Origin of the sequence: Cohaesibacter haloalkalitolerans, from assembly GCF_003574655.1 — a bacterium.
GTDB lineage: Bacteria > Pseudomonadota > Alphaproteobacteria > Rhizobiales > Cohaesibacteraceae > Cohaesibacter > Cohaesibacter haloalkalitolerans.
Genome location: NZ_QNUM01000006.1, coordinates 230,686 through 288,356, shown reverse-complemented (window position 1 = coordinate 288,356; position 57,671 = coordinate 230,686). Strand labels below are relative to the sequence as shown.

Here is a 57,671-nt window from a genome sequence, read left to right as displayed (position 1 = left end):
GATCCCCTGCCCCATGTTGCGCACAAGGGCATACATGGCGGTGCCATCCCCGCGCAATGAGGGAGAGAGCGTCATGAAGGCCATGGTCGAGAGCGGCACGAAGATGAAGCCCATGCCAAACCCTTGCAAAGCACCGGTCACGATGATCAGCCAGGAATCCATCTGCAGGTTGAAGCCGGTCATCATCCAGAGCGACCAGGTCATTACCAGAGCTCCAAACACCATCATCACCCGCGCATCAACCCGATGGCTGGCGCGCCCGACGATCATCATCGCCACCATTGAGGCCAAGCCGCGAGGGGCCATCAGCTCGCCTGAAGACAGAACCGAATAGCCAAGGAAGTTCTGCAGCAGCGGTGGCAACAGGGCAAGGCCGGAGAACAGCGACAGGCCGATGAGGAACATGACGACCGAGGCAAGGGCGAAGTTCGAGTCCTTGAAGATCCGCAGATCGACAAAGGGGTTCTTCGTGGTCAGCGAATGCACCAGATAGACCCACAAGCCGGAAACCACCAGACCCAGTTCAATCCAGGTCTCGACGCTCTCAAACCAGTTGTTATCCGAGCCACGGTCAAGCATCAGTTGCAGGGAGCCGACCCCGAGCGCCAGCATTGCAAAACCGAAGAAGTCGAAATTGCGTTTGCGGACATCGGAATTGGGCATGTAGATCATCAGCATGACGATGCAGAGAATCCCGACCGGCACGTTGACCAGAAACACCCAGCGCCAGTTGACACTCTCGGTGAGCCAGCCCCCGAGCGTCGGCCCGATGATCGGCGCAACCATGATCCCCATGCCATAGATGGCCATGGCCTGGGCGAGGCGTTCCTTGGGGTTGATATTGAGAATGACGGTCTGCGCCAGCGGCGCAATCATGGCTCCGCACAGCCCCTGCAGAATGCGGAAGGCCACCATTTCACCAAGGCTCGTCGCGATCCCGCACAGCGCCGAGGCCACGGTAAAGCCAGCCACCGCAAACAGGAACAGCGGCTTCTGGCCGACGCGATCGCTGAGCCAGCCTGTCAGAGGCGTGGCAATGGCCGAAGCGACGATATAGGAAGTCAGGACCCAGTTGATCTCATGCTGCGCAGCACCGAGCGACGCCGACATGTGCGGCAGTGCCACATTGGCGATGGTCGTGTCCAGCACCTGCATGATCGTCGCCAGCATCAGGCCGAAGGTCAGAAGGCCCCGATGGGCAACAACGACTGCGGGTTGAGAATCTGAAATGGAATGTGCCATGTGATGTTTCCTGCGATGAACCGGACGCATCAGGATACGTCCGGTTCATCGGTTCGGCTCAATGAGCCGTAAGCTTGTCGAATGCGGACAGCCCCGTATCGACACTGACGACAGCACTCAAACCGGAGCGCAATCTGTCTGACTGTTGGGTCTTGTCCAGTTCGACACGCACGGGAACGCGCTGGACGACCTTGACCCAGTTGCCAGTGGCATTCTGTGCCGGGATCAGGGCGAATTCGGCACCGGTGCCTGCACTGATGCTGGACACCTTGCCGTTGAAGTGGGTGCTCGGGTAGGCGTCAAAGGTCACCTCTACCGGCATGCCGATCTCGATACCTTCCAGCTGGGTTTCCTTGAAGTTTGCGTCCACCCAGGTTTTGTCTGCCTCGAACAGGCTGGCCATAGAGCTGCCTGCCGTGACAAACTGACCGACATTCATGTTGTCGATCTTGGAGATGACACCTGCGCTCGGTGCCTTGATCGTGGTCTTGACCAGATTGCGCTCGGCCAGCTCCAGCTTGGCCATTTCGGTACGGACCAGCGGATGCTCGTCGGTCGGCATGGAAGGGTTGCCACCAAGGGCTGCGCGTGCATTTTCCACCTGCTTCTGCGCAGTCGTTACGGCATTCTTGGCAGACAGCAGCGACAGCTTCCGCTCATCAAGGGTGGAGTTGGACGTCACGCCCTTTTCAGCCAGAATGGCCCGGCGGTCATAAAGCTCCTGCTGCACCTGAAGGCTGTCCTGAGCCGATGCAAGCGAGGCCTGCGCCGTGTGGAAGCTCACCTTGAGCTGCTCGACATCAAGACGTGCCTTGCTCAAGTCTGCTTCAGCCTCGTCAACCGCGATCTGGAAGGGCTCCGGATCAAGCGTGAAAAGCGTATCTCCCGCCTTCACCTTCTGGTTTTCCGACACGCTGACGGTCTGGATCCGTCCGGAAACGTCGGCAGATATGGCTATTTTTGTCTGCTGCGCATAGGCGTTGTCGGTTTCCTCGAAGCGACCACTGGTCAGCCACACCCAGAGACCACCCAACAGGATGAGCAGGGGTACGGAGACCATGACAAGCAGACGGCCCGGCCGTTTCTTGCGGGCTGGTCTTGGTCGTTCCTCTTTCAGGCTTTCCACCGCAGGGGCAGATTCCTTGATGCGATGTTTGTCCGCGGGATTGGACGCATCGCCTTCAACTTCGGTCGCGTTCTCAGCAACCACTGGGGTGCGCGCATTCATTCCTGTGTTTCCTTGTTCTCTTGAGACGCGTCAACCAACCGGTCTCGAATATGCTTGAGGCTGCTGATCAGGATCTCCCGATGTCCGGTTTCAAGGTCGTCGAGCACCTCGTCAAACAGCTTTCGGCTGATGCAGCGCGCCGCCTTGAAATGCTCACAGCCGTCAGGCAGAAGCGTCACCAGCTTGGCGCGGCTGTCGGATGGGTCCTGAACCCGTTGAACAAGACCGCGCTTTTCGAGGCGGTCCAATATGCCGCTGATTGTCATCGGATCGCTGTCCACAGCGGCAGCCAGCGTGGCCTGGGAGAGGCCGTCGGGGTGATGGAAAAGATAACCAATGACACGGGACTGCTGAAGCGTCAGACCGATGTTCTTTGATTGCTCTTCATATCGTTTGCGGAATTGGCGAGACACGTCAAACAGCAGATAGCCCACGTGATCTTCAGCCTCCTTCTTGTCCATAGCGACCGGATACTCCCAGATAGTAAGTGTGTTATATTATAGTGCGCATATATGATATTGTTCGCGCGATTGTCAATGCCAATCCCTCACTCTTCTTGCATGGCTCCCGTGCGCTTCATCGACTCAATCGCCCTATCAGACGAGAATCCCAGATCCAATTGCGCCGCAATCCCCTTGCAACTTTCAGAATCAATTGGCCATGCGTGATGTCGGGCCTGAAACGTTTCGACCGCAGATCTTTTTCATTAAAGTATACATTTTGAGTCTATAGTCTATTTTTAGAGTACATTTATATTGATTTTTCAATTTTTGTGAGTCATCAAATCATAATTATACCATTTTGGTATACCTTTAAGATCGACTGTCGCTGAGCTATCCAGACAGGTCGGAGGAGACTTGCCATCAGCCGACAAACACTTCCCGGTTTTCCGGTTTCCATGCCAGCGTAAACCAGCTTGCTCGTTGGCCCAGAATTCGGAATCCCGCGATTTCTCGAAAAAGGAGGAGAGAGAATGATCAATAGACGCCAATTTGCCATCACGGCAGCCAGCCTCGGGCTCGGAGCCACCTTCCTGGCAAGGGGGGCGGAGGCCAAGCCATCCCAGCCTTCGACCACACTTGCATTCGACATGCCAAAGGGGGCCTGCGATTGCCATGTCCATATCCATGGATCGCAGACAGCCTTCCCAATGTTTGAAAAGCGCTCCTATACCCCGGAAGAAGCCTCTCCGGACGAGCTGGAAGCCATGATGAAGGCTCTCGGGCTTGACCGGGTGGTCATTGTGACCCCCAGTGTCTATGGCGCCAACAATGCTGCGACCATGTTCGGCATGATGCATTTCGGCCGGTCTGCCCGTGGCGTCGCCGTCATCGATAACGAGACGACCAAACGCGAGCTGACGGAAATGGATGCCATAGGCATCCGCGGTGTGCGCCTCAATCTGTCGGTTGGCGGGGTCAACGATCCGGACCGTGCGAAGGCCATGATCGAGGCCGCCCTTGGCCAGATCGCGGATCTGGACTGGCACCTGCAGCTCAACACCAACCCGGCCATGATCGAAGCACTGCATGACTATCTCGGGACTCTGCCCAAGATGGTGGTGTTCGACCACTACGGCGGCGCACAACCCGATGGCAAAAGCGAACCGGCAGGCTTCGGCGCGATGGTCGATCTGGTGGCAAAGGGCAAGGCCTATGTCAAGATCTCCATCAAGGGCGGGCACAGAGACAATCTCTCCGTCTTCGATCCTCTGGCCGAGAAACTGATTGCCGCCAATTCGGACCACATTCTTTGGGGATCGAACTGGCCGCACCCCAATGCCAAGGCTCCCGCCGGTGGCACGGCGCATGATCTCACCCCGTTGTTCGATGTCGATGACGGGCGCGTTTTCAACCAGTTGAAAGTCTGGGCTGCTGATCCGGCCTTGCGCCAGAAGATTCTCGTCGACAACCCGGCAAAGCTTTACAGATTTGCCTGAACTACCTCCCGAAAGGTCAGTCTCTTCCGCCATGAAGGGGCTGGCCGATCGGGCGTCGGCGACAAAGAGAGGGCACCTCATCCGGGGGCCCCTTGCCTCGATCTGAAAAAGGCCCCCTTCTCCGACTGGAAAAGGGGGCCTTGAAGGGTTAAGGGCAGTTTCTACTTGCGCGGAATGCCGGTCGGGCGCGAAAGCCGCTTGAGCGCGGCGGTACGGTAGGCAGCATTCGGGGCACCATATTTGTGATAGTTGCCCCGCCGCTCGACGATCTCGAAGAAGAAGCCATCGCCATAGGGGCGACTGTAGAGCTGTAGATAGGCGCCGTTTTCGTCTTCGTCATAAAAGACATTGGCCTGGCTCAACTGTTTGAGGAAGGCATCATCGAGATCGAAGCGGGTCGCCAGATCGCCATAGTAATTCTCTGAAATCGGCAAAGGCTCGAAACCGCGCTCTTTCAACCGGGCGGCGGTTGCCAGAAGGTCTGCCGTGCCAAAGGCCAGATGCTGCACGGAGGAGCCCGAGCTGTCGGCAACAAAGCGGCCTGCGAATGTACGGTGGGTCTGCACACCATTCATGGTCAGCCGGAAGGCACCGTCGGAACTCTGGATCGCACGGCTATGGACAAAGCCGCTCGGATCCGACACATCGACCAGCGGGGTCTTGTCGAGGGCAAAAATGGACTCATAGAACAGGGTCCATGTCTGCATGTCCTCGTCATTGACCACCTGCGCCACATGGTCGATCGTCGTCAGCCCGACACCGGAAATGTCGATATTCTGCTCCAATGGCTCAAACTCCACCGCCCAGACCTTGGCCAGCGGACTGGAGCGATCCAGCAGATGCAGCACCGAGCCGCCAACGCCGCGCACGGCAGGAATGTTCAGCTCGCCAACGAGCCGCTTCTGCATGAAGGGACTGGCACCGAGAATGCGGGCGCGTTCTGCTGCTGCCGATGCATCATCGACCAGCAGGCCGATATCGCACACGGACAGGCCATGCATGACATAGGCGGAATGTGCAAAGCCTTCCTTGCTGGTGTTGACCACCAGTTTGATGTCTCCCTGCTGCCAAAGCGTGACGTCGCGGGCAATGTGTTTGGCAGTGGCAACAAAGCCCAGTGCCGACAGCATGGTGGCCAGATTGCCAGCATCCTTGTCACTGGCCGCAAATTCAACGAACTCCACGCCACGGATCGGCTCGCGGGCCGGCATCTTGGGCACATTGAGCGCCAGATGCGGCTCGGCATGGCGCACCTTGTCCATCAGGTTGAGCAGCGAACGCTGGCCGTCCACGGCAATGGCGCGCGGTCGGCCACTGCGGAACTGGTCGTTGAGGATTTCAAGGGCTATCGGCCCCTTGTAGCCGGTGGCCGCGACCGCCGACATGAAGGACAGCAGGTCCAGCTCCCCCTCGCCCGGCATGGTGCGGAAATGGCGCGACCAGTATTCGAGATTCATCTCGATCTTCGGAGCGTCGGCCAGCTGGACATGGAAAATACGCTGCCCCGGAATGGAGCGGATGGCATTGAGCGGATTGTTGCGAGCGAGAATGTGGAAGCTGTCCAGAATGATGCCGACCGAGTCATGCCCGGCCATGCGCACCACTTCCCATGCGTCACGATAGTCCGAAATGACCTTGCCCCAGGCGCGGGCCTCGTAGCCGATGCGTAAGCCACGCTTTGCAGCCCGCTCCCCCAACTCGCGGAAATCCTCGGCGATCTGTTCGATCCCCCCCAGCGCTTCGGGATGGTCGGAAGAGCTGACCAGCAGAAGGTCGGTTCCAAGCTGTTCCATCAGGTCAAACTTGCGTTCGGCGCGGTCGAAGGCTCGCACCCGGGCCTGGCCGGAAAAGCCTTCGAAATCCCGCATCGGCTGCAACAGATCAATGGTCAGGCCATGATCCCGCACCATCTTGCCGACTGTCTCGGGGGAACCGTCGAAAGTGATGAAATCCTGCTCGAAAATTTCGATCCCGTTAAAACCGGCTGCCGCGATGGCGGTCAGCTTCTCGCTGAGATCTCCGGCGATGGAGACGGTCGAAATCGATGTTTTCATGGCAGCCCTCCCAAGCTGTTGCAACAACAGATAAATGTACCAACTAGTACATTGAAACTAGCACGCCATTTAACCGCTGCACAGCCCAAATCCATGCACCAGCCTAATGGACTAAAAAAAGAGTGTTTTACGTTGAAAGCTCAACGCAAAACACTCAAGTGGGTGGATTGGTTCAGTGGGTTGCCACGTGCCCGACGCCACCTTGCGGTGAATAGATGTCGAGAATGTTCCAGTGACCCGATGTCGGGGTCGGGTTGTTGATCATAGCCACATCAAGGACGGTCGGGCGACCGCTTGCAATGGCTGCTTCAAGGGCTGGCTTGAACTCGGCAGCGGTCTTGATGCGTACCCCTTCGCAGCCATAGGCACGAGCGACGGCGGCATAATCCGGCAATTGGTCGACGGGCGAGTTCGCCTTCGGAAACAGCGTGCCGTAGTTGAGACCATAATGCGCCAGTTGCAGCCCCGCGATAGTGCCGAAGGCGTTGTTGTTCATGACAACCCAGATGACCGGCAGGTTCATTTCCGCCGCAGTGGCCAGCACGGCAGGGTTCTGGCCGAAGCCGCCATCGCCTACTAGACTGATAACGACCTTGTCTGGCGCTGCGATCTTGGCGCCTATGGCGGCAGGCGGGCCAAAGCCCATGGTGGCAAAGCCGCCCGGAATGAGTGCCGTGCCCGGCGTCAGAATGTCAAATTGCTGGGCAACGCCGTTCTTGTTCCAGCCCACATCGGAGGTGAGAATGGCATCGGCAGGCATCACATCTCTCAGATCGGCCAGAATGCGTTCCGGCATCATCGGGAAGGCATCGGATTGCTGCATTTCGCGATTGGATTCAGCAAAGTCAGCCCGGAAGTCTGCTATGGTCTTGCGCAACGCCGGACGGTCGATGCCTTCCGGTTTCATCTCTCTTGCGACGCGGACCAATACCTTCAAAGCGGATTTCAGGTCGGCAACGGCCCCGATCTCAGTGGGATAGTTGCGGCCGATTTCCTGCGGCTCGATATCGATGTGAATGAGCTTTGTCGCCCCTTCGCCGATATTGAAGGTGAATTCGGGATACCAGGAAGAGCAGTCGGCTTCCTTGAAGCGCGTGCCAAGCCCCAGAACCCAGTCGGCATTGAGCGTGGTCTGATTGGTCAGCGGCGTGCCCCAGAAGCCGGTCATGCCGAGCACCAGCGGATGATCGTCCGGCAGGGCTCCCTTGCCCATCAACGAATAGGCAACCGGCAGATCAAGATGATCGACCAGTTCGCGCAGCTCGTCAAAGGCGCGGGAAAGCGCGACGCCGCCACCGGCATAGATGACCGGGTTCTTGGCGGAGACAAGCCGCTCGATGATGGCCCGTGCCGTTTCGTCATCGATCGACGGCTTGATGAGGGCCTTGGTGTTGGAGATCTGACGCTGCCAGAGCGCCGGATCGATTTCTGCGGAGAAAAAGTCCATCGGCACGTTGACCAGAACCGGGCCGGGCTGGCCGCTCTCGGCGAGCGCAAAGGCCTTCTCCATGATCTCGGGGAAAAGCTCCGGCGTATCGACACGCCAGGCCCGTTTCACGAAGGGCCGATAGATTTCATACTGCGCGCCATCGGCATGCAGGTTGACCTCCTGATGGGGGTGCTTGCCGTAATAGTAACTGGGGATGTCGCCGGCAATCACCACCATCGGCGTGCAGTCGAGCGCGGCATTGGCCACGCCGGTGGCCGCGTTGGTCAGACCGGGGGACAGGTGGGACAGCACAACCGAGGCCTTGCCCGTCACACGGGCGTAGCCATCCGCGGCATGGGCACTGATCTGTTCGTGGCGCACAGTCACGAACTCGATGCTGGAGTCAGCCAGAGCCGCTAGGACCGCAATGTTGGTGTGGCCGCAAAGGCCGAAGACATGCGCAACGCCTCGGGCTTCGAGATAGCCCACCAGTTGACTCGCGACGGTCTTTTCCTTGTTGGGAACGGAGTTCTCGTTCATCACATCGTCTCCGTGTTGTAGAATTCGCCAAACAGCTCTTCATCGGATGGACGATCCGCCGGAATCGGGCGGGCGACCCAGGTGACATTCATGTAATGCTTCAGCGAGACATTCTCGTTGGTGATGTTGCCGCCCCAGATGCCACAGCCAAGGGAGCTCGTCATCGGCATACCGTTTTCGAAGCTACCCGCATTGGCCTTGGATTGCGGCTGGCGAACCATGACCCGGCTGACCGGCGCATTCATCGCATGCTGAAGAATGCGGTCGTCATCGTTGGAATAGATGCCGCAGGAATGGCCCTTGCCGCCGACTTCATAGATGGCGCGAATCTTGGCCATGGCTTCGTCGAAGTCCTTGAACTTGTAGAGCGCCATGACAACACAGAGCTTCTCGCCGGAGAATTTGTGCTCCTTGCCGATTTCTTCCTGTTCGACCATGATGAACTTGCGGTCCTGAGGGATTTCGAAACCGGCAAATTCGGCGATGCGCTGGGCGGAAATGGCTACGGTCTCGACCCTACGGCCTCCCTCCTCGGTCCAGAGAGCATTCTGGATCTTTGCCTTTTCCTCGGCATTGCACAGATAGCCGCCTTCCTTGATGAGGGCTGCTTTCATGTCGTCGTAGATCTGTTCCGCAATGACCAGGTTGCCATCGGCCGAGCATCCTGAGCCGAAGTCCGAGGTCTTAGAGATGCGGCTGTTCATGGCGGCAATTTCTATATCGGCGGTCTCGTCGATCACCATGGTGGAGTTGCCCGCCCCCACACCGTAGGCCGGTTTGCCGGAGGAATAGGCCGCCTTCACCATCGGCTTGCCGCCCGTGGCAAAGGTCACGTCACATTCGGCCATAAGCTCGTTGGTCATCGGGATGGAGGGCTCTTCGACGCACTGGAACAGATCGGCCGGAGCGCCAAGCTTCTTGCAGGTCTCGCGCATGACGCGAACCATCTCTGCGGTGGTCTTCTTTGCGCGCGGATGGGGCGAGAAGATCACCGCATTCTTGCATTTGATGGCATAGATGCCGGTCACCGGCGGAGTCAGCTCGGGGTTGGTGGTAGGAATGAGCGAGGCGATCACACCTGCCGGTTTGGCGATCTTGGTAATGCCCTTGGCTTCGTCCACCTCGATGACGCCCACGGATTTCTGGCGCAACGCATCGCGCAGCACACCGAGGATCTTGAAGCGTTTGCCCGCGCGTCCAGCGCGATCGCCGATGCCGCTTTCATCAACCCCCATCTGAGCAATGCGGACAAAGGTCTTTTCGTTGCCACAGTTCCAGCCCAGTGCCTGAGCCAGACGATCAACCTGCGCCTGATCATAGTCCTTGATCTCTTCCATCGCCACGCGAGCGCGGGCAATCATCTCGGCGACCGTCTGCTTTTCCTGTTCGGTTATGTCTCGTGCCATATTTCCTCTCCCTAAAATATGTTCACCGGCCTGTCAGCCTGCCAACCCGTTCTGCTGATCGACGAACTGCGAGCCGCCCTCGAAGACCGCCTTGGCCGCTTCGAGGCAGTTACGCGCATGCTGTTCATGACCAAGGCTGGCCGAACGCTCCGCATTGGGCAATTCGATGGACAGCGGCAGGTCTGGGAACAGATAATTGATGACGGAAAAATCAATGGCCCCTTCCCCCGGATAGAGGCGGGCGTCGCGGGCAATGCGGATCATTTCGTCCTTGGTGTAGGCGACATCATCGGCATCGCAGACATGGAGGAAATTGATCCACTCGCTGGGCACGCGCTCCAGCGCAAACAGCGGGCACTTGTTGAAATGCATATAGAGCGTATCGACCAGCAGCCCCTGATTGGGACAGCCCGCCAGCTCCAGAATTTCCACGCATTCGTCCAGCGTTGCCAAACGCGAGAAGGCGGGAAACTCAAGATTGATTGTCAGCCCGAATGGTTCGGCCAAGGAGCAGATGCGCGAGAACTGCTCGACGATATAGCCGCGGTCGTTACGCACGTCGGTCCATGCGGAGCAGATGACCTGGGTGGCCCCCAGCTCGGCCCCTGCCTCGAAGGCTGGCAGGAAGCTGTCCGGGTCGATATCGCGATGGATCTTGGCCAGTTCCACGTCGATACAGCGGATGCCGGTCTCCTGCATCGCCTTCTTCGTGGCCCTGATGATGGCCGGATCGGTCGGGTTGATGTCCGGTTCGCCGGCGACGCCGAGATGTATCAGGCGGAAACTGGCATGGCTGAAGCCTGCCTTTGCTGCAATTTCGACCTGTTCGGGCGGGGTCACGCCCGGAACCGTCAAATAGGCCAGGGAATAGTCACGCATCACTTGTCCTCCGAGAGTTGTGCCCAGGGTGGTGGTGGCATGTGGGCCATGCGGCCCGGGAGCGTCCGCTCCAGGATGGCTTCTGCCCGCTCGACGGGGGCCTTGAGCATCTGCCAGTCGATTCCGGTTTCGATGCCCATTTCAGTGCAGGCGAAAGCCACGTCTTCAGTCGCGATGTTGCCTGTGGCCTTGGGCACGAAAGGACATCCCCCGAGCCCCCCAACGGCCGCATCGAAAATCCGCACTCCGGCCTGAAGACCGGCGACAAAATTGGCGATACCGAGCCCGCGCGTGTCGTGCAGATGCAGCGACAGGGCGACATCATCGGCAATCTCTTCGCGCAGGCGTTTGCAGAGCGCATAGACCGCCTGCGGGTTCGACAGTCCGGCGGTGTCAGCGATGTTGATTTCCTGCACACCCAAGGCGGCAAAATCGCGTGCTATCTCGCATACGCGATCAGGATCGATATGGCCCTCAAAGCCACAGCCGAGCGCTGACTGGATACCGGCCCGCACCATGACGCCTTCGCTGAGGGCCTTCTCGATCACCGGCCTGATTGCGGCGCGGCCTTCATCAACGGATCGATTGGTGTTTTTCTGCGAATGGGTCTCTGATGCTGACACGGATATGGAAAGATGCTTCACCCCGACAGCCAGAGCCCGCTCAAGGCCGGCTCCGTTGAGTACGAGTGCTGTGTAGGTTACGCCGTCCCTGGGCTCAAGGCGCGTAAACAGCTCGTCCGTGTTGGCCATCTGCGGCACCCATTTGGGGTGTACGAAGGAACCGACCTGAATGCGTCTGACGCCGGCAGCTTCCAGATCGGTGAGGAACGCAAGCTTCTCTTCGACAGAAAACAGACGCTTTTCGTTCTGCAAGCCATCGCGCAGGAATTCGTCTTCGATCAGAACACTTCCGTCGAACGCAAACATGCCTCCCCTCCCCGTTGGCATCTGCTCTCTTTGCCGGTTTTGGGCCGGATTCGAGACCTTGTCTCTTCAATTTAACCGTTTGGATAATTAAATAAAAATATCTATTCTGCTATATCAGCAAACATAATGTTAATTTCCTAGGACGGAGCAAGCCGATGCTGACCCTGCGCCAGATTGAAGTCATTCGCGCCATCATGGTGGCCGGAACGGTCAAAGGGGCGGCCGAGCTGCTCAACGTCTCGGCACCGGGGATCAGCCGGGTGATGAAATACACCGAGGACCAGCTCGGTATCCGCCTGTTTTCTCGAATTTATGGTCGCTACACACCAACCGAGGAGGCCCGTGACATCTTCGAGCAGATTGCCTCGGTGTTTCATGCCGTCGAGAATCTGCATCAGGCCATTGATGGTCTCAAGCGGGGCGAGAAACGGTGCGTCTCCTTCGGCGCCGTTCCGTCCATCGCCCACCATGTGCTGCCAAGTGCCGTGCGGGCACTGCATGAACAGTTCCCCGGCCTCGAATTGCACCTCAACACCATCAAGATCGAGGAAGCCATCGATTATCTGCTGCTGCAAAAAGGGGAACTGGTGGCCATGAGCTACAAGCTCGACCATCCGGGCCTCTCGGTGCAGCCGCTCTACAGCGGCCAGCTATTCGCGATTCTTCCGGCCAATCACCCCTTGGGGGACAAGGAAAACCTTTCGGTCCGTGATCTGGCAAGAGAGCGATTGGTAGGAATCGAGCCTTCCGACCCCTATGGCAAGCTGCTGATGGCCCCCTTTGTCGAGGCCGGTCTCGATGTTTCCTACTCCATCGTGGCACGTACAGGACAGACCGTCTCCACTCTCGTGGCACAGGGGCTTGGAGTTGCGATCATGGACGAGCTGTCACTGGCCGGTCCGCAGCAGCACCCCAGCATCATCGTGCGCCGCCTTGCAGAACCAACCAGTTTCCGCACCTATGCGGTTTTCAGCGCAGACCAGCCGCGTTCGATCTTTGCCGATGCGATGGTCAAGTGTCTCATCGGGGAAATGAAAAAAGCCGCTGCAGAGCGCAAGCGGCTTTCTCCCTATTGATATCGCATCCGGGCGCTATGCGATCCCTTTCCTAGAAACCGAACAGCCGCGGCAGGGTTGTAACGGTTTGCGGCACAAAGGTGATGATGAACAGCACCACAACCTCGACCAGGAACAGCGGCAGGATCGCTCGCGTCAGCTTGACCATCCCGACCTTCGCTATGGCCTCGGCGACGAACAGGCAAAGCCCCAGTGGCGGAGTGATCAGCCCGATCATCAGGTTGAAGATGACGACAATACCGAAATGGGTCGGATCCACACCAAGGGACACGGCAATCGGATGAACAATCGGCACCAGCACCAGCATCGCTGCGGTGCCTTCCAGAAACAGCCCCACAAACAGGAACAGGAAGTTGATCGCAATGAGGAAGGCGACCTTGCCATCGACGTTGGACAGAACCCAGTCGGTCAGTGTGTTGGGCACCCGGTTATAGGTCAGAAGCCAGTTTGCCGCGCTGACGGCCGCGATGATCACCAGAATGACCGAGCTGTCCTTCATCGCCCGCGTGAAAATGCGAGGCAGGGCAGAAAACGGGATGTTGTGATAAACGAACACGCCCAGAAACAGCGCATAGGCAACGGCAAAGGACGCCGCTTCCGTGGGGGTCACGACCCCCATCAGGATTGAGCCAACCACAAACACCGGCATCAGCAAGGGCAGGATGCCGCCCAGCAGCGCCTTGGTCGGCGAAACCTCGACAATGTCCAGAGACTTCGATCCGGTGTCGTTCTTCACCGTCGCCATCACATAGATGGACAGGAAAATGGCCAGCAGGACGCCGGGGCCGATGCCACCCAGAAACAGCGCCGGGACGGAAACACCGGACACAATCAGGGCATAGATGATAACGGGAATCGAGGGGGGAATGATCGGCCCGATGACCGAGGATGCTGCGGTAATGGCGGCGGCAAAGTCGCGGCTGTAGCCGTTCTTTTCCATCTCGGGAATGAAAACGCGGCCAATCGCCGAGGTGTCGGCAACCGCCGAGCCGGACAATCCCGCGAAAATGACCGAGGCCCAGATATTGACCAGCGCCAGACCAGCCCGCATGCGCCCGACAAGAACATTGGCAAAGGCAATGATCCGCCCGGTGATACCGCTTTCGTTCATCACTTCACCTGCCAGCACGAACAGGGGAATGGCGAGCAGCGGGAACGAGTTGATGCCACGGAACATCTCGGTTGCAACGATCCGGATTGTATAGGGCGCATCATTCATCGCCATGAAGAGCAGCAGCGTGCCCAGAATGGTGATGGCGATGGGCAGGCCGATCATCAGACCGGCGACAAAAATGGCGTAGATCATGTTGAAGCCTTTCCGGCCGGGGCAGCAAGCGGTGCCACGGGCTCCTTCGCCTTCGACGGAGCGGACAGGCGTTCTGATAATCTCAAAATGGCTGCTATGGCGAGCATCGCCCCGCCAAGGACGATCGCATATTGCCAGGTGCCGACTTTGCCGACCCACTCAAGCCACGGAATACCGGTGATCTGAGCCAGCCAGTCGCCGGTTGATTTCAGACCAGAGCTGGCGACACTGCCTCGCCGCATGGCAAAGGCATGGCCTGCAAAAATCAGCGTCACACCGGTCGCCGCCGTCAGCAGATCGCAGGCGATGAGCACGAATCTCTTGATCTTCTCTTCCAGCATATCAAGGAAAACGGCGAAGCGGATGTGACTGTCGGTCATGTAGGCGTAGGCGATTCCGAACATGACGCCATAGATTGTCAGATAGATCGGCAGCTCTTCACCCCAGGCGATGGACTTGCCTATCGTATAGCGCCGGACGGAATTGACAAAGATAACGAGAAACACGAGCGCCATTGAACTCCCCGCGCCTAATGCGAAAATGCGGCGCGCGAAACGGCTTAGTCTATCCATAACAGGTATTCCTTGCTTATTGGCCTTGTTGTTTTGGGACAAAAGGCCGGAGGCAGGGGGCCCCACCTCCGGCAACCTGGAAAGTTACCTATTTGGATGCTTCATCAACCGCCTTCTGGAGGCGATCGATCCACTCGGCATCCGAGCCGAGTTCCTTGCGCAGATAGTCGACAACGGCTGGCTGAGCCTTGGCGGCAAAGGCAGCGATTTCTTCAGCGGTCGGCGAATAGACCTGCATGCCTTCCTGCTGCACCTTGTTGACGCCCTCGGCGGTGCCCCACTGCTGGATCGCGCGGCCCATGGTGCCTGCAACCTTGGCAGCCTTGGTCACGACCTGCTGTTCTGCAGGGCTGAGGCTCTGGTAGAATTCATCGGAAATCAGAATGAAGTCTGCCCCATAGACGTGGCCATCAAGGGTCATGTATTTCTGCAGCTTGTGCAGACCGTTGTTATAGATCACGCCAACCGGGTTTTCCTGTCCGTCAACCACACCGGTCGACAGGGCGTTTGGCAGTTCCGTCCAGGCAATCGGGGTCGGTTCGCCACCAAGGCCCTTGACCATTTCCACATAGAGCGGAATTGGCTGGACTCGGAATTTCAGGCCCTTCATGTCCTCAGGCTTGCGAATTTCGCGGGTGCCGTTGGTGAAGTTGCGGAAGCCGGTTTCGCCATAGGCAAGCGTGCGAAGGCCGGTCTTTTCGAGACAATGCTCAGCCAGAGCCTTGCCGAATTCGCCGTCCAGAACGGTCCAGGCGACGGGTGCCGACGAGAAGGTGTAGGGAATGTCCAGAACACCTGCCGCCGGGCAGATCTTGGACATCGCACCGGAAACCAGAACCACCTGCGTGAGGTTTTCCTGAGCCTGTCCGACCAGTTCGGTCTCGTTGCCCAGCGATCCGGCCGGGAACAGTTCGACCTTGAGGCCTGTTTCGCCTTCAACGATATTCTTGAAAATATGCGCAGCTGCACCCTTCTTCGAGGCTGTCCATTCATCAGGATCTACGTGAGCCAGGCGTATTGTTTGTGCGCTTGCGACGGATGCCAGACCAAGTGAGATCACAGCAGCAGTAACAAGCTTCCTTCCAATTTTGAACGTCATATTATTCTCCTCCCTAATAAGCGTTCAGCATCAATTGCTCGGTATTAAATCAAACGTATCGAACGTCTCCTTCATCCTTGCGGGATCTGCGGGCAGGCCCGTGAAAAGTTCAAAGGCGCGCACTGCCTGGAAAACAGCCATTCCCGACCCGGGCAGTGTGCGGCAACCGCAGGCACGCGCGTCCTTGAGAAGCTGGGTTTCCAGCGGAAAATAAACAATATCGGCCACCCACATCTGGTCATTCAGATAGTCGACCGGCATAGCCGATCCGGGCAGCTTGGCCATGCCCATCGGGGTGGCATTGACCACACCATCAGGGCGCTTTGAAGAAAACAGCCCGTCCAGGGAAGCCACCGCATGGGCGTTCATATCCGGCCACGTCCTTTTGAGATGATCCACCAGATCATCCGCCCTGCCAAGATCCATGTCGTGGATGGACAGGGTCTTTACACCACATTGTACCAGTGCATGGGCGACTGCAACTCCGGCGCCACCGGCACCGATCAACAGCACGTCATCCCAGTTTGCCCCGACCAGACCGCGACGGAAGCTTTCGGAAAACCCCCAAAGATCGGTGTTGTGGCCTATGCGCTTGCCATCCCTGAACACCACGGTGTTGACCGCTCCCACCATGCGGGCGTTGTCTGAAAGCTCGTCGAGATGAGATATGACCTTCATCTTGTAGGGATAGGTCACGTTCACACCGGCAAAGCCAGCTTTCTCGACAAGGTCGAGCATGTTGGCCAGAGAGAGACCGGCACGGCTCTCGTCATCCATGTCGAGCAGACTGTAGTCGCAGTCAAACCCCTGCGCCTTCGCCTCTGCCATGTGCATGGCCGGGGTTCGAGACTTGCCTATACCACAACCGATCAGCCCGATATTGACGCGCTCCGGAATGACGGCGGTGTGTTTGCCTTGCATCATGCAGTTCCTCCCTTTTCATCCCGCCAGGCAGGATGACACTGCATTGTACCATTCGGTTAATTATGGCACACTTTGTTCCAAGCGGATAATTTCGTCAACCCCCCTTTAGTTGACAGCCGGACGGGTGGACATTTTTGACGAGATCAACAATAGTTAGCGACCAAACGATGAAGTCGAAGCTGAAAAAGACCATGGCAGACACAGCGCACCAAACGCAGAATCGCATCCGCTCGTGGAAGCAGGATCCCGAAGCCGTCCGCGCCGATATCCTGCGCGAAGCGACGTCAGAGTTCGCCAAGAACGGTCTGGCAGGTACGCGCGTCAAGGATATTGCCGACAGGATCCAGACGTCACGCCGCATGATCTTCTATTATTTCGGCGACAAGGAAGGGCTTTATCGCGCAGTGCTGGAAGAGGCCTACCGAAGCGTCCGCGAGGCTGAGGAAGAGCTCAATCTTGATGGCCTTCCTCCACTTGATGCTCTTGTAAAACTTGTAGAATTCACCTTCGATCACCATCGGCGCAATGAGGATTTCATCCGCCTCGTCATGAACGAGAATATCCTAAACGGACAATACATGCGGCAAAGCTCGTCACTGCACATGACCAACACAAAAGTCATCAAACAGCTCAGCCGAATCTGTGCTGCGGGAGAGAAGGACGGCGTCTTCCGGGCGGGCCTTTCACCTCTCGAGCTGCACTGGGAGATCAGTGCCCTGTCCTTTTTCAATGTCTCAAACCGGGCGACCTTTTCCAACATCTTCGGCAACGACCTGTTCACCGAAGAGGGGCAGATCGCCCTGCGTGACCACATCGTGGACTGTGTCATCTCTTCGGTTAGGCCGAAAACCTGATCACGCAAAGTCGCAAGGCGCATCCCGACAGATGCTGGTGGCCGAAAGTCCTCCCCAGACACCCGCTCCTGACCAGGGCCTCTGGCAGCAATCTTGCGGTAGAAGCTGAGCCAAACTGTCGCATTTACACTGTTTCAGCGCCTGCATTCGGCTTTGTCAATGCGGCAGAATGGAGCAATTCCTGCGCGGGTTGCGGGCCCATGATCAGGCTTGCTTGCCGAGGCTTTGGCATCTGTGGAAAAGCCTGTATGATAGGCTCTCATAAATTCGTTTGGCGCTTGCAATTTTGAGTATCCAAACCACCTTTGCAGGTATATACGACCCTTCGCCCCCACCTGCCTCAAGGCATGATTGCGTGGGCTCCTTTTCAACCGTCTTTGAGAGGGCATTCCATGGCATCTCATTCCCTTACCCAGATCCTTATTCGCCCTGCGAACATGGATGACCTGCAACAGCTCGTTGCCCTTGAAGAACGGTGTTTTTCAACGGACATCATCAACCGCCGCTCCTTCTCCTCCTTCATCAAGACGGATACGGCGCGCCTGATCGTGGCCGTTGACGAAGAAGCCAATCTACTCGGCTATGCGCTGATCCTGATGCGCCAGAGCACTTCCGTTGCGCGTCTCTATTCTATCGCGGTCGAACCGGATGCCCGGGGACGCGGGGTCGGCTCGCAGCTGCTGGGTGGCTCGGAGGCGATTGCCAAGGAACTGCAATGCGACCGCCTCTCACTGGAAGTGCGGGCAGACAACAGCAAGGCCATCAGCCTTTATCAGCGCTATGGTTTTGTGCCGGAAGAAGCCTTGCCGGGCTACTATGAAGACGGAGCCGACGGCCTTCGCCTCGTGCGCATTCTCGACCATCTGCCGCAAGGCTCCAAACCGGCGAACCGTACCCGCCTGCCGATCATTCTGGTTGATCACCTCGCCGATCTGGAAACCCCGCCGAATGGCTCGCTGGTGATGACGGTCCGCCAGTATCTTGCCCTTGAACATGGGGTTCCCGGACGCCGCGTCATCAACCTGTCGCGCTCCTACGAGCCGCTGTCGCTCGGCTATTATTGCAGCCTGTTGGCTGAAGCGCGCAAGGAACGCTGCCTGCCGGAAGCGGACGCCCTGCTCGATATCAACTGGAAGCGCATCCACCGGCAGGCGCTGCTGCGTCTTGACCACATGCTCGACAGCATGCAGGACAAGAATTTCCCGGCTGCCATCGATGTCTATTTCGGCCGCACTGCCGACCGTCGGTTCCGCGAGGTTGGCAAGAAGGCCTTCGATCTGTTCCGTTGCCCGATCATCCGCATCAACCTGCAGGCCGAGCCGAAGTTCAAGATCAAGGAAATCGAGGCGGTTGCCATTCACAAACTGACCGAAGAGGAGCAACCACGCTTCCAAGCCGCCCTCAAGGCCTTCCTCAAGGGCAGCCTGCCCAAGCCATCGATCAAGAAGCTGCCTTCCGCCGTCGTGGCCATTCTGGCCAACCCGGATGAAGAGAGCCCTCCGAGCGATGCCAAGGCACTGGAAGCCTTCGCCGCCGCAGCGGAGAAGGTGGATGCGCGGGCAGAATTCATCACCGCAAAGGATTTCGGACGGCTGCTGGAGTTCGACGCCCTGTTCATTCGCGAAACGACGGCGCTCAACCACCACACCTATCGCTTTGCCAAACGGGCCCAGCGTGAAGGCATGCCGGTGATTGATGATCCGCATTCGATCCTGTGCTGCACCAACAAGATCTATCTGGCCGAGTTGCTCAAGTCGAACAGGATCCTGACACCGCAAACCACGATCTTTGACAAGCCGCGGCTCAAGGAGCTGGCTGCCTCGTTCGAATTCCCCGGCATCCTGAAGATCCCGGATGGCTGCTTCTCGAAAGGGGTTCACAAGGTTTCCAGCCGCGAAGAGCTCAACGACCTCAGCAAGTCGCTGTTCCGCAAGACGGACCTGTTGATGATTCAGGAGTTCATGCCGACCGACTTTGACTGGCGCATTGGCGTGCTTGATGGCGAGGCGCTTTATGCCTGCAAATATTACATGGTCAGCGGCAACTGGAAAATCTACGAATACGAGACCGACGGCTCGATCCAGTCCGGAGATTCAGAAACCATGCCCATTTCCGCCGTGCCGCCAGAGGTGGTCGAAACGGCCATCCGCGGCACCCGCCTCATCGGCAATGGCTTCTATGGTGTGGACATCAAGGAAACGCCGAAAGGACCATGCATCATCGAGATCAACGACAACCCGAGTATCGACTACGGCATCGAGGATGATGTGCTGGGGCCCGACCTCTATCAGCGCCTGATGGCGGTTCTGGTGAGCCGCATCGGTCAAGCCAGCAAGTAGACTGTTGCGGCTGGCCCACGGAGACACGATTGGACCAGATGGGACCAGCCTTTGGGCTCCGGGGTTTCCTCCGGAGCCTCAATGACTTTCAGCCAAATCAGAAGATCTGATATTTCTCGATCAACGCCGACAGGCGCTTTTCCTCATCATCGGTCGGTCTGGGGCTCGGCTGTCTGCCGGTTCCGACGCTGTTGTCCATGAGATACAGCAACTGCTTGATCCGCATGGGCAGATTGCCAAGAGACGACAGATCCCCATGGAGTTCCCCCAACAGCGCCTGCCATTTGGCGGCTTCCCGGTTGCTGCCGTTGGCAAACATCAGGCACAGGGTGTTGAGTGTTCGGGGCAATATGTTGCCAAGATCCGACATGCAGCCTGCGGCACCATGCATCAGCGCCTCAAGGATCAGGGTGTCGTTACCAGCGTAGAGCGCGAAGTCACGACGGCTGCGAACGAAGGCCAGATAGGCGAGCATCCGCTCCCGGTCCGCGCCGTCGTCCTTGATGCCGACAATATTGTCATGCGCCGCGAGTGTGCGGACAACATCGAGCGATAGCGCCCGCATGGTGAGCGCGGGTGCGTTGTAAAGACAGATCGGCACTTCCAGACTGTCGGCGACCTTGTTGTAATGCAGGACGACATCCTCATCGGGGCAATCGACAAAATAGGGCGCCAGAACCGTCATGCCGTCAACGCCGAGTTCGGCGATATCCTTCCCGATCAGGATCGCCTGATAGGTGGACGGCATGCCGATATTGGCCCAGACCTCCACCCGCCCGTCGGCTTCCTCGACGACTTCTGCGCACAGGCGCACCTTTTCAGCATGGGTCAGACAGGTAAAATCCCCCAGTGTGTCACTTACCAGAATATTGTTGCCAAAACTGATCTGGCGGCGCACCTGATTGCGTACGGCAGAGTAGTTGATCGTATCATCCCTATTGAAGCAGGTGACGATAGAAACAAAGGGCGTCAGCTGCCTTGATCCGCTGTTGGTTTCCTCTGTGCTGTCGGTCGCCCTGACAGCGATGTGCGAGAGATCTTCCATCATGTCGGTCTTTGCTTGGAGTGAGAAATCAGATGGGTCTTGATATCCAGAAGAACCCGATCATCACCAAAGCCCCCTGCCTTCGAGATGAACCGGGTCACACCCACCCGGTCGGACGAGCAGGCACCGAGAACGACACCGGGCAACAGTTCGGCGGTGAGATCGATCGCCGGAATGCCGAGAGCATTGGCAACGGCGATTGCCGTTTCACCGCCAGTACTGAAAACCGTCTTGAAAGGATAGGCCCGGCAAAGCGCCAGAGCTGCCTCGCCGACGAGTGCAGCGATGCGCGCGCCCTCCTCCTTGCTGATGCGCGGGGTAACCCCGGTGTTGTCGATGCGCAGCAAAACCGCGTCCGGTGTCGCCTTTTCCGTCTCGCATACGGTGGCGCAGAGCACGGCGATGTCGTCAAGGCTGGCACGCGGCGATAGATAGAATGTGCGATAGCCGCCCTCTGTGGCCGCCACATCGGCTTGCCGCTGGGATGATTTTGCAAGGCTGCCGACAATGGCGAGCAACGGTCCTTCAAGCTGAGGGCTCTCGGTCTCGGGCTCGAAGCTTCCCCCCAGAGACAGAGAGCTGGCCATGGCCCGTGCAAAGCCACCGGCGCCGACCGGCAGGCAATCCACCGCCATTGCAGCCCGCGCAAGTGCGAAAAGATGACTATCGTCGGAAGCATCGGCAATGAGCATCCGGCAGCCTGCCGCGATATGGGCGTTGATGGTCTGCATCAGGGCATCATCCCCGGCAGCAATGTCGGACAGGGTCAGCCGAGCCGCTTTGAAGCGCGTCTGTTCCGCGAGCATGTCGGCGATGTCGGAACTCGCCAGCGGGTGGAAGGGGTCCTTGCCGATGTCGGTTTCATGCAGGGGAATATCCGAAAGATAGATCCTGCCATCGCGAACGGTGCGCCCGGTTTCCGGCATGGCCGTGCAAATGAGCGCTGCCGCCTTTCCGGTTGCCCTCAGGGCCGCCTCGATTTCCGCGCCGGGATTGCCGCGCATGGTGGAGTCGATCTTCTTGTAGAAGCGATCATAACCCCGGCTTCGGCAGGTGGCGATGACATCGGCTACAACGCTGGCAGCCTTGTCCGGCGCCAGAAAGCGGGTTTCGCAATTGATCGAGATGTTGCCATCAAACAGGCTGTCGTCAGGCAGGGACGAGACATGCAGGGAGGAAAAGTCGAGAAGCAACCTGATCTCCTTGCCCAGGCTGGAGAAATGAACCCCGGCATCCCCTGCGCCGGTGAAGTCATCTGCGATGATGGCCAGTTTGCGATCCTGTTTCACGATTGCCCCCCACATTTCTTTCCGTTCCCTCTCACACGACCGGATACCCGCCGCGTCAGCTCCCTCCATGCGGCGTCACAGTGTCAGCGTGACATGCTTGATATAGTCGCGCAGATAGGAGTAGCTGATCTGCAACCGGCCATCGGATGTCTCGATGATCGACGGATAGGAATAGTCGCCTCGAAACGCGCCTTTCTTGTCATGGGCAGAGAGCAGATGGGCGTCTTCCTCGACCACCAGTTCCTCGGTCCAGCTCTTGCCGAGATCCATGGAGCTGGCGATGATCAGCGGATTGCGTGGCACGCCCCAGATGGCACTGTTCTCGGTCACGTCGCATTCAGCCAGAAAGGCCTGCTTGTCCTGAACCCACGGTGGCACCGGGCTTTCGCTGTCGCGGCCTGCGGCGCGGATATGATTGTAGATGATCAGCAGACGACCATCCGAACACTCGAGCGCCTGAATGGAGGAGTTGTTGTTGGGCAGCGGTGTTGCTTCCGGCACCGACCAGTTGAGACCGCCGTCGCTGGAGACGGAGCGGAAGATATTGTCGGCCCGACGGCGGCGATAGAAGGCCACCCGGCAACTGGGCATGATGTTCATATGGACACAGCCCTCGCTGTGGGGCACCTCTTGCAGCGCCCAGCTGACACCGCCATCCCCGGAGATCTGCACCAGCGAGCGGTCATCACCAAAGGCGTTCTTCATGCTGGAGAACCAGATCGGCAGCAACAGCTTGCCATCCGGGTTGACCACCGGCGGATGGCGGATGAAGGTGCCTTCCCGGTCGAACAGCGTCTCGATAGGCCCCCAGTTTGTGCCGTCATCGTCCGAGCGGCGCATGCGGACAATCGCCGTTCCCTGATCGGTCTTCAACTGGGCAGTATAAAGCAGCCAGATCTGACCGGATGGATGGCGGAACAGCGCCGGGTTCTGCTCGGAGCGATCCTCGTCATCGCTCATCTTGACCGCTTCGCTCCAGGCACCGGCCGCCTTGTCGAAGCGGGAGAGATAGATGCTGATGTCCGACGAGCCTTCCATGCTGCCCCCGAACCAGGTGCACAGGAGATCGCCATTCTCCAGCTCCATGAGGTTGGAGGCATGATTGCTCAGGCAAGGGGTCGGGATGGCTCTGCTTTCAACAATTTTCATGGTTTCACCTGGCTGGCTACTTGATTGCCGCCACCTGAGGCGATGGCGAAAAGGCATAAACGGATCTCGGGCACGGGCGAAAGAATGGCGGCCTCCGTCCGTGCGATCATCTTGCGATTGGGTCCCTTGATGGAGCCGCGTCAGGCTTCGGCGGGCTCCAACGTCTCTTCCAGGGCAATCTCGTCAAGGCGCAGGCAGGCGACCTGATGACCTTCACCGTGGTCCTCAAGCTCCGGCACCGACTGGGCGCAGGCGTCCGTCGCATAGGCGCAACGATGGTGGAACCGGCAGCCGCTCGGCGGATCGATGGCGTTGGAAACATCGCCCTTGAGGATCACCCGCTTGCGCTGGCGCTCAACGTCCGGATCGGCTTCCGGTACCGCCGAAAGCAGGGCCTTGGTATAGGGATGCATCGGCCGCCGGAACAGTTCCGCCTTGTCGGCAATCTCCATGATCTTGCCCAGATACATGACGGCGATCCGGTCGCTGATGTGGCGGACCACGGCCAGGTCATGGGCGATGAACAGATAGGTCAGATTGTATTTGTCCTGAATGTCCATCAGCAGGTTGATGATCTGGGCCTGAATCGACACGTCGAGCGCCGAGATCGGTTCATCGCAGACGATGAACTCGGGATTGCAGGCAAGCGCCCGGGCAATGCAGATCCTCTGGCGCTGACCACCGGAGAATTCATGTGGATAGCGGTTGGCCACGTTGGGATTGAGCCCCACATCGCGGATGAGCTGGGCGATCCTGCCGGGGATTTCCTTTTCCGGATAGATCTTGTGGACCTTCATCGGCTCGGCCAGCGCTTCGCCGATGGTCATGCGCGGGTTGAGGGTTGAATAGGGGTCCTGAAAGACGATCTGCGCCTTCTTGCGCATGGCGCGCAGCTCACTCTTCGAGAGGCTTGCAAGATCAACCCCTTCAAACTCGACGCTTCCGGACGTGGAGCGGTAGATCTGCAGAATGGTGTAGCCAGTTGTCGATTTGCCGCATCCGGACTCCCCTACGAGCCCCAGGGTTTCACCCTTGAAGATATCGAAACTGACATCATCAATCGCATGCACCACCGCCTTCTCACTTCCGAAAGCGCCGATCTTGATGGGAAAATATTTGACGAGGTTCTTCACCTTGACCAATGGTTGCTTGGCAGCGACAGTCATAGCACGCTCCCCTCTTTTGGCTCTGCATTCACCTTGGTGACATCGACCCAACAGGCTATGCGGTGTTTGGGATGGGCACTATCGTCGGCCACCGGCTCAAGAGGTGGGATCTCCCTGGTGCAGCGCTCCTGACGGTAGGCGCAACGGGGCGCGAACGGACAGCTTTGCGGCTCCACGAACAGGTTTGGCGGTGCTCCGGCAATGGATGGCAACCGGCTACCTGCCACGGTGTTGATGCTCGGAATCGACTTGAGCAGACCAATGGTATAAGGGTGGCGCGGGTTTTTGTAGATCTCGTCGATCGGGGCCTCTTCCACCACGCTGCCGCCATACATCACCATGATGCGATCCACCATGCCGGCCAGCAGGCTGAGGTCGTGGGTGATCCAGATGATCGACATGTTTAGCTTTTCACGCAGTTCCTTGACCAGTTCCACGATCTGGGCCTGAATGGTCACGTCCAGCGCCGTTGTCGGCTCGTCGGCGATCACCAGTTCCGGCTCCCCGAGCAGCGCCATGGCAATCATCACGCGCTGACGCATGCCGCCCGAGAGCTGATGGGGATATTCGTGCAAGCGATGTTCGCTGTTGGAAATACCCACCAGATCCAGATATTTGGCGGCCTGTTTCATGGCCTCTGCCCGGCTCATCTTCTTGTGATACATGATGCCTTCGCAGAGCTGCGCACCGATCTTCATGAACGGATTGAGCGAGGTCATGGGATCCTGAAAGATCATCCCGACCTTGGAGCCGCGCACGGTGTTGATCTCGCTGGCACTGGCCTTGGCCAGATCCTGGCCTTCCAGCAGCACCTCACCTTCAGTGATCTGGGCCGCGGGTGGTAGCAGCCTGATGAGGCTCATCATGGACACGCTCTTGCCGCATCCGGATTCGCCGACCACCCCGAGCATTTCCCCCTTGTCGAGGGTAAAGGAAACACCGTTCACGGCATAAAGATAACCATTGCGCACCTTGAAGCGCGTGTGCAGGTTTTTCACTTCCAAAAGTTTGGTCAAAGCGCCCTCCCTTTAGCTGTTCGTTGTGTCGCTATTTCCATTGCCGTGGGTTGAGTGCATCGTTGAGGCCGTCGCCAAGGAAACTGAAGGCGATGGTGACCAGAGCGAGCACTGCGGCAGGCGCTGCGAGAATGTGCGGATAGAGCTGCCAGACACGCAGTCCGTCCGAGATCATGTTGCCCCAGCTGGGGATTGGAGGACGCACGCCGACACCGAGGAACGAGAAGGACGATTCAAATACCATGGCCTCGCCGAGAGCAGCGCTGATATAGACGATGATCGGGCCGATGGAGTTGGGAATGACATATTTCATGACGATCTTGGTGGTTGGAACGCCGATGGCTTCGGCAGCCAGAACATAGTTCTTGTTGCGCACCGACATGATCTGGCCGCGAATGATGCGGGCAGCCTTTGGCCATTTGATGAGAGCCAGCGAGCCGAACACCAGCACGAAGTCGACCAGAATGGTGTTGCGATAGAATTCGTTGCCCGTCAGCAGGAACTGTTCATCCATCCAGTTCACAAGCCGCGGTTTCATGGAGACGTTGATGACGATCACCAGCAGCAGTGATGGCACCGACATGGTGATGTCGATGAGCCAGACGATGAAACCGTCGACCTTGCCGCCGAAATAGCCACCGAGCGAGCCCATGAAGATGCCGATGATCAGGCTGAGAAAGGTGGTCGAAAAGGCGACGATCACCGCCGTCCGGGCACCATAGATGACGCGGCTCATGATGTCGCGGCCAAGGTCGTCAGTGCCGAACCAGTGCGCCCAGGACGGCGCCTGATTGCGCGCCATGAGATCCTGCGAGAGGAAATCGTATGGCGTGATGTAGGGGCCGAAGATGGCGATGAAGAACAGGAACACCACCAGCAACATGCCGACCAGAGCCAGCTTGTTGGCGATCAGCCGGTCAAAGGCATCCTTGGCCAGACTGAACTGTTTCTCTTCCTGTTGCAGCTCAAGCGTATTGTCCGTCATTATTCGTCTCCTGTCTTTTTGGCTGCAGCGCGGGGATCGAGCATCGGATAGGAAATGTCGACCAGCAGGTTGGAGGCCATGACCACCGTCGAGAAGATCAGCACGATGGCAAGGATGACCGGATAATCCGATGTCTTGATCGCCGTTTCGGTCAGGCGGCCAAGGCCGGGCAATCCGAAGACCTTTTCGATGAGAATGGAGTTGTTGAGCGTGGCAATCACCAGAAGGCCGATCTGGCTGACAACGGGGGTCAGCACCGGCCGCATGATATGCTTGACCACGACCTGATAGTTCGGAATGCCCTTGGCACGGGCGGTGCGCACATAATCTTCGCTGAGCACTTCAAGCACACCGGCGCGCGCCTGGCGAATGATCAGGGCCATGGGGTTCAGTCCGAGAACCAGTAGGGGGACGATCACTTTGAAACTGAACAGGCCACTCCAGCCATAGGGCACATCCATGTCCATGACGAGCACCAGAAAGACGATGATCAACGGACCGGCAACGAACACCGGAATGCCCCAGACGATCAGGGCGAAACCGACGATGAGGTTGTCCAGCAGCTTGTTCTGGTTGAGCGCGGCGATCACACCGAGAATGATGCCGATGATGGAGAGCAGGAAAATCGCGGTGAGACCAATCTTGAGGGTCACCGGCAGCGCTGCACTGATCATCGAGTTGACGGAGCGACCGGACACCAGCGAGTTGCCGAAATTGCCGTGCGCGATATTACCAAGATAGTCGATGAACTGAACCAGGAAGGGTCGGTTGAGCCCTGCGGCATCCCTGATGGCTTCCACTCTGTCCGGATCATAGGCCACGTCGCCCGGAGCCTGCAGGAAGATAAGCTTGATCGGATCGCCGGCTCCAAAGAACACGAGAGCGTAGATCAACAGAAGAAGAATAAATACCGAGGGAATCCACTTCAGTAGTCGGAATAAGATGTAGCGTCCCATATCAAGTCATCCTTGCAAATTCGGGAAAAGAGGACGGGAAGTGAGACCACCACAACCCGCCCAGGTTCGCCGTCCTTTACGGACGTTTTGCTTCGTCGATGGTCACATTCCAGGGTTCGATGACTTGCCAGTCATCGTTCTTGTCGAAATTCTGGACCCAAGGCATGGCCCATTTCGACATCACGTCGTAGTAGTAAGGAATGTAGACCCAGTCTTCACGGAAGAGACGCTGTGCTTCCTGTGCAAGCTTGATGCGGTCCGGATCTTTCACACCCTTGACGGATGCTTCTTCGAGCATGGCATCAATCTTGGCGTTTTCGTAACCACCCAGCTTGTTGCGGGCGTTACCGGACTTCGAATAGATCGAGCCCATCAGGTAGGAAACCGCATCGGGAACACGGGTACCGACGTCGTCACGGAAGATCTGAACGCTCTTCTGGTCCGGGCCGGAATAGGTTTCGATGGCAGGTTTCATTTCGATGCCCTGAATGCCAAGGATCTTGCGCCACTGTTCAGCGATATACTGGGCAGCAGCTTCATGGGTCGGGGTGGAAATACCGACGAACATGATTTTCGGCAGGCGGCCGGCATCCTTGTATTTGGATGCAGCAAGGGCGGCCTTGGCACCTTCCGGATCATAAGGATATTTCTTGAAGTCCGGGTCGACGCCAGGAACCTTGTTGAGGATCTGGCTGGCGACGGTGAACGGGCCATCAGGGAAGGCTGCAAGGGCAAGTTCTTCCGGATTGATGGACATGATCAGTGCCTTGCGGACATTGATGTCATCCATCGGAGGTTTCTTGGCGTTGATCCAGAACTGCTGGCCCTTGGCCAGAGCCGGGCCACCGAGGAAGTCGGCGCCAAGATCCTGAATGATGGTTGGCGTGATGAGCTCGGTGTGGGCATCCATCGTGCCGCGTTTCAGCATCAGGGTTGCGGTGCTGGCGTCAGCCACGGTGGTCAGGACGATTTTTTCCAGCTTCGGCTTCGGGCCGAAGAAGTTGGGGTTCGGGACAAGGGTCAGAATGCCCTGGTCGAGGTCCATGGTTTCAGGCATGAACGGTCCGGAAACAACCACGCCATTCTGAGGCATCCACCAGTCGGCCTTTTCGTTGCCGCTTTCATCTTCAGCCTGGGAAATCTTGACCGGTGCGATCAGGGCTGTTGCGATTTTCTGATCGAAGATCGGGTCGGCGCTTGCGAGCTTGACGGCAATGGTCGCGTCATCGGTGATCGTCAGGCCGGTCATGTCCTTGGCCTTGCCGACAACAACATCGTTGAAGCCGTCAACACCGCCCAGGAACAGGTTGACGCGCGCATGCTTGGTTGCCGGGCGAGCGGACAGATTCCAGGTGCCGACCACATCCTTGGCGGTAATCTTGGAGCCATCAGACCATACGGCATCCGGATTGACGTGCAGGGTCCAGTTGACATAGCTGTCATCAGACTCGACGCTGGACAGAACGTAAGGGGTCAGCTTGCCGTCCTTGTCGAAATACATTGGGGCAGCCCAGCTCAGTGATTGCCAGCGGGCCGAATGTCCTCCTCCCTGAAGGGGCGACCAGTTCTGCTGCAAAACGGGGTGGGCAATGTTCAGCACCTGACCGCCTTCGGCCGATGCCTGACCGCTTTGCAGCGGTGTCAGCCCGAGCACTGCAAGCCCGAGCACAAGGACTTTGAAAAGATCCTTTTTCATTCAGTTGTCTCCTCTCATTTCAACTTCGTAAAAGCAATGACGTTCTTGATGCGCCTTAACGGAAATTTTGCAATTCGCGTGCCACCGAATTAAGCTATTGAATTATAAATATTATTTTTGAGAGATGCGATTTTCGTCTAAAAAGCGATTGCGCTGTTTTGCACTAATTGTTGATGCGTATCGCATCAGCACTTCGTTGCAATTCTGCCATTTGACCCGCATACTTCCGTTCGACCAGAGGGGGAGATCAGGTCATGGTTATCGCGTTTATCGCGCCTTTCGAGCAGATCAGGCTCAAGGCGCAGAGCATTATCGATACATCCAATTATCCGGCAAAAGCCTATCTGGGCGACCTGCATCAGGGCGTGAAGGCTGCCAAGCGGGCGCTTGATGAAGGCGCAAAGATCATCATCAGCCGGGGAGGTACGGCGCGAATGATCCGCAAGGCGCTCAATGTGGAGGTGATCGAGGTGGAGGCCTCTGTCCAGCGCACCCTCGCCTTTGTCTTCAAGGAAACGACGGAGCAAAGCCGGGTTGGTATCGTCGGTTTTGCGCCGCTGATCAACATGGTGACGCCGATCTGCACCACGCTTGCCCGCAATTACCGGTCGTTCGAATTGCGCGAGAAGGAGAGCTTTCAGGAGCGGATGGACATGCTGGTGCAGTGGAAGCCGGACGTGGTCATCGGCGACGCGGTGGCCTTCGAATGGGCCAAATCCAAGGGGCTCAATGCCTATCTGATCGAATCCAGCATGGAAACCATTGTCGATGCCTTCGAACGGGCAATGCTGGTCTACAAGAATCTCAATCGCTATTTCATGGCCGAAAAGAAGCTGGAGGCGGTGCTCGACTGCACGCGGGACGGCGCGGTTCTGGTCAACAGCGAAGGCAGGATCGAGGAGATCAACAAGCAGGGCTGCACCATTCTGGCCCATCCGCGCGACGAACTGCTGGGCGCCAATATCGCAGGCTTTTTCAATACACCGGAACTGAGCAAGGCCCTGCGCAAGAAGACCCATGCCCGCAACATGATCGTCACCTGCAACGACGACAAGCTGGCACTCGACCACATTCCGGTTTCCTCGGCAAAGCTGTCCGACAATGCTTCGGTCATTCTCTTCCAGCCGGTGCAGAAGATTCAGGACGCGGGCAACCTGATCCGCAAGAAGCTGAGCGAGAGCGGTTTCTATGCCAAATACACCTTCGACAACATTCTCTATCACTGTCAGGAAATGAAGCGGCTGGTCGAGATGGCCCAGCTCTATAGCCGCACCGCCAGCAACATCATGATCGTCGGCGAAACCGGCACGGGCAAGGAGCTGTTTGCCCAGTCGATCCACAATGCAGGGACGCTGTCGAACGGGCCGTTTGTTGCCGTCAACTGCGCCGCCCTGCCCGGTAATCTGCTGGAAAGCGAGCTGTTCGGCTACGCGGCAGGCGCCTTCACCGGCGCGTCGCGCTCGGGCAAGATCGGCCTGTTCGAGCTGGCCCACGAAGGTACTCTGTTCCTTGATGAACTGACAGAGATGGATGTCTTCCTGCAGGCCAAGCTTTTGCGCGCGCTGCAGACGGGTGAAATCATGCGGGTCGGTGACAACAAGCTCATTCCGATCAAGGTGCGGATCATTGCCGCCACCAACAAGAACCCGGTCGAGGCCATCAGGAACAGTCGACTGCGCGCCGACCTGTTCTACCGGCTCAACGTTCTGGACCTCAAGATCCCGCCGCTGCGCGACCGCAGGGGCGACCCGGAACTGCTGTTCGCGAAGTTTCTTGAAAAAGCCTGTCGGCAGCAATCCATTCCCGTTCCACCGCTGTCGGGCAAGCTGCTCAAGGAGTTGCGTCATTATGGCTGGCCAGGCAATGTCCGCGAGCTGGAGAATTGCGCCGAGAAATTTGCCACCTTGCAGAGTCTGCATGATTTCGACATGCCGCTGCTCTCCAGCGAGCTGCATCAGATGGGGCGGGCGTCTGCGGCACCAGAAGCGGCCATGCTTGAGGGCGCAACCCTCGACGACATGATCGCCGCCAAGGTGAACCAGATCTTCAAGCAGGAGAATTGCAACATAACCAGAACGGCGCAGCGGCTCTCGATCGACCGCAACACGGTCAAGCGCTGGCTTGGCAAGGACAGCAAGCCGCAAGGCATGCTGCCCAACTAGTCCGGATTAGTAAGCCTTGCCGCGGGCCGACACCGGCCAGAGGGTTTCGACCACGCCATTGCGTATGCCCACATACCAGTCGTGGATGTTGCAGGTCGGATCGCAATGGCCGGGAACAAGACGCAACTTCTCGTTGATCCGGAGTACGCCGTTCGGATCGGCGATGGTGCCATGCTCGTCGGAACATTCCAGATAGGTAACATCCGTCCGGCCATGCACCACTGGCAGGCCGCTGTCGACCGACTGCACCTTGAGACCGGCGTCGACAATCGCCCGATCAGCCTTGACGTGGCTCATCACCGAGGTCAGCAGGAACAGCGCATTCTGCCACTCGCCATCATCAATGCGCCGACCCTGTTCATCAAGGTTGAGCCCGTAGTCGGCATCCATGAAGGCATAGGAGCCGCATTGCAGCTCATTGTAGACGCCGGAGGTGGATTCAAAATAGTAGGATCCGGTGCCACCGCCGCCAACGATATCACAGGACAGACCCGCTTCTTCCAGCGCCGCCAGACAATCCTTGACCATTGCCACCGCCACATCGACCTTGGCCTTGCGCTCGTCATAGCTGCGCAGATGCTGCATTGCGCCCTGATAGGCCTGAAGACCGGCAAAGCGCAGCCCATGCGCCCGGTCGATGGCGCTTGCCAAGGCCACCACGTCCGACGCCTCGGTCACACCGCAGCGATTGGCACCGCAATCGATCTCGACAAGGCACTCGATCTCGGTTTCATGGCGGCGGGCAGCCTCTGACAACTCCGCCACATTGTCCAGTGCATCGACACAGACGAGGGTGCGGGCTCCAAGCTTGGGCAGGCAGGCAAGACGATCGATCTTGTGCGGGTCGCGCACTTGGTTGGATACCATCACATCCGCGATACCTCCACGGGCGAAGACCTCAGCCTCTGAAACCTTCTGGCAGCAGACGCCACAGGCGCCGCCAAGCTCCATCTGAAGCTTTGCCACATCCAGCGACTTGTGCATCTTGCCATGCAGGCGATGGCGCATGCCATGGGCCTTGATGTAATCGCCCATCTTGCGGATATTGCTCTCAAGGGCATCGAGATCGAGGACAAGACACGGGGTCTGGATGTCGGCTTCCTTCATGCCGGGGCGGGCCGGAATATCGAATCCGACTTCGAGATGGTCGAGCACAAGATGCTCATTCATGTCTACGGGGGTCACCACTTGGTTCCTTCTGGCTGGATTTGTTTTCCGGTTGTTTTTCCAGCAACAGACCGCACAGGACACCATGGTGTCAACAGGGCAAGGCGTTGTTTTCCCATCCATGCCCATCACAATCGGGGCACGGGACAATCAGAACAGGTGGCCAGACGCGCAAAAAAGAAGGCCGACACACGGTCGGCCTCAGTCTGCTTTTCATTTTCTGATTACGGGCCAGATACCGGCCAATCGTCAGGCGTGCTGAAGCGCGGTCATGATGCCGCGCAACTCGGCCAGCCCCTTGAGGCGGCCAATTGCCGGATAGCCCGGCTGCGCCTTGCGCTTCTGGTCGTCAAGAATGTCGAGACCATGATCCGGGCGCAGCGGGATGGACCAATCTGCGCGACCGGCGGCCTTGCGTTTGGCTTCCTCGTCAAGGGCTGCCCGCATCAGCGCGACCATGTCGACATTGCCGCCCAGATGCTCCGACTCGTAGAAGGAACCCTTGATGGCGGCGCTTTCCAGCGTCACGTTACGCAGATGCAGGAAATGCACCCGATCACCGAGCCGCTGCATCATGCCGGGCAGATCATTGTCCGGGCGGGCGCCCAGCGAGCCCGAGCACAGGGTGATGCCGTTGGCAGGGATGTCGACCGCGTCCATGAGGTATTTGTAGTCCGCTTCCGTGGACATGATCCGCGGCAGACCGAGCAGGCCGAAGGGCGGGTCATCCGGATGGCAGCAGAGGCGCAGACCGAGGGTCTGGGCGACGGGAGCCACTTCTTCAAGGAAAGCAACGAAATGGGTGCGTAACTGGTCTTGCGAGATATTGTCATATTCGGCGAGATTGGCCCGCACCCGATCCATCGACGGCGCTTCAGCGTCGCCCGGCAGGCCATAGATGATCGACCCGGCCAGAAGCTCGCGCCCAGCCTCATCCAGACGGGCAAAACGCTCGCGGGCCTCTTCGATCACCGCCTGGGGGAAGTCCTCATGAGCCCCCTTGCGCTCAAGGATGAACAGGTCGAAAGCGGCAAAGTCGATGAGATCGAAGCGCATGCAGGTCGCGCCGGTTGAAAGGCGGTAGGTCAGATCCGTGCGCGTCCAGTCCAGCACCGGCATGAAGTTGTAGCAGATGATCTCGATCCCGGCGGCGGCCAGATTGCGCATGCTTTGCTTGTAATTCTCGATATGGGTGCGCCAGTTGCCCTTCTGCTTCTTGATGTCTTCGGACACCGGCAGGCTTTCGACAACTTCCCAGGCGAGACCGGACGGCGTGCCGTCCTTTTTGTGAGCAATAAGCATTTGGCGCGCCGCGATTTCTTCAGGACTCCAGACATCGCCTGTCGGAATGTGATGCAGGGCGCTGACGACCCCTTCCACCCCGGCTTGCAGCATGTCTTCAATTCCCACCCGGTCCTGCGGACCGAACCAACGCCATGTCTGACGCATCTGCTGCCTCCCGTATTTATCTTTTTGGCGCCGCCTCTTTCACAGGCCCTCTCCACAAGGGTGTGAGAAATGGGGCGCATGGCCGACCAAAACCGGCTACAAGGACGCACTTTCAGACTTTGCCAAACTGCGCCACGTCGCCGTGTGATGACTTGATCATTAGCACAGGAAATCCCGGTTGACAAGTATGGTGGTAGACCGGTATGGTGGTTTTCAATTGGAGGATAGCACATGTCACTGCTTGATGGGTTGGAGCAACGGGAAATAGATCTGCGCTTGCCGGTGGCACCGCAGATTCATGCGATCCTGCGCCAACAGATCATTCGCAATCAGCTCACGCCGGGCAGCCGCATGTCGGAGGCCGAATGGGCCTCTGCCTTTGCCGTTTCCCGCCAGCCCGTGAGGGAAGCCTTCATCAAGCTGGCCAACGAAGGCCTGCTCGACATCCTGCCCAACCGCGGCAGCTTTGTGAAAAAGATCTCTCCCAATGCCGTGATGGATGCCCGCTTCGTACGCGAAGCCATTGAGGCAGACATTGTACGGCTGGTTGCCGAAGAGCATGACGAGGCGGTGGACAGAGAGCTGGCAAGGCAGATCGAGCATCAGAGGAAGGCGGTCGAAACGGAAGACCCGGATGCCTTCATCCTGCTGGACGAACTGTTCCATCAGACCCTTGCCGAGGCCGCTCGCAAGACGGGCGCATGGGCCGTGGTGCAGAGCCAGAAAGCCCAGATGGACCGCGTCCGCTATCTCTCTCTTGTGGATCACAATACCGCGAAATTGCTGGAGCAGCACAGTGCCATCGTCTCGGCGATTGCTGCCCACGATACCGCAGCAGCGGAGGCTGCCATGCGGTCCCATCTGAGAAGGATCCTCACGGATCTTCCTCAAATTGCCAAAGAAAAACCTGAACTGTTTGAACCCGGGGACGGTTGATCCCCATCGCCAATGACTGGGAGGAATAGATGTCATTTTCGGCTTTTAGCAAGACCCTATTGGCTGGCGCGATTGCCAGCTTTGTCGGAACCGCTGCCATGGCGGCTGACTATACCTTGAGCATCAATACTGCGCTTGCCACGACTGACCCGATTTACAAGGGTCTTGAGGCCTTTCAGGCGAATGTTGCCAAGGCATCGGACGGCCGCATGGAAGTCAAGCTGTTCCCGAACTCGCAACTGGGCCCTGATGAAGACGTGCTGGAGCAGGCCCGCGCCGGTGCTCCGGTGGCGGTGGTTGTTGACGGTGGCCGTCTGGCCGTATTCCAGAAGGAACTCGGTGTGCTTGGCGCTCCATTCCTTGCGTCCGGCTACGAAGGCATCCGCAAGGTGGTAACGTCCGACCTGTTCGAGGAATGGGTCAAGAAGTTGCATGACTCTTCGGGCCATCAGATCCTCTCCTTCAACTGGTGGCAGGGTGAACGGCATCTGCTGACCAACAAGGAAGTCAATGTTCCTGCCGATCTCAACGGCATTCGCATGCGCACACCGGGTGCCCCGGTCTGGACCGGCACCATCGCTGCCATGGGAGCAACCCCGACCCCGATGCCATGGGGCGAGGTCTACTCCGCTCTCTCTGCCAACGTGATCGACGCGGCTGAAGCCCAGCTGCCTGCCATCGTCGGCGCAAAGCTTGATGAAGTGATCAAATATGTCACCAAGACCGGTCACATCAACTTGATCACCGGTATGGTCACCTCGGCCGAGTGGTACGACAGCTTGCCAGCAGACCTGCAGAAGGTTCTGCGTGACGAAGCGCTCAAGGCTGGCGACATTGGCTCCTATGGTACGCTTGATTCCTTTGCCAGCATCGAAAAAGAGCTGAAGGACAAGGGCGTTCAGGTTCGCGAAATCGACGTCACGCCATTCCGGGAAGCAACGGCAAAGGTCTATGACGATCTTGGCTACGGCGACCTGCGCGACAAGCTGCGCGCCATGGCTGCCGAATAATGGTCTGACCGACGGAGGTGGTCGCCGGGGTTCCCTGCGACCACCTGATGTCGCAGCCACCGTCTCAAGCGCATTCCCTGCCTATCCGAGACCGGAGTGAGGCTGCGCATGCCAACGACAATCCGCGCCATTTCTCGACTGTCCCCCACCGGAGGAATGGGCAAACTAGCGAGGCCGTCATGCCGGGCTTTCTGGGAAAAATCGAATATGCCGTCGGGGCGATCCTGCTGGCGATCATCACGTTTCTGGTCTTCATCGCAGCTGTGATGCGCTTCTTTGGCCATCCGCTGATCTGGTCGGTCGACCTTGCCCAGATGCTGTTCATCTGGCTGTGCTTTCTGGGCGCAACCCGCGCCATGCGCGAGCGGGTGCATCTGGGTGTCGACTTTCTGGTCCGCCTGTTCCCCTTTGCTACGCGCCGTCTCATCGAATCCGCGCTGGCACTGCTGTTCATCGCCTTCCTGCTGGTGCTGGCCTATGAGGGCTACAAGCTGACCATGCTCAACTGGCAGCGGGTGTTCGGCGATTCCGGCCTGTCCTATGCCTGGGTGACCATTTCGGTGCCGGTCGGATCGATCCTGCTATCCGTTTCCATTCTTTCCAACATGGCTCTGTCCTGGCGCTCCGGCGGCAAAAGGGAGCGTCTGGTGTTCACACGCACCGGCGGTTCCGAACCGGAAGCCGACCAAGCCAACACCATGGAGGACTGACCCATGGCATTGATTGCAATCATTTTCGCCGTGCTGATGATACTGGGCGCCCCGGTTGCCTTTGCCATTGGCATTTCCGGCTTCGTCTTCTTCCTGACTTCGGACATCATGCCGATTTCCATCGGCGTACAGAAGATCGCCACCGTCTCCCAGAGCTTCCCATTGCTGGCGGTGCCCTTCTTCGTGCTCGCCGGTCACCTGATGAATGAAAGCGACATCACCGACCGCCTGTTCCGCTTCTCCAAGGCCACACTGGGCTGGATGTCCGGCGGGCTGGCTATGGTGTCGATCTTCCTGTCCACGCTGATGGGCGGCGTGTCCGGCTCGGCGGTGGCTGACGCGGCCATGGAAGCCCGCGTTCTTGGCCCGCAGATGCTCTCGAACGGCTATTCCAAGGGCTATACCGCCTCGGTCATTGCCCTCTCCTCGCTGATCACGGCAACCATTCCCCCATCCATCGGCCTCATTCTCTATGGCTATGTCGGGCAGGTTTCCATTGGCCGGCTGTTTCTGGCCGGGGTCGTCCCGGGGCTTCTGATGATGCTGTTCCTGATGGTTGCGGCCTATGCCATTGCCAAACGGCGCAACTATGTCATCGAAGCGGCCTCCAAGCCGACCTTTGGTGAAGTGGGCAGGGCAGCATGGGACGCCAAATGGGCGCTGCTGTTCCCGGTCCTGCTGATCATCTCGATCCGCGGCGGCATCTTCACGCCATCGGAAGTGGGGGCCTTTGCGGTGGTCTACGCCATTCTCATCGGCCGCTTTGCGCACCGTGTGATGACCTTCGAGGCCATCAAGCGGGCCTTTGGCCACGCCCTTTCCGATATCGGCATGATCATGCTGATCATCCTGATGAGCGGCATGATCGGCTTTGCCATCATCTTCATGCAGGTACCCCAGAGCGTTGCAGGCTTCCTGCTCCACTCCCTGTCCGAACCGCATCTGGTGGTCGGTGTCATCCTGCTCTTCCTGCTGATCTCGGGCCTGTTCTTCGAGAGCACCATTCTGGTGCTGCTGCTGACGCCGATCTTCGTGCCGGTGATCAAGAGCGCCGGGGTGGATCCGGTCCACTTCGGCATCCTGATGATGACAATCGTCACCTTCGGTTCGATGACGCCGCCGGTTGGCGTGGCCATGTTCACGGTCTGCAGCCTGCTGGATACACCGGTTGATGAATACATCAAGGAGAGTCTGCCGTTCATGCTGGCCATCCTGTGTCTGGTGCTGCTTTTGCTGTTCGTTCCGGATCTGGCGCTCTTCCTGCCCAACTGGGCCTTCGGCTAGGATAGCCGTACCGGCCTTGTAACATCGGGCCGCCGTATTGACCTTCACGGCGGCCTGCCTTCTGTCCATTCGCCGACTTTCATTCCGGCCCGCAGCCCTGAAGCGATAGCTTTCTGTCTGGCGGGCCTTTCAACACAAGAGTTTGTGTCATGACCTCAAACATTTTCAGTGCAGCCAAGGATACCGTCAAACGCCCCGCCTATGACCGGGACAAGCTCACCGTGCGCATGTGCCATATCGGCTTTGGCGCCTTTCACCGCGCCCATCAGGCCGTCTATACCGATCAGTTGATCGGCATGGGCAAAACCGACTGGGCCTATCGCGAGATCGAACTGATGGGCCCAACCGCCCTGCTCGACGGTCTGGCGGAACGTGGCTATCTCTACACCGTGGTTGAAAATGGCGCAGAGGCCCAGGACGCCCGGATCGTCGGCTCGGTGATCGACCACCGGCACATGGCCAATGCGGGACCTGAGGGCATCATCGCGGCCATTTCCGAGGATGCCATCGAGCTGGTCTCGATCACCGTGACGGAAAAGGGCTATACACTGGCCGCCAACGGCGGACTTGACTTCGAGAACCCGATGGTCAAGGCCGATCTGGCCAATCCGCAAGCCCCCAAGACCGTTGTCGGAACGCTGGTTGCCGGTCTTGCCCGACGCAAGGCAGAGGGCAAGAAGCCCTTCACCATCCTCTCCTGCGACAACCTGCCTTCCAACGGCCACATGACGCGGCGGGCGGTACTCGACTTTGCCCGCGCCGTGGACGCGGAGCTTGCCGCATGGATCGAGGGTGAAGCCCGTTTCCCCTCCACCATGGTTGATCGCATCGTGCCAGCCATGACCGAGGAGAGCCATCAGGTTCTGGCCACTTGCGCTGGCTATGCCGACCCGGCAGGGATCGTCTGCGAACCGTTCCGCCAGTGGGTCATCGAGGATGATTTTGTCTCGGGTCGGCCAGACTGGAATCTGGCCGGAGCGACCTTCACCAAGGATGTGCTGCCCTATGAGAACATGAAACTGCGCATGCTCAACGGTTCGCACTCCTTCCTTGCCTATCTTGGCTATCTGGGCGGCTATAAGACCATTGCCGACACCATGGGCGACGCAGCCTACAAAAAAGCGGCACACGACCTGATGGTCAAGGAGCAGGCACCGACGCTTGAAGCACCGGAAGGGGTTGATCTTGGCGACTATGCCGACGCCCTGATCGGGCGCTATTGCAACCCCAACATTCGCCATCGCACCTGGCAGATTGCCATGGATGGCAGCCAGAAACTGCCTCAGCGGGCGCTGGAATCCATCGTCTATCACCTCAAGGCTGGCACGCCCTACCCGCGGCTGGCCCTGCTGGTGGCAGGCTGGATGATCTATGTGAGCGGGACCGACCTTGAGGGTCAGCCGATTGATGTGCGGGATCCGCTCGCTGACAAGCTCAAGGTGCTCGCCAGCGGCGACAGCGCAGAGTCCATCGTCAGCGGCCTGATGCAGAAATCCGGTGTTTTCCCTGATGAGCTGGCCAAGAGTGCCCCATTGCAGGCGGCCCTGATCGAGGCCTATCAGGCCCTCCGGGAAAAGGGCGTCAAAGCAGCTGTTGCATCGCTCGCCTAGGACCCGCGAGGCGACAGCAACTTCCTTGACGATTGATACCAGATTACAATGGCAGCCCGAGGGCTGCCATTTCCTTTTGCGCTCTAGAGCCGCTCGACCATTTCATGGCCCACACCGGTCCAGCGGAAAAACAGCGGCGTGGCGTTGGGGGCGGATGGCGCATCGGCACCGACCCCGGCCATGCTCATGACAGCGCGGATCACACCGGCGTGGCAGACGAAGACGGGCAGGCTCGAGGGCGTGCTGGAGGACGTTCTGGAGGACGTTCTGGCGCAGCATTCGGTGATTGCATTGTGAACCCGCGCAACCAGTGTGTCCCACGTTTCACCGTCCCTTGGTTCAGCATGGCGGGATGGCAGCTCGCTGACGAGCTTGCCCTCAAACTCGCCCCAGTTTCGTTCACGCAGATCCTGATGAATTTCGAAACTGCGACCAGGGAAGGCCAGACGGCAGGTATCCTGTGCTCTGGTCTTGGGGCTGACATAGAGGACAGTCTCCAGCTCCCATTTGAGGCTGGCGAGCCGGCTTGCCTGCTCTCTGCCCAGATCAGACAGGGGCACATCGGTTTCACCAGCGACGATGAAGTCGCGGTTGGCAGTGGTCTGCCCATGACGGATCATGCAAAATGTATGGTGTGGTAGGGACGGGAAGGACATGAGAGTATTCTCTTGCAGGTTCTTGTGAGACATGGACGCGCCACCAACACCCCAAAGCGATCCTTGCGGCGTTATTCGTGGTGAGCGGGCTGATTTTGAAGACGGAAAGTCCGCAAAAGGTCGGGAACCCAAAAAGGTGTATAACCCGACTGATGGCTTGTCCAGAGCCTGAGGCGAGAAAGTCGCGACGCGAAGACGGCGCAGGCGTATGGCAGCACCAGCACCCCGAGAGCTCCTTTCCCCGTTGACCAGGAGCTCTTGATGAGGGCTGTTCGATCAGGTCATCCAGGTCAGGAGAGTGCGCGATTGACCAGATCGATCTGCTGGCGGACGATCTCGTGCACATCAACGGTGGTGAAACCGATGTCCTTCATGAAACCGAACCCGAAGGACAGCGCCAAAACCGACATGGCGACCTGTTCGACATCCGCTTTCTTGCTCAGTTCACCGGCCTCCTGCGCAGCCCTCAGCAACTCGGCGTGCTTGGTCTTGCTGTTGTTCACGATCTGGATAAGAACCGACTGCATGGTCGGGCTCATCCGGGAGGCTTCCATGAGATCCTTGTAGAGACGGGCGAAATCTTCCCTGATCTCTGGGCACGCGCAGCCACCAAGATTGGCGATCAGTTTCTCGATTGGTGACGTCGTTTTGATTTGACTGAGGAACTCAATCTTCATACGCTGCCACAGACACAGAAATGCCTCCGCGCGCAAGGCGTCGGCGGAGTCAAAATGGTGGTGAATCTGCCCCGGAGACGAGGCAGTGACCTTTGCCACATTTCTGACGGTTGCCGCGGCCAGCCCCTGATGCTGAATGACATCAATGGCCGCCTCAATGATTTCAGAGCGTCTTTGCTCTTTCGGTAGATAGGACATCTTTATTTTCCAAAGCGACACATTGCCCCGATCTGTCGTTTACAGAATCAAGGCATTTGTTAAATAAATCGCTATAAGAATAAAATCAAACTGGACACCAGCGCAATTTGGACATATGTACAATTGCTCAACTGCCCAATTCCAGGACTACTACTGTGTCAACACCAATTCATGCCCTGCAGGGCTGTGTCCTGTGGGAATTTGTTCTTTTTTTTCTAGTTGTGGAAGGTACCATGCCCCATTCTTCCAGAAACCATATTCTAGCCGTTGCGTTGGGCCTTGCATTTGGTCTCTCTTTGGCTCCATCCACCAGCATGGCTCAAGGCGCCCAGCGCCCCCCTGCAATGGTGACGACTATGGAAATCAAGCCTGAAACGGTCACCATCAGCGAAGAGCTGCCCGGTCGCGTTTCAGCCTTCCGCACTGCTGACATACGCCCTCAGGTTGGCGGCATTCTTGAGAAACGTCTGTTTGAACAGGGTATTGACGTCAAGGAAGGCCAGCCGCTGTTCCAGATTGCCGCCGAAACCTATCAGGCGCAGGTGGAAAATGCCCAGGCTTCTCTGACCAGCGCTGAAGCGGCCCTTGATCTGGCCAATATCAAGCTGGATCGTGCCCGGCAACTGTTCGAGAAAGAGTCGGCCAGCCAGCAGACGTATGACAGTGCTCAGGCCGAAGCCAAGAGCGCTCTGGCTGCTGTCGCCGCTGCCAGGGCAACCCTGCGCGCGCAACAGATCAATCTTGATTTCACCACGGTGCGGTCTCCTATCCCGGGGCGCATCGGCGCGGCGCTTGTCAGTGAAGGCTCACTGGTGTCTGCCAACCAGAGCCAGCCTCTGGCATCCGTTCAGCAGATCGACAAGGTCTATATCGACCTGCGCCGGTCGGCCCTTGATCTCCTGAAGATGCAGGACATGGCCAATCTCGCTCCGGAAGCATCGTCCGTCGAGATTCTCGGCATTGACGGCCGGGTTTACCCTCAAAAGGCGAAGCCGCTGTTCACCGACCTCAGTGTTGATGCATCGACCGGCGACGTAACCATGCGTGTATTGGTGGACAATCCTGAGCAGAGCCTGCTGCCGGGCATGTTCGTCCGGGCACTTGTCCCGCGCCAGATCGTCGAGAACGCCCTGTTGGTTCCGCAGCAAGCGGTCATTCGCGATGTGACGGGCGGTGCCCGTCTGGTTGTGGTCGACGCGGAAGGCAAGGCCCATTTCCACGATGTGGTGCTGGGTGAGCTGGTCAACCGGAGCTATGTCGTTACCGAGGGTCTTGAGCCTAACGCCAATGTTGTCATCCGTGGTCAGACCCGGGTCAGCCAGGACGGCGATCAGGTCCATGCGACCCCTGCGGGACAACAGCCCAAACAGTAACGGGGATTTCTGATGCCAAGTTTCTTCATCGACAGGCCCGTGTTTGCATGGGTCATCGCGATCTTTATCATGCTCGGAGGGCTGCTGACCCTTTCGCTGCTGCCGGTCACCCGCTATCCGGACATTGCGCCGCCAAGCGTGTCGATCCGCGCCACCTATCCCGGCGCTTCGCCGGAAGTGGTCAACGACAGTGTGGTCAGCATCATCGAGCCGGAATTGTCAGGCGTAAAGCATCTGCTTTATTTCGAGTCCACGGCCAACTCCTCCGGTTCGGCCACCATCACCGCAACGTTTGAATCCGGTACCGATCCGGAGCTGGCGCAGGTCGACGTCCAGAACAAGATCAAGTCGATCGAGCCGCGCCTTCCCGAAGCGGTTCAGCGTACGGGCCTGACGATCGAATCCTCGTCGTCGGGCTTCCTGATGGTCATTGCCCTGACCTCACCGGACGGCACCCTGACAGCCCTTGATCTGGGCGACTATATGGAACGCAACCTGATCCAGCCGCTCAACCGTGTGGCAGGCGTCGGCCGCGTGCAGTCGTTCGTTTCCAAGAAGGCGATGCGCGTCTGGATCGACCCGCACAAACTGTTGTCCTATTCCCTGTCGGTTTCTGACGTGACCAGTGCCATTGCAGCCCAGAACGTCCAGATCTCGCCGGGTCGCGTTGGTGCAGAGCCAACCGTCGAAGGCCAGAGAGTGGGCATTCCGCTTACCGTTGAAGGCCAGCTCAGCACGCCCGAAGAGTTCGAGAACATCGTGCTCAAGTCCGATCTGGACGGCTCGAAGCTAACCCTTGGCGATGTTGCCCGCGTCGAAGTGGGGGCCCAGACCTATGCCTTCGTTTCCCGCATCAACGGTTCGGCTTCTGCTGCTGCGGCCATCCAGCTTGCTCCGGGCGCCAACGCCATGCGGGTATCCCAAGCGGTTCAGGACCGGATGGCAGACCTTGCCAAGGCGATGCCGAAGGGCATGAGCTGGTCGGTGCCTTATGACACCTCGCCGTTTGTTGCCATCTCCATCGAGAAGGTGGTGGACACGCTGATCGAGGCCATGGTGCTGGTGTTCCTGGTGATGCTGCTGTTCCTGCAGAAGATCCGTTACACCCTCATCCCGGCCATTGTCGCCCCGATCGCTCTGGCAGGTACGCTGGTCGTCATGTATGTCTCGGGCTTTTCGATCAACGTGCTGACCATGTTCGGCATGGTCTTGGCGATTGGTATCATCGTGGATGACGCCATCGTGGTGGTCGAAAACGTCGAACGCATCATGGCCACCGAGGGCCTTTCGCCCAAGGAAGCAACACGCAAGGCCATGAAGCAGATCACCAGCGCCGTTATCGGCATCACGCTGGTACTGACCGCCGTGTTCATTCCCATGGGCATGTCATCGGGTGCCGTGGGCGAGATTTATCGTCAGTTCACCATGTCAATGGCGGTGTCGATCCTGTTCTCGGCCTTCCTTGCGCTGTCGATGACACCGGCCCTTTGCGCAACACTGCTCAAGCCTATCGATCCGGATCACCATGCCTCCAAGGGCGGGTTCTTCGGCTGGTTCAACCGCGGCCTTGACGGGATTACCAATGTCTATGTGCGGATCGTGGCGGTTTTTGCCCGCCGGATCGCAGTGATGGTCGTGCTCTATGCGGCAATCGTCGCCGGGCTTGGCTACAGCTTCATCAAGCTGCCGACCTCGTTCCTGCCGGTGGAAGATCAGGGCTCCTTCATCACCCTGTACAGCCTGCCGTCGGAAGCGACCCAGGAACGAACCAAGGAAATCGTCGAGATGTACGAAAACCACGCAAAATCGCGTCCGGCAACAAAGGACGTGTTTGCTGTGGTTGGCTTCAGCTTCAGCGGTATGGGCTCCAACACGGCCTTGTCCTTCACCACCCTGAAAGACTGGAGTGAACGCGAATCTTCGGCATCAGACGAGGCCAATGTGGCAAACCGGACGATGTTTGCTGCGCCAGAAGGCCAGATCTACAGCATCCTGCCGCCATCCATCCCGTCTCTTGGCACGTCATCCGGCTTTGCCATGCGTCTTCAGGACCGGGCTGGCCTTGGCAATGAAGCGCTGGTCAACGCCAGAAACCAATTGCTTGGCATGGCAGCCCAAAGCCCGCTGCTGACAGGCGTTCGTCCGGACGGCCTGCCTCAGGGGGCCAGCATCCGGCTTGAGATCGACCGCCAGAAGGCTGAATTCCTCGGCGTGCCGTTCGCTTCCATCGCCTCGACCCTGTCGTCGGCAATGGGCTCGAACTATGTCAACGACTATAGCTATCAGGGGCAGTTGCGCCGGGTGACCGTACAGGCTGATGCACCTTTCCGCATGCAGATCGAAGATGTTCTGAAGCTCAACCTGCCAAGCTCCACCGGAGCGATGGTGGAGCTGTCGGAAGTCGTCAAGCCGATCTGGGAGCAAAGCCCACTGCAGTTGGTGCGCTATAACGGCCTGCCATCCGAACGCATCAGCGGCAGTGCCGCACCGGGCGTTTCTGCCGGTGAGGCCATGGCCGAGATGGAACGGCTTGCCGGTCAGTTGCCGGAAGGCTTCGGCATAGAGTGGACTGGCCAGTCTCTGCAGGAGAAAAACACCAACGCCCAGACACCAATGCTTCTGGCATTGTCCATGCTGGTGGTGTTTCTTGTGCTGGCAGCCCTCTACGAAAGCTGGTCCATCCCGTTCTCGGTGCTGCTGGTCATTCCGCTTGGTGTGATTGGTGCGGTGCTGTCGGTCTATGTCCGCGGCCTTGAGAATGACGTGTTCTTCAAGGTCGGACTGATCACCATCATCGGCCTGTCGGCCAAGAACGCCATTCTGATCGTGGAGTTCGCCCGCGCCCTGCATGACGAGGGACGCAGCCTGATGGATTCAGTCACGGAAGCAGCCCGCCTGCGCATGCGACCGATCCTGATGACGTCGCTCGCCTTCACGCTTGGCGTCGTACCGCTGATGCTGTCCAGTGGTGCCAGTGCCGAAACCCAGCACGCCATCGGTACCGGAGTGTTCGGCGGCATGATCACGGCGACTTTCCTTGGCCTGCTGTTCGTGCCAGCCTTCTTCGTCCTTGTGGTCGGCATAGCCAATCTGCTCAGAGGCAAGAGGCATCAAGACGAGGCGTCGGTCTGATCATCATCAGGCGAGGTCCCCTTTTGGGGGTCTTTTTAAGGAACAATCATGGGGCGTCCGTCGTTGACAACAGGACGCCCCATTTTCATGTCCGGATATCTGGCCAGACCTACCCTTGGCCTATCCACTGGATCTATTGTGGTGTTGATTGCCTCAGTATGGTGTGGTTATCTTTTAAGACGTTGCTTTTTAAAATTCTTTTCTCAAGAAGGTCTTCCCCGTGTCTCGCAGCCTGTTTTCCATCGCTTCCCTCCTGCTCGGATCCGCATTCCTGTTCTTTGCCGGAGGCCTTACCGGGATGCTGTTGCCGGTACGAGGTGGGATCGAAGGCTTTTCGAGCTTCAATCTCGGCCTCTTGGGGACCGGTTGGGCCGTCGGTTATGTTTCCGGCTGCCTGATGGTGCCGCAGATCGTGACACGGGCTGGGCATATCCGCGCCTTCAGCGTGATGGCCGCGATGGCCTGTATCTCTGTGCTGATGTCGTCGCTGCTGGTCTTTCCCTATGCCTGGATCATTCTGAGGGCACTGGCCGGTTTCGCCTTTGCCGGCGCGGCGATGATCGTTGAGGGCTGGCTGGTCGAGCGTTCCGACCCCAAGAGCCGCGGCATGATTTTCGGCACCTACACCATGGTCAACCTGTTTGCCAGCACGGCAGGCCAGATGGTGATTGCCATCGGCACACCGGAAACATTCCAGCTGTTCACGGTGGCCTCGATCTTCTACGTCATCGCCCTGTTGCCGACCGCGCTCACCAAATCGCAGGCCCCTGCCCCTCTGGCGCGGGCGCAGCTCAACATTGCGCGGCTCTGGAGAAATTCGCCTGTGGCCGTGATTGCCGTGCTGCTGACCGGTATTTCAAACGGCAGTTTCGGCACGCTGGCGGCGGTCTATGGGCGTGACATCGGCCTTTCCGTTTCCGGCGTTGCGTTCTTTGTCAGCGCCTCGATTCTGGCCGGTGCAGCCGCCCAGATCCCCATCGGTTTTCTCTCCGACCTGATCGACCGCCGACTGGTCGTCATCCTGATCGCGCTGGTTGCCATCGGTTCGGATAGCATGTTCGTCACCCATGCCCCAAGCACAACCGAGCTGGCAATCATCTACTCGGCCATCTTCGGAGCCGCAGTCTATTCCTTCTATCCGGTGCTCGTGGCCCACGCCAACGACCATGCGGACCCGTCCGAGGGTTTGCAGACCAGTAGCGGTCTGTTGCTGCTGATGGGGTGTGGCACGATGATTGGGCCGCTGCTCGGCGGTGTGCTGATGTCGATACAGGGGCCAGACGGGCTGTTTGTCTCGACAACCATCGCCCATATCGGCATCCTGCTGTTCACCATCTGGCGCCTGACGCAGCGCGTCGCCGTGGATAGCGAGGACAAGGGGCAGTTTATTCCCATTTCACCCATGCGCACCCGGACGCCCCAGACCATCGTCTTTGCCGATGGCGAGTTGATGGAAGGGAAGGAAGCCCGGAGTGCGGGTGGTTCCGACGAGTAGGCTATGCCGAGTTGCTTCGGTCTGGGCTTTGCTGTGCCTCTGGTCGCTTCCTCCAACCATACTCCTCTGGCCAGTTCCTCTGGCTCAACTCCGCTAGCCCTTGGCCGGAACGCTGATGAAGCGAAAGGTTTCTGCCTGCAGATGAACGGCCGTCAGTGCGCCGCCATAAACTGCACCGGTATCGATGCCGATCCGCCCCGGACCGATTTCGGGCGTTTCGAAGGGCGTGTGACCATGGACAACCCAGCGATCAGATGCAGGTTCGTCCACCAGAAACAGCTCCCGGCTCCACATCAGATCGCGCTCCGTCTGCTCTTCCAGCGAGGCGTGATGGCGAAGACCCGCATGGACGATATGGGCAGACGGCATGCTCAGAACCGTTGGCAGATGGGCCAGAAACGCCATGTGCTCAAGCGGGATCCGGTCTGACAACCATGCAGACAGCACACCCTCGGGCAACCCGGCCGCCACGAAATCTTCCAGATCGACGCCGTAGGAGGCAAGGGTGGCTGCGCCGCCCCAGTTGATCCACGGGCTCGAAAGCGATGGCTCCAGCAGGAACTCGCTGAAGGTCAGATCATGATTGCCGCACAGCACCAGACGCTCGACATTGTCCGGCAGGGCGGATGTCAGGCAGTGCTCGATCACGGCACGGGAATCCGGCCCGCGGTCCACCAGATCCCCGACATAGACGATCAGGGTTGGCGTGGAGCGGCGTTTGGCCTCTTCAATGATCATCCCTTCCAGCTGCAACAGCAGAGAAATACAGCCGTGAATATCACCGATCGCATAGACATCGGCAGGTTGCTCATCCAGCACCAGACGTGGTCGGGCCAGCGGATCCGCCATCAGGTTGCGGGCCTTTGAGAGTATCGGAGATGCCATTGAGGGAACCGTATCCTTCTGCTTCAGCTCTGGGCGATCGCGGAACTATGCCTGCTCGGACGATCTGCGTAAAGGCTTTTGACGTGCAGCGCCAGTAGCGCACGGCAGCGAGGCGGCAATGTGACAGGTGACATCAAAGCTTCACACGACTGTCATATAGAGCTCCTATAGACCGCCCAACAACAGCCATTCCCGAACCAGTTTCTCCTATTTTAACAAAGCCCCGTTTCATGACCGCTTCCTCCGCTCCCGCCCTTTCCCTTCACGCCATTTCCATGAGTTACGGACAGGACAAAGTCCTCGACGGGATCAATGTTTCCCTCAAGGCAGGTGAAGTGCTGGGCCTTCTAGGCCCGTCGGGCTGTGGCAAGACCACACTGCTGCGGCTGATCTCCGGGCTGTTGCTCCCCAACGAGGGCGAAATCGAAATCGCTGGTCGGCTGGTCGCAGCGCCCGCCAGAGGCATTGCCCTGCCCCCGGAAGCACGCGGGCTCGGCATGGTCTTTCAGGATTACGCCCTCTGGCCGCACCTTTCGGTCGCCAGGAACGTGGCCTTTCCGCTGGAAATGCAAAAGCTCTCTCGGGCTGAATGCGAAAGCCGGGTGAAGAGGGCACTTGATCGGGTTGGCCTTGGTGCCATGGCGGATCGTCGCCCGTCCGATCTTTCCGGCGGCCAGCAGCAGCGCGTGGCGATCGCCCGGGCGATTGTTGCCGAGCCGCCGCTTGTGCTGTTTGACGAGCCGCTCTCCAACCTTGACCGGGAATTGCGCGAGACAATGGTCGAGGAACTGAGCGATCTGGTATCCGAGCTCAATCTCAGTGCAGTCTATGTCACCCATGATCATGCCGAGGCGCTGACGCTGGCCGATCATGTGGCCGTCATGCGCGGTGGCAACATCGAACAACTGGCTTCGCCCGACGCGCTCGTGAGCAACCCGGCGACCGCCGCCGTTGCCGATTTCCTGCGCCTTGGCAGCCTTTTGCCCGCCTGTCGTGGCGCTGACGGCTGGCTCATCGAGAACACCGCCATTGTCTTGCCCGAGGGGCCGGGTGCCGACGAAAAGGCCCATCTGCTTCTGCCCGAGCGGGCCATCCGTCTCGGGTCCGAGGGTCCCGCCACTCTGAAAGCCGAAGTACTCCGCGCCCAGACGCGCAGCACCGGACGCGCCCTCACCTTGCGCATTGCCGGGACCGATCACCTCATCCGCCTTGTCAGCTCGATCAGCGTCAAGGCCGGAGACATACTCGATATTTCCTATTCACCAAATGAGCTGCGCTGGTTCCCAGCCGTGGCGTAACCAACTCATTGGAGCCAATTCATGCGTTCTACCATTTTTGCTTTTGCCCTCGGCCTTCTGGCCTCGACCGCCGCTCAGGCTGACGTCACCGTCTATTCTGCCGGTCCGGGATCTCTCATCAACGATCTTGCCAAGGGCTTCACCGCCAAGACCGGTATCAAGGCCAATGTCTTTCAGGCAACCACCGGCAAGGTCATGGCACGTCTGGAAGCCGAAAGCTCCAACCCGGTTGCCGACGTGGTGATCTCCGCGTCCTGGGGCACAGCCACGTCTTTCGCTGCCAAGGGCCTGTTGCTGCCCTATACCAGCCCGAATGCCGAGACTGTTCCTGATTTCCTCAAGACCGACACCGCCGTTGCCCAGGGCGTTGCCGGCATCTGCATTGCCTATAACACCAAGTCCGGTCTGCCTGTGCCCAAGGACTGGGCCGATCTTGCCAAGCCGGAATACAAGGACATGGTTACCCTGCCGGACGCCGCCGCTTCCGGTGGCACCTATTCGCTGGTTGAAGCCTTTGCTGCAAATGACATGAACGGCGTGCTACAGAGCATCAAGGACAATGGCGCAATTGTTGCCGGTGCCAACGCCGCAGCCCTCAACCCGGTTCTGCAGGGTTCCAAGGCCGCCGTCTTCGCCGCCGTCGATTACATCACACTTGGCGCCAAGGCCAAGGGCGAGAGCGTTGACATCGTATTCCCGGAAAGCGGCACTGTGGTCGCTCCGCGTCCGATGATGATCCTCAAATCCTCCAAAAATCAGGACGACGCCAAGGCTTTCATCGACTATGTGCTCTCCGAGGAAGGCCAGAAAGCGGTTGCCAAGGTCTATCTGATGCCATCGCGCACCGACATCAAGGTTGACCGTCCGCTGATCGGCGATCTGAAACTGCTGTCCAGCGAAGGCGCTCCGGCACGCGATGCGGTTCTTGACGGCTTCAAGGCCATCTTCAACTGATGGCAAAGGCAGCAGCGACAGGCGCAGAAGGCAGCGCCCTCCTCAGATGGATTGCCACCTTCGGGTTGCTGCTCGTTGTTGCAGTTCCCTGCCTGTTCATCATCATACAGGCGATTTTTCCCGACATCGGGAGCGGCTCACTGGCCGCTCCCTTCTCACTGTTCTTCAAGACCCTCGCCGATCCGGCGCTGTTTGGCCTTGCGCGCAACACGCTGATCCTCGGCATCGGCACGGTTGTCTGCGCGGCAATCTTTGCGGTGCCGCTGGCAGCCCTCAGGGCCCTGTTCCGCGTACCCGGCGCCATTTACTGGGATGCGCTTTTGCTGATCCCGTTCATGATACCGCCCTATATCGCAGCGCTTGGCTGGATCATGACGTTGCAGCCGCGCGGCTATATGGAACAGCTGACCGGGCTCAATCTGGCTGGTCTGCTTTTTTCCGTCCCCGGCATCATGCTCATCATGGGCCTCAACACCTTCTCCGTGGTCTATTTCGTGCTTTCGCGCACCTTCGAGACGATCGGCGCACGCTATAGCGATGTCGGTCGGGTGTTTGGCGCGGGACAATGGCGCTCCTTCTGGCGCATCACCTTTCCGCTGGCCATGCCGGGCCTTGCTGCCAGCCTGCTGTTGGTGTTTGCCATGTCGATCGAGGAATATGGCACCCCGGCCGCGCTTGGCCGTCGCATCGGGTTCGAGGTGCTGGTCACCGGTATCGAGAACCGTATATCGGAATGGCCGATCGATCTGCCCGGTTCGGCGACCCTGTCGCTGGTGCTGGTCAGCATGGCGCTGGTGGCCTTCATGGTGCAGCGCTGGCTGCTGACCCGTCGCGACTATCGCATCGTCAGCGGCAAACCGCAGGCCTCCGACAAGCGGCCGCTCGGCATCTGGTCCGTCCCGGTTTGTCTGGCGTTCGGCTTCATTGCCTTTCTTGCCACCGGCCTGCCCATTCTGGCCATTCTGGCAACGGCCCTGACGCGGACCATTTCCGGCGGTCTGGCGCTCGACAACATGGGGCTGCACAATTTCGAGGCCCTGCTTGGGCGTGGCAGCGACGGGCTGATTGCCCTTGGCAACTCGCTGGCGCTTGGGAGCTCGACGGCTCTGTTGGCTGGCTTGTTCGGGGCCATCACGGCCTATTCCGTGGTCAAGGGGCGCGGACGGTTCCGGCTGTTTCTGGACGCTTTGTCGATCACACCTAACGCCCTGCCCGGCGTGGTGGTTGCGGTGGGCATCATTCTGGCGTGGAACCAGCCGTGGCTGCCGGTCACACCCTACAACACGCCATTCATCCTGCTTCTTGCCTATGTCTGCATCCTGCTGCCGCAGCCGGTGCGCTATGCCACGGCCTCCCTGCATCAGCTGGGCGACAATCTGGAATCGGCAGCTCGGGTTTGCGGCTCCGGGCCGCTCAAGGCCTTCGTGCGGATCATCCTGCCGCTGATCCTGCCCAGCATGGTCACCTCGATGATCCTTGTCTTTGCCGTAGCCTCGCGCGAGCTGGTCGCCTCGCTGCTGGTCGCGCCCATCGGTTTCCAGACCATCGCGGTCTATATCTGGACCCAGTTCGATCAGGGCTCCGCCGGTCTTGGCATGGCAATGGCCTTTTGTGCCATCATGATCACGACGCTCATTCCGCTCGGCCTGATCGGTCTGCTCAAATGGGTCACCAAGGGCCGGGTTGCCGGGCTCAACTAGCCGATCGCCAACACCACACCCTGTACCCCACGCCGCACGATCGACAAAACAAAACCCCGCAGCATCGCGATTGCTCCGGGGTTTTGCTTTTCGGAGAAGGCTCGGTCACTACCCCATCAGCAGCGCGGGCAACCAGGTGCTGAGAGCCGGGAACAGGCAGAGCAGCAGCACCACCAGAAAGTTGGCCAACAGGAAGGGCAGCGCACCACGGAAGACTGACAGAATGCTCTCGCCCGACACGCTGGCACAGACATTGAGACACATGCCGACCGGCGGCGTCACCAGCCCCACGGCCAGACCGGAGATCAGCACCGCACCGAACTGGATCGGTGAAACACCGAGCATCTTCAGCGCAGGCAGGAACACCGGCGTTAGCAGCAGGATCGCCGGGCTGACATCAACGAAAAAGCCGATCAGCAGGATGACCACTGCCACCGCCAGCATCGCCGTGGTCGGACCTAGCTGGAGCTGGACAAACAGCATGCCGATCATTTGCGTCACGTGTTCTAGCGCCAGGATCCATGTGAAGACACCGGAAAAGGCGATGATGATCATGACGTTGGCCGAGCTGAGAATGGCCTCGCCAAACAGTTTGGGCAGGTCCCGGAAGGTCAGGCCGCGATAGACAAACAGGCCGACCAGCAGCGCATAGAGAGCGCCAACGGCAGCGGATTCCGTTGCCGTTGCGATGCCGGTGACCACCGATCCGACAACAATCAGCGGCATCAGAAGCGCAGGCAACCCTTCAAGGGTGCTGCGCAGAACCCGGGCTGGCGCCAGATCCACCTCTTCACAGGGGAAGCTGTTGCGGTGGGCGATGATCAGCACGATCCCCAGCATGAAGACACCGACCATGACACCGGCGATCAGACTGCCCAGAAACAGGCGCCCAACCGACTCGGAGGCGGCAAAGGCATAGATGACCATCGGGATGGACGGCGGGATGATCATGCCCATGGTCGACGAGGCTGCAATGAGGCCAGTGGCCGTGCGCACCGGATAGCCCTTGTTCTTCATGGCCGGGATCATCACCTGACCGATCGAGGCGGCATCGGAGACCGAGGAGCCCGAGATACCGCCAAAGACCATCGCCGTCAGCACGGATACCAGCCCCAGGCCGCCGCGCAGGCGACCAACGAACAGCATGCAGAATTCGATCAGCCGACCGGTGAGCCCGCCGTGGTTCATCAGATGGCCCATAACGATGAACAACGGCAGTGACAGCATGACCGAACTGTTCATACCGGCATAGACGCGAGCGGGCAGCACGGCGATGAGATCGGGCTGATAGACAAGGAAATAGAGAAGCCCCGAGAGCCCCATCGAATAAGCGATGGGAACACCGATGAGCATGAACAGGACAAGACTGCCAATGAGCAAGAGCATGGGATGTCACATCGCTAGTTTGAGGGGTCGGCAAGAGGTGTCATGATCAGGGCGATCAGACGGGTGATAGAGAACAGGATGGCAAAGGCGCAGCCGATGGGAATGGCCACTTCAACGAGCCCCTCGGCGATATGCAGAACCGGGTCTTCGCTGCTGCCAACAACGGAAATCCACTCGATGCTGTAATAGAGCAGCATCGCTTGCAGAATGCCGATGAGGATCAGGTTGATCCCTTCCAGCCAGGCCTTGGCACGCGGCGGCAGGCTGTCGATCAGGGCATCAATACGGATATGCTTGCCGCGGGCGATGTCCACGGCAGCACCCAGCGCGGTGGTGTAGATGAACATCATCACGGTCGCTTCGCTGCCACCGACAATGGTGGAGTTGAAGCCGTAGCGCATGATGACGAGGATGACGACCATGACAAAGATGAGGCCGAAGAGAGCCGTCAGGAGCCACGTCAGGCATTGCATCAACAGTTTTTCGGCGCGAAGCACTGGATGCACCTGATAGGCAGGGGCGGGACCGGACATGTCAAAGCTTTCCGATGGTTTGGGTGGTCTCTGTCAGACGCCGGGGTGACCATGGCCACTCCGGCCTGAAAAGGCGATCAGGGCGCTACGGGCGCGCCTATTTGCCAGCCTCGATGGCCTGCTTGACTTCATCTTCGGAGAAGGTGCCATTCTGGATATAGAAATCCCAGACCGGACGCACCTTTTCGACAAATTTGGCGCGGTTGTCGGCCGAAACCTCGTTCACTTCCAGCTTGTCACCGAGGAATTTCAGATAGTCCGCCTCGGAGGCAAGCCAATGCTCGTCACTCCATTCCATGGCTTCGCGGGAGACTTTGTCAAACACGGTCTTCAGGTCGTCCGGCAAGCTCTCATACCATTTGAGATTCACGAACAGCGGATCCGGATGGATCTGGTAGTTGAGCAGTGAGAGATACTTTTGGGCTTCATAGAATTTCATCACCGAGATGTTGCTTGGCGGGTTTTCCTGACCATCGGCCACGCCCATCTTCAGGGCCATATAGACCTCGCCATAGGGAATCGAGGTCGGGCTGGCACCCAGCGCTTCGAAGGTCTTGATGATGGTCTCGATGCCCGGTGTGCGGATTTTAAGACCTGCGACATCGTCAGGCGTGTTGATCGCATGTTTGTTGTTGGTGACAACGCGGAAGCCGCCAGCCACACCGGTGGCCGGAATATAGTAGCCATTGTCCTTGGCGGCATCGGCAATATGGGTGCCGAAATCGCTGCGCATGGCTTTGAGCACCGCGTCGGTGCTGTCATAGAGGAATGGCAGGGTATAGATCAGGAATTTCTTGTTGGCCTTGGTGAAAGCGCCGCCACGAGTCCCCTGAACAGTCCCCATCTTGACCATGTCCATGACTTCCGGTTCGCTACCAAGCTGGCTGCCCGAGAAGACTTCGACCGAGATCCGGCCCTTGCTTTCCTTCTCAAGGGCTTCCTTGAAGAACAACATGGATTTGTGCCGAACCGAGCTGTCCGGTTGAGAATGGGCGAATTTGAAATTAAAGTCTGCGGCCATGACCGGGAATGCGAGCCCGATCCCGACGGCCATGATTGCCAGCTTCGCAAATGTCTTGTTCATGAATGCCTCCCTTTTGAAAACCGTTCTTTCCGGTTGAACGGCGAAACGGCGCATTCCCCACCGTTTCCTTTCTCCTCGATAGCAAGTGGTCAACGGGCGAGCCCGATGGGTTGCAACTGGATGGTCTCCCAATCATCCATACCGTCACAACAGCACCTTCTTAGAACACTACTTACTGGTAGATAATGTCAATAAACAAGATTATAATTTACCACTATTGCGACAACCGGACGCATCCTGATGTGAAAAATGTTCTCAGCCAATCTTTTGTAAACAAGCTCAAATTCGCCTGATTTTGCGGTATCAATCGGCATATTTGCGGACAATTCCAAACTTTCTCCGTGCAGTCCCCATCAGAAAAGAGGATATTGACAACTGACAGGAAGTGCCTATCATCCATACTGCTAAATCAAAAAATCCATACTTTGGAAGGGTTTCCATACCTCCCATCCATAGACTTGAGGCAAAAATGGCGAAGCTTCCAAAAAATGTCCGGATCGGACGCAACGGGCGGGTGGGTATTCTCAAGAAGGTTCCGCGAGACCTTTGGGATCACCCACAATACCGGGAGCGCGCCAAGGTGATCGAGCGTTCCACAGGTGCTGTTGACCTTGCGGAAGGGGTCAAGATTGCCAGCGCCATGCTGCGGGATCTGGAACAGGAATTCCGCTCGGCCCGGTCCGAGCTGGTCGCCATCGATGCTACCGCCGAGCAGGAAGCATTGGCCCTGACTGGCGCCACCGAACCACTTGCCGTCACCGAAGAGGAAGAGGCGCAGGACGTTCCGCCTCCCGCCTCTCCCAGACGTCGGGAAGCGGAGACCACCCGGCGAGATATTCTGGATGCCGCCATGGAGGAGTTCGCAGCAAAGGGTCTGAGCGGGGCGCGAGTCGATGCCATAGCCGCCAGAACGCGAACCACCAAGCCGATGATCTATTATCATTTCGGCAGCAAGGAAAAGCTCTATGCGGCCGTCATGGAAGAAGCCTATGGCGGGGTGCGCAGCAAGGAACAGGGCTTGCATCTGGACGAGTTGCCGACGGAAGAAGCCATGCGCCGGCTGGTCGAGGTGACTTTCGACCATCACGCCGAACACCCGGAATATGTCCGGCTGGTCACGGTCGAGAATATCGAGATGGGCCGCCACATCACCGGACGCAAGAGCCTGATAGAGCGCAATGCGATTGCCATAGAGACCGTGCGTGATCTGCTCAAACGTGGCGAGGCCGAGGGCATTTTCCGGCCTGGCATCAACCCATGGCACCTGCATTTCCTGATTTCCTCCTACTGCTTCATGCGCGTGTCCAACCGCTATTCATGGCGGGCAGTCTTCGACATGGACCTGTGGGACGAGGCTGATGTCCCGGCCCAGCGCGAGATGATCGTCGAAACGATCCTGCGCTATGTGAAGCCCTGAGCGCCCACCCGGCCCGCGTACGGTTGCCTTTGCAACCCCTTTCCCTCCTTCTCACCGCTTCCTGCTGCAACCGGCCTGTCAATGGTTCGACGGCACCTGTGCGACTTTTGCCGGTTTGCCGCGATCAGCACCAGTGCGTCCTGCCCCGCACATAAATTAAGAACAATTTGTAGACAGTCATTCCATATAATCTCCATTTCATTGAATGATTTTCTAGGCCATATATGCCTCAACAACAAAAACAAAAAACGAACCGGCAAGACCCAAAAGAACAAGAATAAGAAAACAACAAGAACAAGAAACGGAACGAGACAATGAAAAAAATCATGACCCTTTCGACTGCAGCCCTGGCTCTCATCGGTGCTTACTCCAGCTCCGCTCTGGCCGCCGATACCGCCAAGCCTGTGACCGAAGCCCTCAAGGAGCTGTCTCACTACCAGTCAGAGGAAGCCCGCATTGCTAAGAATCTCGAGACCTTCGATACCCTCGACTTCGAAGTCTTCTCCGGTCAGAAATGGGATCGCCTGCATGAAAGCCACGCCAAGGACATCGTCGTTCACTGGCCGGACGGACACAGCACAAACGGAATTGACCGCCATATCGAAGACCTGAAGGCCTTCTTCGTGTTCGCCCCGGATACCAAGATCGACAAGCATCCGGTTCGTATCGGACAGGGTGAATGGACCGGTGTCGTTGGTGAAATTGCTGGCACCTTCACGGAACCGATGCCAATCGGCAACGGCCAGTTCATCCAGCCGACAGGCAAGGCCTACAAGCTGACGATGGCCACCGTTGGTCACTGGACCAAGGATGGCATCATGGATGAGGAATATCTCTTCTGGGATAACGACACCTTCTACAAGCAGATCGGTCTGCGCTAGGCGATCAATCCCCAAAACAGCGAGGGCCTTGCGATAGAGGCCCTCCCATTTGACAGACAACCCCATTCTCTTCAGTGCAAAGACTGCACGCAACCACAGTTGGAACACTTACATGATCGACACCAATACCGCCCCATACGCCGCATTCCTTCTTCGCGTTATCTCTGGTGCCCTGCTGCTTGCGCATGGCCTGATGAAGATCTTCATCTTCACCATTCCCGGAACAGTCGGCTTTTTTGAAAGCCTCGGCTTCCCCGGCATCTTTGCCTATCTGACCATTCTGGCCGAAGTGGCTGGCGGCGCCGCTCTGATCCTCGGCGTTGCCACTCGCGCGGTCGCTGTACTGACCCTGCCTCCTCTGCTCGGCGCTCTGGTCGTTCACTCCGGTAACGGCTGGGTATTTTCCAGCCAAGGTGGCGGTTGGGAGTTCCCGCTGTTCTGGGCCATCACCAACGTGGTCATCGCCCTGCTTGGCAGCGGTGCCTACGCCCTCCGCCTGCCGGTTGTCCAGAAGTTCGCCTGGGCCCAGTAATCCGGAGCCAGACAGGCAACAGGC

At 58.4% G+C, this 57,671-nt stretch carries 47 protein-coding genes (1 of these 47 running past the window's edge); 19 read left to right on the top strand and 28 right to left on the bottom strand.

The features are described from left to right. The 3 genes in view from DSL70_RS16500 to DSL70_RS16490 are tightly spaced (at most 58 nt apart) and all read right to left on the bottom strand, a layout consistent with a single transcriptional unit that may run on beyond the window. Positions 1-1,242, bottom strand: partial view of a DHA2 family efflux MFS transporter permease subunit gene (locus DSL70_RS16500; RefSeq protein ID WP_119309057.1) — the 5' portion only. Its footprint begins 279 nt before the window's first position; 1,242 of the gene's 1,521 nt are visible here — the first part of the coding sequence; it begins with the start codon at positions 1,240-1,242; its stop codon lies beyond the left edge, outside the window. 58 nt (positions 1,243-1,300) lie between these two features. Next, the gene (locus DSL70_RS16495; protein WP_119309056.1) at positions 1,301-2,470 is read right to left on the bottom strand and encodes an HlyD family secretion protein; all 1,170 of its coding nucleotides are present in this window, start codon (positions 2,468-2,470) and stop codon (positions 1,301-1,303) included. Then, positions 2,467-2,931: a MarR family winged helix-turn-helix transcriptional regulator gene (locus DSL70_RS16490; protein ID WP_119309055.1), complete on the bottom strand. Its 465-nt coding sequence runs from the start codon at positions 2,929-2,931 to the stop codon at positions 2,467-2,469. The genes DSL70_RS16495 and DSL70_RS16490 overlap by 4 nt, the downstream gene beginning before the upstream one ends. 512 nt (positions 2,932-3,443) lie before the next feature. Between DSL70_RS16490 and DSL70_RS16485 the strand changes: the two genes are divergently transcribed. Further along, complete coding sequence (locus tag DSL70_RS16485; protein ID WP_119309054.1) at positions 3,444-4,409, top strand: amidohydrolase family protein; 966 nt, start codon at positions 3,444-3,446, stop codon at positions 4,407-4,409. A gap of 161 nt (positions 4,410-4,570) precedes the next feature. Here DSL70_RS16485 and DSL70_RS16480 read toward each other — a convergent pair whose 3' ends face one another. From DSL70_RS16480 to DSL70_RS16460, 5 genes are all read right to left on the bottom strand, one after another. Beyond that, positions 4,571-6,463 carry a bifunctional sugar phosphate isomerase/epimerase/4-hydroxyphenylpyruvate dioxygenase family protein gene (locus tag DSL70_RS16480; RefSeq protein WP_119309053.1) on the bottom strand — a complete coding sequence of 631 codons (1,893 nt, stop codon included), beginning with the start codon at positions 6,461-6,463 and terminating at the stop codon, positions 4,571-4,573. 172 nt (positions 6,464-6,635) lie between these two features. Continuing rightward, the gene (locus DSL70_RS16475) at positions 6,636-8,432 is read right to left on the bottom strand and encodes a thiamine pyrophosphate-binding protein (RefSeq protein ID WP_119309052.1); all 1,797 of its coding nucleotides are present in this window, start codon (positions 8,430-8,432) and stop codon (positions 6,636-6,638) included. Continuing rightward, on the bottom strand, positions 8,432-9,838 hold the full coding sequence (locus DSL70_RS16470) for an aldehyde dehydrogenase family protein (RefSeq protein ID WP_119309051.1): 1,407 nt from the start codon (positions 9,836-9,838) through the stop codon (positions 8,432-8,434). Before DSL70_RS16470 ends, DSL70_RS16475 begins: the two co-directional genes overlap by 1 nt. A 33-nt stretch (positions 9,839-9,871) precedes the next feature. Further along, a complete protein-coding gene (locus DSL70_RS16465) occupies positions 9,872-10,717 on the bottom strand; it encodes a sugar phosphate isomerase/epimerase family protein (protein WP_119309050.1) in 846 nt (281 codons plus the stop codon). After that, complete coding sequence (locus DSL70_RS16460) at positions 10,717-11,646, bottom strand: hydroxymethylglutaryl-CoA lyase (RefSeq protein ID WP_162916807.1); 930 nt, start codon at positions 11,644-11,646, stop codon at positions 10,717-10,719. The genes DSL70_RS16465 and DSL70_RS16460 overlap by 1 nt, the downstream gene beginning before the upstream one ends. Before the next feature lie 155 nt (positions 11,647-11,801). Here DSL70_RS16460 and DSL70_RS16455 point away from each other — a divergent pair, with 155 nt between their 5' ends. After that, positions 11,802-12,722: a LysR family transcriptional regulator gene (locus tag DSL70_RS16455; RefSeq protein WP_119309048.1), complete on the top strand. Its 921-nt coding sequence runs from the start codon at positions 11,802-11,804 to the stop codon at positions 12,720-12,722. Between the two features lie 31 nt (positions 12,723-12,753). On the opposite strand, the gene DSL70_RS16450 is transcribed toward DSL70_RS16455, so the two are convergent. The 4 genes from DSL70_RS16450 to DSL70_RS16435 all read right to left on the bottom strand — a co-directional run bounded on the left by DSL70_RS16450 (position 12,754) and on the right by DSL70_RS16435 (position 16,623). After that, positions 12,754-14,028, bottom strand: a complete 1,275-nt coding sequence (locus DSL70_RS16450; RefSeq protein ID WP_119309047.1) for a TRAP transporter large permease — start codon at positions 14,026-14,028, stop codon at positions 12,754-12,756. Continuing rightward, entirely contained in the window at positions 14,025-14,600 is a 576-nt protein-coding gene (locus DSL70_RS16445; protein ID WP_119309046.1) for a TRAP transporter small permease, read from the bottom strand. The genes DSL70_RS16450 and DSL70_RS16445 overlap by 4 nt, the downstream gene beginning before the upstream one ends. 88 nt (positions 14,601-14,688) lie before the next feature. Beyond that, positions 14,689-15,699, bottom strand: coding sequence for a DctP family TRAP transporter solute-binding subunit (locus DSL70_RS16440; RefSeq protein ID WP_119309045.1), 1,011 nt, complete (start codon positions 15,697-15,699; stop codon positions 14,689-14,691). Between the two features lie 30 nt (positions 15,700-15,729). Beyond that, on the bottom strand, positions 15,730-16,623 hold the full coding sequence (locus tag DSL70_RS16435; protein WP_245418242.1) for a shikimate dehydrogenase: 894 nt from the start codon (positions 16,621-16,623) through the stop codon (positions 15,730-15,732). Positions 16,624-16,814: 191 nt separating this feature from the next. On the opposite strand from DSL70_RS16435, the gene DSL70_RS16430 reads away from it, so the two are divergent. Continuing rightward, entirely contained in the window at positions 16,815-17,477 is a 663-nt protein-coding gene (locus DSL70_RS16430; RefSeq protein WP_205563300.1) for a TetR/AcrR family transcriptional regulator, read from the top strand. Between the two features lie 392 nt (positions 17,478-17,869). After that, positions 17,870-19,816, top strand: coding sequence for a GNAT family N-acetyltransferase (locus DSL70_RS16425; RefSeq protein ID WP_119309043.1), 1,947 nt, complete (start codon positions 17,870-17,872; stop codon positions 19,814-19,816). A 97-nt stretch (positions 19,817-19,913) separates the two neighbouring features. On the opposite strand, the gene DSL70_RS16420 is transcribed toward DSL70_RS16425, so the two are convergent. The 8 genes from DSL70_RS16420 to DSL70_RS16385 all read right to left on the bottom strand — a co-directional run bounded on the left by DSL70_RS16420 (position 19,914) and on the right by DSL70_RS16385 (position 29,118). Continuing rightward, positions 19,914-20,864, bottom strand: a complete 951-nt coding sequence (locus tag DSL70_RS16420; protein ID WP_119309042.1) for a dihydrodipicolinate synthase family protein — start codon at positions 20,862-20,864, stop codon at positions 19,914-19,916. Beyond that, positions 20,861-22,150 (bottom strand): four-carbon acid sugar kinase family protein, encoded by a 1,290-nt coding sequence (locus DSL70_RS16415; protein ID WP_162916805.1) that lies wholly within the window; start codon positions 22,148-22,150, stop codon positions 20,861-20,863. Before DSL70_RS16415 ends, DSL70_RS16420 begins: the two co-directional genes overlap by 4 nt. A 75-nt stretch (positions 22,151-22,225) precedes the next feature. Continuing rightward, positions 22,226-23,299 (bottom strand): sialidase family protein, encoded by a 1,074-nt coding sequence (locus DSL70_RS16410; RefSeq protein WP_162916803.1) that lies wholly within the window; start codon positions 23,297-23,299, stop codon positions 22,226-22,228. 140 nt (positions 23,300-23,439) lie between these two features. Beyond that, a complete protein-coding gene (locus DSL70_RS16405; RefSeq protein ID WP_119309039.1) occupies positions 23,440-24,465 on the bottom strand; it encodes an ABC transporter ATP-binding protein in 1,026 nt (341 codons plus the stop codon). Beyond that, positions 24,462-25,481 carry an ABC transporter ATP-binding protein gene (locus DSL70_RS16400; protein WP_119309038.1) on the bottom strand — a complete coding sequence of 340 codons (1,020 nt, stop codon included), beginning with the start codon at positions 25,479-25,481 and terminating at the stop codon, positions 24,462-24,464. The genes DSL70_RS16405 and DSL70_RS16400 overlap by 4 nt, the downstream gene beginning before the upstream one ends. Positions 25,482-25,512: 31 nt before the next feature. Then, complete coding sequence (locus tag DSL70_RS16395; protein ID WP_119309037.1) at positions 25,513-26,466, bottom strand: ABC transporter permease; 954 nt, start codon at positions 26,464-26,466, stop codon at positions 25,513-25,515. Continuing rightward, entirely contained in the window at positions 26,466-27,422 is a 957-nt protein-coding gene (locus tag DSL70_RS16390; RefSeq protein WP_119309036.1) for an ABC transporter permease, read from the bottom strand. Before DSL70_RS16390 ends, DSL70_RS16395 begins: the two co-directional genes overlap by 1 nt. Before the next feature lie 76 nt (positions 27,423-27,498). After that, complete coding sequence (locus DSL70_RS16385) at positions 27,499-29,118, bottom strand: ABC transporter substrate-binding protein (RefSeq protein WP_119309035.1); 1,620 nt, start codon at positions 29,116-29,118, stop codon at positions 27,499-27,501. 254 nt (positions 29,119-29,372) lie between these two features. Between DSL70_RS16385 and DSL70_RS16380 the strand changes: the two genes are divergently transcribed. Next, positions 29,373-31,280 (top strand): sigma 54-interacting transcriptional regulator, encoded by a 1,908-nt coding sequence (locus DSL70_RS16380; protein WP_119309034.1) that lies wholly within the window; start codon positions 29,373-29,375, stop codon positions 31,278-31,280. Between the two features lie 6 nt (positions 31,281-31,286). On the opposite strand, the gene bhcC is transcribed toward DSL70_RS16380, so the two are convergent. Both bhcC and uxuA read right to left on the bottom strand, forming a co-directional pair. After that, entirely contained in the window at positions 31,287-32,450 is a 1,164-nt protein-coding gene (bhcC, locus tag DSL70_RS16375) for a 3-hydroxy-D-aspartate aldolase BhcC (RefSeq protein WP_119309033.1), read from the bottom strand. Positions 32,451-32,696: 246 nt separating this feature from the next. Then, positions 32,697-33,896, bottom strand: a complete 1,200-nt coding sequence (gene uxuA / locus DSL70_RS16365) for a mannonate dehydratase (protein WP_119309031.1) — start codon at positions 33,894-33,896, stop codon at positions 32,697-32,699. Between the two features lie 231 nt (positions 33,897-34,127). Between uxuA and DSL70_RS16360 the strand changes: the two genes are divergently transcribed. The 5 genes from DSL70_RS16360 to DSL70_RS16340 all read left to right on the top strand — a co-directional run bounded on the left by DSL70_RS16360 (position 34,128) and on the right by DSL70_RS16340 (position 39,446). Continuing rightward, positions 34,128-34,832 (top strand): GntR family transcriptional regulator, encoded by a 705-nt coding sequence (locus DSL70_RS16360; protein WP_119309030.1) that lies wholly within the window; start codon positions 34,128-34,130, stop codon positions 34,830-34,832. A 29-nt stretch (positions 34,833-34,861) separates the two neighbouring features. Beyond that, positions 34,862-35,842: a C4-dicarboxylate TRAP transporter substrate-binding protein gene (locus tag DSL70_RS16355; protein WP_119309029.1), complete on the top strand. Its 981-nt coding sequence runs from the start codon at positions 34,862-34,864 to the stop codon at positions 35,840-35,842. Positions 35,843-36,021: 179 nt separating this feature from the next. After that, on the top strand, positions 36,022-36,552 hold the full coding sequence (locus DSL70_RS16350) for a TRAP transporter small permease (RefSeq protein WP_119309028.1): 531 nt from the start codon (positions 36,022-36,024) through the stop codon (positions 36,550-36,552). 3 nt (positions 36,553-36,555) lie between these two features. After that, positions 36,556-37,836, top strand: coding sequence for a TRAP transporter large permease (locus DSL70_RS16345; RefSeq protein WP_119309027.1), 1,281 nt, complete (start codon positions 36,556-36,558; stop codon positions 37,834-37,836). A 149-nt stretch (positions 37,837-37,985) separates the two neighbouring features. Continuing rightward, positions 37,986-39,446, top strand: a complete 1,461-nt coding sequence (locus tag DSL70_RS16340; RefSeq protein ID WP_119309026.1) for a mannitol dehydrogenase family protein — start codon at positions 37,986-37,988, stop codon at positions 39,444-39,446. An 83-nt stretch (positions 39,447-39,529) separates the two neighbouring features. On the opposite strand, the gene DSL70_RS16335 is transcribed toward DSL70_RS16340, so the two are convergent. Next, entirely contained in the window at positions 39,530-40,135 is a 606-nt protein-coding gene (locus DSL70_RS16335; RefSeq protein WP_205563299.1) for a histidine phosphatase family protein, read from the bottom strand. Positions 40,136-40,392: 257 nt separating this feature from the next. After that, a complete protein-coding gene (locus tag DSL70_RS16330; RefSeq protein WP_119309024.1) occupies positions 40,393-40,977 on the bottom strand; it encodes a TetR family transcriptional regulator in 585 nt (194 codons plus the stop codon). Between the two features lie 356 nt (positions 40,978-41,333). Here DSL70_RS16330 and DSL70_RS16325 point away from each other — a divergent pair, with 356 nt between their 5' ends. From DSL70_RS16325 to DSL70_RS16315, 3 genes are all read left to right on the top strand, one after another. Beyond that, positions 41,334-42,350 carry an efflux RND transporter periplasmic adaptor subunit gene (locus tag DSL70_RS16325; RefSeq protein ID WP_162916801.1) on the top strand — a complete coding sequence of 339 codons (1,017 nt, stop codon included), beginning with the start codon at positions 41,334-41,336 and terminating at the stop codon, positions 42,348-42,350. A gap of 12 nt (positions 42,351-42,362) precedes the next feature. After that, positions 42,363-45,482 carry a multidrug efflux RND transporter permease subunit gene (locus DSL70_RS16320; protein ID WP_119309022.1) on the top strand — a complete coding sequence of 1,040 codons (3,120 nt, stop codon included), beginning with the start codon at positions 42,363-42,365 and terminating at the stop codon, positions 45,480-45,482. A 220-nt stretch (positions 45,483-45,702) separates the two neighbouring features. Next, the gene (locus DSL70_RS16315; protein WP_205563298.1) at positions 45,703-46,977 is read left to right on the top strand and encodes an MFS transporter; all 1,275 of its coding nucleotides are present in this window, start codon (positions 45,703-45,705) and stop codon (positions 46,975-46,977) included. A gap of 93 nt (positions 46,978-47,070) precedes the next feature. Here the strand turns inward: DSL70_RS16315 and DSL70_RS16310 are convergent, their stop codons facing one another. Continuing rightward, complete coding sequence (locus DSL70_RS16310) at positions 47,071-47,862, bottom strand: metallophosphoesterase (RefSeq protein ID WP_119309021.1); 792 nt, start codon at positions 47,860-47,862, stop codon at positions 47,071-47,073. Positions 47,863-48,092: 230 nt separating this feature from the next. Between DSL70_RS16310 and DSL70_RS16305 the strand changes: the two genes are divergently transcribed. The 3 genes from DSL70_RS16305 to DSL70_RS16295 are packed head-to-tail and all read left to right on the top strand — an operon-like array spanning position 48,093 to position 51,814. Continuing rightward, entirely contained in the window at positions 48,093-49,160 is a 1,068-nt protein-coding gene (locus DSL70_RS16305; protein ID WP_119309020.1) for an ABC transporter ATP-binding protein, read from the top strand. Positions 49,161-49,181: 21 nt separating this feature from the next. After that, positions 49,182-50,114, top strand: coding sequence for an extracellular solute-binding protein (locus tag DSL70_RS16300; RefSeq protein WP_119309019.1), 933 nt, complete (start codon positions 49,182-49,184; stop codon positions 50,112-50,114). Next, entirely contained in the window at positions 50,114-51,814 is a 1,701-nt protein-coding gene (locus tag DSL70_RS16295; protein ID WP_119309018.1) for an ABC transporter permease, read from the top strand. Before DSL70_RS16300 ends, DSL70_RS16295 begins: the two co-directional genes overlap by 1 nt. Before the next feature lie 108 nt (positions 51,815-51,922). Here DSL70_RS16295 and DSL70_RS16290 read toward each other — a convergent pair whose 3' ends face one another. The 3 genes from DSL70_RS16290 to DSL70_RS16280 form a co-directional block, all read right to left on the bottom strand. Further along, positions 51,923-53,200 (bottom strand): TRAP transporter large permease, encoded by a 1,278-nt coding sequence (locus tag DSL70_RS16290; protein ID WP_119309017.1) that lies wholly within the window; start codon positions 53,198-53,200, stop codon positions 51,923-51,925. Positions 53,201-53,214: 14 nt separating this feature from the next. Next, positions 53,215-53,733 (bottom strand): TRAP transporter small permease, encoded by a 519-nt coding sequence (locus DSL70_RS16285; protein WP_119309016.1) that lies wholly within the window; start codon positions 53,731-53,733, stop codon positions 53,215-53,217. A gap of 97 nt (positions 53,734-53,830) precedes the next feature. After that, positions 53,831-54,817: a TRAP transporter substrate-binding protein gene (locus tag DSL70_RS16280; RefSeq protein WP_162916800.1), complete on the bottom strand. Its 987-nt coding sequence runs from the start codon at positions 54,815-54,817 to the stop codon at positions 53,831-53,833. Positions 54,818-55,286: 469 nt separating this feature from the next. On the opposite strand from DSL70_RS16280, the gene DSL70_RS16275 reads away from it, so the two are divergent. The 3 genes from DSL70_RS16275 to DSL70_RS16260 all read left to right on the top strand — a co-directional run bounded on the left by DSL70_RS16275 (position 55,287) and on the right by DSL70_RS16260 (position 57,647). Further along, positions 55,287-56,234, top strand: a complete 948-nt coding sequence (locus tag DSL70_RS16275; RefSeq protein WP_245418241.1) for a TetR/AcrR family transcriptional regulator — start codon at positions 55,287-55,289, stop codon at positions 56,232-56,234. A gap of 326 nt (positions 56,235-56,560) precedes the next feature. Further along, entirely contained in the window at positions 56,561-57,115 is a 555-nt protein-coding gene (locus DSL70_RS16265) for an ester cyclase (RefSeq protein ID WP_205563297.1), read from the top strand. A 112-nt stretch (positions 57,116-57,227) separates the two neighbouring features. After that, positions 57,228-57,647, top strand: a complete 420-nt coding sequence (locus DSL70_RS16260; protein ID WP_119309012.1) for a DoxX family protein — start codon at positions 57,228-57,230, stop codon at positions 57,645-57,647. Positions 57,648-57,671 lie beyond the last annotated feature (24 nt).

Coding starts and splice junctions, on each gene's coding strand:
- DSL70_RS16495 (WP_119309056.1), bottom strand. CDS start 2,470: ATGAATGCGCGCACCCCAGTGGTTGCTGAGAACGCGACCGAAGTTGAA.
- DSL70_RS16490 (WP_119309055.1), bottom strand. CDS start 2,931: ATGGACAAGAAGGAGGCTGAAGATCACGTGGGCTATCTGCTGTTTGAC.
- DSL70_RS16485 (WP_119309054.1), top strand. CDS start 3,444: ATGATCAATAGACGCCAATTTGCCATCACGGCAGCCAGCCTCGGGCTC.
- DSL70_RS16480 (WP_119309053.1), bottom strand. CDS start 6,463: ATGAAAACATCGATTTCGACCGTCTCCATCGCCGGAGATCTCAGCGAG.
- DSL70_RS16475 (WP_119309052.1), bottom strand. CDS start 8,432: ATGAACGAGAACTCCGTTCCCAACAAGGAAAAGACCGTCGCGAGTCAA.
- DSL70_RS16470 (WP_119309051.1), bottom strand. CDS start 9,838: ATGGCACGAGACATAACCGAACAGGAAAAGCAGACGGTCGCCGAGATG.
- DSL70_RS16465 (WP_119309050.1), bottom strand. CDS start 10,717: ATGCGTGACTATTCCCTGGCCTATTTGACGGTTCCGGGCGTGACCCCG.
- DSL70_RS16460 (WP_162916807.1), bottom strand. CDS start 11,646: ATGTTTGCGTTCGACGGAAGTGTTCTGATCGAAGACGAATTCCTGCGC.
- DSL70_RS16455 (WP_119309048.1), top strand. CDS start 11,802: ATGCTGACCCTGCGCCAGATTGAAGTCATTCGCGCCATCATGGTGGCC.
- DSL70_RS16450 (WP_119309047.1), bottom strand. CDS start 14,028: ATGATCTACGCCATTTTTGTCGCCGGTCTGATGATCGGCCTGCCCATC.
- DSL70_RS16445 (WP_119309046.1), bottom strand. CDS start 14,600: ATGGATAGACTAAGCCGTTTCGCGCGCCGCATTTTCGCATTAGGCGCG.
- DSL70_RS16440 (WP_119309045.1), bottom strand. CDS start 15,699: ATGACGTTCAAAATTGGAAGGAAGCTTGTTACTGCTGCTGTGATCTCA.
- DSL70_RS16435 (WP_245418242.1), bottom strand. CDS start 16,623: ATGATGCAAGGCAAACACACCGCCGTCATTCCGGAGCGCGTCAATATC.
- DSL70_RS16430 (WP_205563300.1), top strand. CDS start 16,815: ATGGCAGACACAGCGCACCAAACGCAGAATCGCATCCGCTCGTGGAAG.
- DSL70_RS16425 (WP_119309043.1), top strand. CDS start 17,870: ATGGCATCTCATTCCCTTACCCAGATCCTTATTCGCCCTGCGAACATG.
- DSL70_RS16420 (WP_119309042.1), bottom strand. CDS start 20,864: ATGATGGAAGATCTCTCGCACATCGCTGTCAGGGCGACCGACAGCACA.
- DSL70_RS16410 (WP_162916803.1), bottom strand. CDS start 23,299: ATGAAAATTGTTGAAAGCAGAGCCATCCCGACCCCTTGCCTGAGCAAT.
- DSL70_RS16405 (WP_119309039.1), bottom strand. CDS start 24,465: ATGACTGTCGCTGCCAAGCAACCATTGGTCAAGGTGAAGAACCTCGTC.
- DSL70_RS16395 (WP_119309037.1), bottom strand. CDS start 26,466: ATGACGGACAATACGCTTGAGCTGCAACAGGAAGAGAAACAGTTCAGT.
- DSL70_RS16390 (WP_119309036.1), bottom strand. CDS start 27,422: ATGGGACGCTACATCTTATTCCGACTACTGAAGTGGATTCCCTCGGTA.
- DSL70_RS16385 (WP_119309035.1), bottom strand. CDS start 29,118: ATGAAAAAGGATCTTTTCAAAGTCCTTGTGCTCGGGCTTGCAGTGCTC.
- DSL70_RS16380 (WP_119309034.1), top strand. CDS start 29,373: ATGGTTATCGCGTTTATCGCGCCTTTCGAGCAGATCAGGCTCAAGGCG.
- bhcC (WP_119309033.1), bottom strand. CDS start 32,450: ATGAATGAGCATCTTGTGCTCGACCATCTCGAAGTCGGATTCGATATT.
- uxuA (WP_119309031.1), bottom strand. CDS start 33,896: ATGCGTCAGACATGGCGTTGGTTCGGTCCGCAGGACCGGGTGGGAATT.
- DSL70_RS16360 (WP_119309030.1), top strand. CDS start 34,128: ATGTCACTGCTTGATGGGTTGGAGCAACGGGAAATAGATCTGCGCTTG.
- DSL70_RS16355 (WP_119309029.1), top strand. CDS start 34,862: ATGTCATTTTCGGCTTTTAGCAAGACCCTATTGGCTGGCGCGATTGCC.
- DSL70_RS16350 (WP_119309028.1), top strand. CDS start 36,022: ATGCCGGGCTTTCTGGGAAAAATCGAATATGCCGTCGGGGCGATCCTG.
- DSL70_RS16345 (WP_119309027.1), top strand. CDS start 36,556: ATGGCATTGATTGCAATCATTTTCGCCGTGCTGATGATACTGGGCGCC.
- DSL70_RS16340 (WP_119309026.1), top strand. CDS start 37,986: ATGACCTCAAACATTTTCAGTGCAGCCAAGGATACCGTCAAACGCCCC.
- DSL70_RS16335 (WP_205563299.1), bottom strand. CDS start 40,135: ATGTCTCACAAGAACCTGCAAGAGAATACTCTCATGTCCTTCCCGTCC.
- DSL70_RS16330 (WP_119309024.1), bottom strand. CDS start 40,977: ATGTCCTATCTACCGAAAGAGCAAAGACGCTCTGAAATCATTGAGGCG.
- DSL70_RS16325 (WP_162916801.1), top strand. CDS start 41,334: ATGGAAATCAAGCCTGAAACGGTCACCATCAGCGAAGAGCTGCCCGGT.
- DSL70_RS16320 (WP_119309022.1), top strand. CDS start 42,363: ATGCCAAGTTTCTTCATCGACAGGCCCGTGTTTGCATGGGTCATCGCG.
- DSL70_RS16310 (WP_119309021.1), bottom strand. CDS start 47,862: ATGGCATCTCCGATACTCTCAAAGGCCCGCAACCTGATGGCGGATCCG.
- DSL70_RS16305 (WP_119309020.1), top strand. CDS start 48,093: ATGACCGCTTCCTCCGCTCCCGCCCTTTCCCTTCACGCCATTTCCATG.
- DSL70_RS16300 (WP_119309019.1), top strand. CDS start 49,182: ATGCGTTCTACCATTTTTGCTTTTGCCCTCGGCCTTCTGGCCTCGACC.
- DSL70_RS16295 (WP_119309018.1), top strand. CDS start 50,114: ATGGCAAAGGCAGCAGCGACAGGCGCAGAAGGCAGCGCCCTCCTCAGA.
- DSL70_RS16290 (WP_119309017.1), bottom strand. CDS start 53,200: ATGCTCTTGCTCATTGGCAGTCTTGTCCTGTTCATGCTCATCGGTGTT.
- DSL70_RS16285 (WP_119309016.1), bottom strand. CDS start 53,733: ATGTCCGGTCCCGCCCCTGCCTATCAGGTGCATCCAGTGCTTCGCGCC.
- DSL70_RS16280 (WP_162916800.1), bottom strand. CDS start 54,817: ATGAACAAGACATTTGCGAAGCTGGCAATCATGGCCGTCGGGATCGGG.
- DSL70_RS16275 (WP_245418241.1), top strand. CDS start 55,287: ATGGCGAAGCTTCCAAAAAATGTCCGGATCGGACGCAACGGGCGGGTG.
- DSL70_RS16265 (WP_205563297.1), top strand. CDS start 56,561: ATGACCCTTTCGACTGCAGCCCTGGCTCTCATCGGTGCTTACTCCAGC.
- DSL70_RS16260 (WP_119309012.1), top strand. CDS start 57,228: ATGATCGACACCAATACCGCCCCATACGCCGCATTCCTTCTTCGCGTT.